At 58.1% G+C, this 56,167-nt stretch carries 53 protein-coding genes and 1 pseudogene; 39 read left to right on the top strand and 15 right to left on the bottom strand.

The window, feature by feature from the left end; translation table 11 throughout:
• On the top strand, window positions 1–763 hold a 763-nt coding region (locus JQ611_RS36865), incomplete at its 5' end, for a sensor histidine kinase (RefSeq protein ID WP_212468211.1).
• 112 nt (window positions 764–875) lie between these two features.
• On the opposite strand, the gene JQ611_RS36860 is transcribed toward JQ611_RS36865, so the two are convergent.
• From JQ611_RS36860 to JQ611_RS42190, 3 genes and pseudogenes are all read right to left on the bottom strand, one after another.
• A complete protein-coding gene (locus JQ611_RS36860) occupies window positions 876–1,484 on the bottom strand; it encodes an isochorismatase family protein (protein ID WP_211995956.1) in 609 nt (202 codons plus the stop codon).
• A 366-nt stretch (window positions 1,485–1,850) separates the two neighbouring features.
• Complete coding sequence (locus tag JQ611_RS36855; RefSeq protein WP_211995955.1) at window positions 1,851–2,495, bottom strand: flavodoxin family protein; 645 nt, start codon at window positions 2,493–2,495, stop codon at window positions 1,851–1,853.
• A gap of 179 nt (window positions 2,496–2,674) precedes the next feature.
• Window positions 2,675–3,106: pseudogene (locus JQ611_RS42190) on the bottom strand (DUF983 domain-containing protein); the annotation flags it as partial.
• A 239-nt stretch (window positions 3,107–3,345) separates the two neighbouring features.
• On the opposite strand from JQ611_RS42190, the gene JQ611_RS36845 reads away from it, so the two are divergent.
• The 3 genes from JQ611_RS36845 to JQ611_RS36835 all read left to right on the top strand — a co-directional run bounded on the left by JQ611_RS36845 (window position 3,346) and on the right by JQ611_RS36835 (window position 6,689).
• On the top strand, window positions 3,346–5,298 hold the full coding sequence (locus tag JQ611_RS36845; RefSeq protein ID WP_212468210.1) for an FUSC family protein: 1,953 nt from the start codon (window positions 3,346–3,348) through the stop codon (window positions 5,296–5,298).
• Complete coding sequence (locus JQ611_RS36840) at window positions 5,295–5,498, top strand: DUF1656 domain-containing protein (RefSeq protein ID WP_211995953.1); 204 nt, start codon at window positions 5,295–5,297, stop codon at window positions 5,496–5,498. The genes JQ611_RS36845 and JQ611_RS36840 overlap by 4 nt, the downstream gene beginning before the upstream one ends.
• A gap of 255 nt (window positions 5,499–5,753) precedes the next feature.
• Window positions 5,754–6,689 (top strand): biotin/lipoyl-binding protein, encoded by a 936-nt coding sequence (locus JQ611_RS36835; RefSeq protein ID WP_409411327.1) that lies wholly within the window; start codon window positions 5,754–5,756, stop codon window positions 6,687–6,689.
• Between the two features lie 159 nt (window positions 6,690–6,848).
• Here the strand turns inward: JQ611_RS36835 and JQ611_RS36830 are convergent, their stop codons facing one another.
• Window positions 6,849–8,453: a GMC family oxidoreductase gene (locus JQ611_RS36830; protein ID WP_212468209.1), complete on the bottom strand. Its 1,605-nt coding sequence runs from the start codon at window positions 8,451–8,453 to the stop codon at window positions 6,849–6,851.
• A gap of 433 nt (window positions 8,454–8,886) precedes the next feature.
• On the opposite strand from JQ611_RS36830, the gene JQ611_RS36825 reads away from it, so the two are divergent.
• Window positions 8,887–11,679 (top strand): PAS domain S-box protein, encoded by a 2,793-nt coding sequence (locus tag JQ611_RS36825; protein ID WP_212468208.1) that lies wholly within the window; start codon window positions 8,887–8,889, stop codon window positions 11,677–11,679.
• 342 nt (window positions 11,680–12,021) lie between these two features.
• Here JQ611_RS36825 and JQ611_RS36820 read toward each other — a convergent pair whose 3' ends face one another.
• Both JQ611_RS36820 and JQ611_RS36815 read right to left on the bottom strand, forming a co-directional pair.
• A complete protein-coding gene (locus JQ611_RS36820; RefSeq protein ID WP_249133740.1) occupies window positions 12,022–12,690 on the bottom strand; it encodes a response regulator transcription factor in 669 nt (222 codons plus the stop codon).
• A 34-nt stretch (window positions 12,691–12,724) separates the two neighbouring features.
• Window positions 12,725–13,219 (bottom strand): response regulator, encoded by a 495-nt coding sequence (locus JQ611_RS36815; RefSeq protein WP_312012352.1) that lies wholly within the window; start codon window positions 13,217–13,219, stop codon window positions 12,725–12,727.
• Between the two features lie 304 nt (window positions 13,220–13,523).
• Here JQ611_RS36815 and JQ611_RS36810 point away from each other — a divergent pair, with 304 nt between their 5' ends.
• On the top strand, window positions 13,524–14,297 hold the full coding sequence (locus JQ611_RS36810) for a sensor histidine kinase (RefSeq protein ID WP_212468207.1): 774 nt from the start codon (window positions 13,524–13,526) through the stop codon (window positions 14,295–14,297).
• A gap of 87 nt (window positions 14,298–14,384) precedes the next feature.
• Window positions 14,385–15,422: an AraC family transcriptional regulator gene (locus JQ611_RS36805; RefSeq protein ID WP_212468206.1), complete on the top strand. Its 1,038-nt coding sequence runs from the start codon at window positions 14,385–14,387 to the stop codon at window positions 15,420–15,422.
• 256 nt (window positions 15,423–15,678) lie between these two features.
• On the opposite strand, the gene JQ611_RS36800 is transcribed toward JQ611_RS36805, so the two are convergent.
• A complete protein-coding gene (locus tag JQ611_RS36800) occupies window positions 15,679–16,326 on the bottom strand; it encodes a cysteine hydrolase family protein (RefSeq protein WP_212412429.1) in 648 nt (215 codons plus the stop codon).
• Between the two features lie 39 nt (window positions 16,327–16,365).
• Complete coding sequence (locus JQ611_RS36795) at window positions 16,366–16,833, bottom strand: carboxymuconolactone decarboxylase family protein (protein WP_212468205.1); 468 nt, start codon at window positions 16,831–16,833, stop codon at window positions 16,366–16,368.
• Between the two features lie 385 nt (window positions 16,834–17,218).
• On the opposite strand from JQ611_RS36795, the gene JQ611_RS36790 reads away from it, so the two are divergent.
• The gene (locus JQ611_RS36790; RefSeq protein ID WP_211995945.1) at window positions 17,219–18,622 is read left to right on the top strand and encodes an aldehyde dehydrogenase family protein; all 1,404 of its coding nucleotides are present in this window, start codon (window positions 17,219–17,221) and stop codon (window positions 18,620–18,622) included.
• A gap of 120 nt (window positions 18,623–18,742) precedes the next feature.
• On the opposite strand, the gene JQ611_RS36785 is transcribed toward JQ611_RS36790, so the two are convergent.
• On the bottom strand, window positions 18,743–19,168 hold the full coding sequence (locus JQ611_RS36785) for an OsmC family protein (protein ID WP_211995944.1): 426 nt from the start codon (window positions 19,166–19,168) through the stop codon (window positions 18,743–18,745).
• Window positions 19,169–19,580: 412 nt separating this feature from the next.
• Between JQ611_RS36785 and JQ611_RS36780 the strand changes: the two genes are divergently transcribed.
• Both JQ611_RS36780 and JQ611_RS36775 read left to right on the top strand, forming a co-directional pair.
• Complete coding sequence (locus JQ611_RS36780; protein ID WP_249133739.1) at window positions 19,581–20,846, top strand: acetamidase/formamidase family protein; 1,266 nt, start codon at window positions 19,581–19,583, stop codon at window positions 20,844–20,846.
• An 11-nt stretch (window positions 20,847–20,857) separates the two neighbouring features.
• Entirely contained in the window at window positions 20,858–21,418 is a 561-nt protein-coding gene (locus tag JQ611_RS36775; protein WP_212412430.1) for a hypothetical protein, read from the top strand.
• Window positions 21,419–22,068: 650 nt separating this feature from the next.
• On the opposite strand, the gene JQ611_RS36770 is transcribed toward JQ611_RS36775, so the two are convergent.
• A complete protein-coding gene (locus JQ611_RS36770; RefSeq protein ID WP_212468204.1) occupies window positions 22,069–22,710 on the bottom strand; it encodes an HD domain-containing protein in 642 nt (213 codons plus the stop codon).
• 383 nt (window positions 22,711–23,093) lie between these two features.
• Here JQ611_RS36770 and JQ611_RS36765 point away from each other — a divergent pair, with 383 nt between their 5' ends.
• Together JQ611_RS36765 and JQ611_RS36760 are read left to right on the top strand one after the other, a co-directional pair.
• Window positions 23,094–23,396 carry a hypothetical protein gene (locus JQ611_RS36765; protein ID WP_211995941.1) on the top strand — a complete coding sequence of 101 codons (303 nt, stop codon included), beginning with the start codon at window positions 23,094–23,096 and terminating at the stop codon, window positions 23,394–23,396.
• Window positions 23,397–23,853: 457 nt separating this feature from the next.
• Window positions 23,854–24,168, top strand: coding sequence for a multidrug efflux SMR transporter (locus JQ611_RS36760; protein WP_211996120.1), 315 nt, complete (start codon window positions 23,854–23,856; stop codon window positions 24,166–24,168).
• Window positions 24,169–24,216: 48 nt separating this feature from the next.
• On the opposite strand, the gene JQ611_RS36755 is transcribed toward JQ611_RS36760, so the two are convergent.
• Window positions 24,217–24,897, bottom strand: coding sequence for a GntR family transcriptional regulator (locus JQ611_RS36755; protein ID WP_312012351.1), 681 nt, complete (start codon window positions 24,895–24,897; stop codon window positions 24,217–24,219).
• A 176-nt stretch (window positions 24,898–25,073) separates the two neighbouring features.
• Between JQ611_RS36755 and JQ611_RS36750 the strand changes: the two genes are divergently transcribed.
• The 11 genes from JQ611_RS36750 to JQ611_RS36700 all read left to right on the top strand — a co-directional run bounded on the left by JQ611_RS36750 (window position 25,074) and on the right by JQ611_RS36700 (window position 35,115).
• On the top strand, window positions 25,074–25,802 hold the full coding sequence (locus JQ611_RS36750) for an HAD-IA family hydrolase (protein ID WP_211995940.1): 729 nt from the start codon (window positions 25,074–25,076) through the stop codon (window positions 25,800–25,802).
• A gap of 29 nt (window positions 25,803–25,831) precedes the next feature.
• Window positions 25,832–26,695 carry an amino acid ABC transporter substrate-binding protein gene (locus JQ611_RS36745; RefSeq protein ID WP_211995939.1) on the top strand — a complete coding sequence of 288 codons (864 nt, stop codon included), beginning with the start codon at window positions 25,832–25,834 and terminating at the stop codon, window positions 26,693–26,695.
• 26 nt (window positions 26,696–26,721) lie between these two features.
• The gene (locus JQ611_RS36740) at window positions 26,722–27,441 is read left to right on the top strand and encodes an amino acid ABC transporter permease (protein ID WP_211995938.1); all 720 of its coding nucleotides are present in this window, start codon (window positions 26,722–26,724) and stop codon (window positions 27,439–27,441) included.
• Complete coding sequence (locus tag JQ611_RS36735) at window positions 27,438–28,097, top strand: amino acid ABC transporter permease (protein ID WP_212037942.1); 660 nt, start codon at window positions 27,438–27,440, stop codon at window positions 28,095–28,097. Before JQ611_RS36740 ends, JQ611_RS36735 begins: the two co-directional genes overlap by 4 nt.
• A 95-nt stretch (window positions 28,098–28,192) precedes the next feature.
• Window positions 28,193–28,921: an amino acid ABC transporter ATP-binding protein gene (locus JQ611_RS36730; protein ID WP_212468216.1), complete on the top strand. Its 729-nt coding sequence runs from the start codon at window positions 28,193–28,195 to the stop codon at window positions 28,919–28,921.
• A 13-nt stretch (window positions 28,922–28,934) separates the two neighbouring features.
• The gene (locus tag JQ611_RS36725) at window positions 28,935–29,930 is read left to right on the top strand and encodes a threonine/serine dehydratase (RefSeq protein ID WP_212468203.1); all 996 of its coding nucleotides are present in this window, start codon (window positions 28,935–28,937) and stop codon (window positions 29,928–29,930) included.
• Window positions 29,931–29,960: 30 nt separating this feature from the next.
• Entirely contained in the window at window positions 29,961–31,223 is a 1,263-nt protein-coding gene (locus JQ611_RS36720; protein WP_211995935.1) for an aminotransferase class I/II-fold pyridoxal phosphate-dependent enzyme, read from the top strand.
• A 923-nt stretch (window positions 31,224–32,146) separates the two neighbouring features.
• Window positions 32,147–32,755, top strand: a complete 609-nt coding sequence (locus JQ611_RS36715) for an FMN-dependent NADH-azoreductase (protein ID WP_212468202.1) — start codon at window positions 32,147–32,149, stop codon at window positions 32,753–32,755.
• Between the two features lie 122 nt (window positions 32,756–32,877).
• On the top strand, window positions 32,878–33,399 hold the full coding sequence (locus JQ611_RS36710) for a cupin domain-containing protein (RefSeq protein ID WP_212468201.1): 522 nt from the start codon (window positions 32,878–32,880) through the stop codon (window positions 33,397–33,399).
• A 151-nt stretch (window positions 33,400–33,550) separates the two neighbouring features.
• Window positions 33,551–33,784, top strand: coding sequence for a hypothetical protein (locus JQ611_RS36705; protein WP_212468200.1), 234 nt, complete (start codon window positions 33,551–33,553; stop codon window positions 33,782–33,784).
• Between the two features lie 95 nt (window positions 33,785–33,879).
• Window positions 33,880–35,115, top strand: coding sequence for an MFS transporter (locus JQ611_RS36700; RefSeq protein ID WP_211995932.1), 1,236 nt, complete (start codon window positions 33,880–33,882; stop codon window positions 35,113–35,115).
• 80 nt (window positions 35,116–35,195) lie between these two features.
• Here the strand turns inward: JQ611_RS36700 and JQ611_RS43185 are convergent, their stop codons facing one another.
• Window positions 35,196–35,912, bottom strand: a complete 717-nt coding sequence (locus JQ611_RS43185) for an SDR family oxidoreductase (RefSeq protein ID WP_409411326.1) — start codon at window positions 35,910–35,912, stop codon at window positions 35,196–35,198.
• On the bottom strand, window positions 35,831–36,196 hold the full coding sequence (locus JQ611_RS36690; RefSeq protein ID WP_212468199.1) for a hypothetical protein: 366 nt from the start codon (window positions 36,194–36,196) through the stop codon (window positions 35,831–35,833). The genes JQ611_RS43185 and JQ611_RS36690 overlap by 82 nt, the downstream gene beginning before the upstream one ends.
• Before the next feature lie 183 nt (window positions 36,197–36,379).
• Between JQ611_RS36690 and JQ611_RS36685 the strand changes: the two genes are divergently transcribed.
• The 3 genes from JQ611_RS36685 to JQ611_RS36675 all read left to right on the top strand — a co-directional run bounded on the left by JQ611_RS36685 (window position 36,380) and on the right by JQ611_RS36675 (window position 39,173).
• The gene (locus JQ611_RS36685; RefSeq protein ID WP_212468198.1) at window positions 36,380–37,798 is read left to right on the top strand and encodes a PLP-dependent aminotransferase family protein; all 1,419 of its coding nucleotides are present in this window, start codon (window positions 36,380–36,382) and stop codon (window positions 37,796–37,798) included.
• Between the two features lie 402 nt (window positions 37,799–38,200).
• Window positions 38,201–38,650 carry a carboxymuconolactone decarboxylase family protein gene (locus tag JQ611_RS36680; protein ID WP_212468197.1) on the top strand — a complete coding sequence of 150 codons (450 nt, stop codon included), beginning with the start codon at window positions 38,201–38,203 and terminating at the stop codon, window positions 38,648–38,650.
• Window positions 38,651–38,852: 202 nt separating this feature from the next.
• A complete protein-coding gene (locus JQ611_RS36675; protein WP_211995928.1) occupies window positions 38,853–39,173 on the top strand; it encodes a multidrug efflux SMR transporter in 321 nt (106 codons plus the stop codon).
• Window positions 39,174–39,428: 255 nt separating this feature from the next.
• Here JQ611_RS36675 and JQ611_RS36670 read toward each other — a convergent pair whose 3' ends face one another.
• Window positions 39,429–40,082: a TetR/AcrR family transcriptional regulator C-terminal domain-containing protein gene (locus JQ611_RS36670; protein ID WP_312012349.1), complete on the bottom strand. Its 654-nt coding sequence runs from the start codon at window positions 40,080–40,082 to the stop codon at window positions 39,429–39,431.
• A gap of 63 nt (window positions 40,083–40,145) precedes the next feature.
• On the opposite strand from JQ611_RS36670, the gene JQ611_RS36665 reads away from it, so the two are divergent.
• The 10 genes from JQ611_RS36665 to JQ611_RS36620 all read left to right on the top strand — a co-directional run bounded on the left by JQ611_RS36665 (window position 40,146) and on the right by JQ611_RS36620 (window position 51,595).
• On the top strand, window positions 40,146–41,627 hold the full coding sequence (locus JQ611_RS36665) for an FAD-dependent monooxygenase (RefSeq protein WP_212468196.1): 1,482 nt from the start codon (window positions 40,146–40,148) through the stop codon (window positions 41,625–41,627).
• 373 nt (window positions 41,628–42,000) lie between these two features.
• Window positions 42,001–42,897: a GNAT family N-acetyltransferase gene (locus JQ611_RS36660; RefSeq protein WP_409411325.1), complete on the top strand. Its 897-nt coding sequence runs from the start codon at window positions 42,001–42,003 to the stop codon at window positions 42,895–42,897.
• A 260-nt stretch (window positions 42,898–43,157) separates the two neighbouring features.
• Window positions 43,158–44,657, top strand: coding sequence for a PAS domain-containing protein (locus JQ611_RS36655; RefSeq protein WP_212468194.1), 1,500 nt, complete (start codon window positions 43,158–43,160; stop codon window positions 44,655–44,657).
• Window positions 44,658–44,945: 288 nt separating this feature from the next.
• Window positions 44,946–45,599 (top strand): glycerol-3-phosphate 1-O-acyltransferase PlsY, encoded by a 654-nt coding sequence (gene plsY, locus JQ611_RS36650; RefSeq protein ID WP_312012347.1) that lies wholly within the window; start codon window positions 44,946–44,948, stop codon window positions 45,597–45,599.
• Between the two features lie 325 nt (window positions 45,600–45,924).
• Entirely contained in the window at window positions 45,925–46,494 is a 570-nt protein-coding gene (locus JQ611_RS36645) for a TMEM175 family protein (protein ID WP_212468213.1), read from the top strand.
• A gap of 335 nt (window positions 46,495–46,829) precedes the next feature.
• Entirely contained in the window at window positions 46,830–47,801 is a 972-nt protein-coding gene (locus tag JQ611_RS36640; RefSeq protein WP_212468193.1) for an ABC transporter substrate-binding protein, read from the top strand.
• A 252-nt stretch (window positions 47,802–48,053) separates the two neighbouring features.
• Window positions 48,054–48,914 (top strand): ABC transporter substrate-binding protein, encoded by an 861-nt coding sequence (locus JQ611_RS36635; protein ID WP_212468192.1) that lies wholly within the window; start codon window positions 48,054–48,056, stop codon window positions 48,912–48,914.
• 321 nt (window positions 48,915–49,235) lie between these two features.
• Window positions 49,236–50,189, top strand: a complete 954-nt coding sequence (locus JQ611_RS36630) for an ABC transporter substrate-binding protein (RefSeq protein WP_212468191.1) — start codon at window positions 49,236–49,238, stop codon at window positions 50,187–50,189.
• A 97-nt stretch (window positions 50,190–50,286) separates the two neighbouring features.
• Entirely contained in the window at window positions 50,287–51,267 is a 981-nt protein-coding gene (locus JQ611_RS36625; protein ID WP_212468190.1) for an ABC transporter substrate-binding protein, read from the top strand.
• Window positions 51,268–51,430: 163 nt separating this feature from the next.
• Window positions 51,431–51,595: a hypothetical protein gene (locus JQ611_RS36620; RefSeq protein WP_212468189.1), complete on the top strand. Its 165-nt coding sequence runs from the start codon at window positions 51,431–51,433 to the stop codon at window positions 51,593–51,595.
• Between the two features lie 35 nt (window positions 51,596–51,630).
• On the opposite strand, the gene JQ611_RS36615 is transcribed toward JQ611_RS36620, so the two are convergent.
• Window positions 51,631–51,954 (bottom strand): hypothetical protein, encoded by a 324-nt coding sequence (locus JQ611_RS36615; protein WP_212468188.1) that lies wholly within the window; start codon window positions 51,952–51,954, stop codon window positions 51,631–51,633.
• Window positions 51,955–52,969: 1,015 nt separating this feature from the next.
• Here JQ611_RS36615 and JQ611_RS36610 point away from each other — a divergent pair.
• The 3 genes from JQ611_RS36610 to JQ611_RS36600 form a co-directional block, all read left to right on the top strand.
• Complete coding sequence (locus JQ611_RS36610) at window positions 52,970–53,206, top strand: DUF6894 family protein (protein WP_212468187.1); 237 nt, start codon at window positions 52,970–52,972, stop codon at window positions 53,204–53,206.
• A 366-nt stretch (window positions 53,207–53,572) separates the two neighbouring features.
• On the top strand, window positions 53,573–53,797 hold the full coding sequence (locus JQ611_RS36605; RefSeq protein ID WP_212468186.1) for a hypothetical protein: 225 nt from the start codon (window positions 53,573–53,575) through the stop codon (window positions 53,795–53,797).
• 340 nt (window positions 53,798–54,137) lie between these two features.
• A partial coding sequence (locus JQ611_RS36600; RefSeq protein ID WP_249133737.1) for a GAF domain-containing protein occupies window positions 54,138–56,167 on the top strand: 2,030 nt, incomplete at its 3' end.

Genomic DNA, 56,167 nt, shown 5'->3' with positions numbered 1-56,167 from the left:
CCTCGCGGAAATGGCGCTCGGCGAAGTCAGATCAGAGCTGGCTCACGTCGTGAGGGTCGCAAGCCTTGGTGCATTGACGGCGTCGATCGCGCATGAAGTTAACCAACCTCTGTCGGGTATCCTCACCAATGCCAGCACCTGCCTGCGAATGTTGGCTGCCGACCCTCCCAACGTTGAGGGAGCGCGCGAAACTGTGCGTCGGACGATTCGCGATGGAAAACGAGCGTCGGATGTGATCGTTCGATTGCGAGCGCTATTCGGCAAGAAAAGATTTGCGATCGAATCAATAGATCTGAATGATGCGACGCGAGAAGTGATTGCGCTGTTGTTGGTCGAGCTTCAGAGAAATCGAGTTAGGCTTCAGACGGAGCTTGTTGAAGGCCTTCCGCTAGTTATGGGCGATCGCGTACAGCTTCAGCAGGTCATCCTGAACCTGCTCCGAAATGCGTCAGATGCAATGACCGCAATAGAGGATCGACCGAGGCAATTGTTCGTCCGAACCATGCGAGACCGTGACGATCATATCTGCGTGACTGTGCAGGATGCCGGTGTGGGTTTTAGATCGCAGGATGCCGGCAAGCTATTTGATGCATTCTATACCACCAAGGCTGGCGGTATGGGGATCGGCCTATCCGTAAGCCGTTCCATTATTGATAGTCACCGTGGCCGGTTGTGGGCGACTGCGAATGAGACTCACGGTGCTTCTTTTTCGTTTTCGATTCCAGTGAAACTTGAGAAGGACGGCCTTACTGACCTCAGGTGAGGGAGTAGGTCGTGAGGGGTCCGTGATGTCCGTTCGTTTGCTTGTTGCGGGTGCAACAATGGCCCGGGCCTACTTAGACGGAGCCCCTTCGACACCGGTTTCGTTGGTTTGCCTAAGTGGACAAGCCGAAAGAGCCGAGCGTGTGCTGGAATGTTTCGGCCAGAACAAGTCGAATTTGCTGGCCGTGCGGGAGTGCCCAGTTATCCGCGAGCTCGCCCAGAAGGGTATTAGTTGCCGTCACGACGATGCCTCCCTGCATCATGCGCAAACGAGCGGCATCTTCGGAAATCTGAAAAGGCGAGCCGCCAGCATCGAGGACCGCGTGAACTTCGTAGCCAGCCCGCCGAGCGCTGAGGGCGGTATAGAGCAGGCAGCCGTCATTGGTGGTCCCAGCCATGATCAAGCTATGGCGTCCCGTTGCCTCGACGGCACGGACAAAGTCCGGATCGTTCCAGGAATCGACAATGCCGGTGCGCTTGATCCGGCGCGCATAGGCATCGCGGTTGATCTCTTCCAGACCTGGCATCCACCAGTCCTTGTTGGCGTCCTCGTTGCTGCTGGTCCAGACACTGGGAATGCCGAGGATTTTAGCCGCCTTCACCAGGGCGATGTTGTTGTGCTTGGCGATTTCAAGGGCTTGGGTTTTGATCATGGACATCGAGATGATCTGATGATCGATCAGGATCAGGGCACAATCCTGGGCCTTGAGTGCCTTTGACATATTATTCTCCGGTTTCGTTTGGGTCGAGTGGCCGAAGCAGACGTCCTGAGGCTTATCGGCCAAGTCCGCTTATGACGCGGAAACACACGATCGATGCATCACGTTTTTCCCCGCAAATTTCGTTTTCAAGACTGGTTTACAAAAAGGCTTCCGTTGAAAGCCATCTCGATCGCACCACACTAGGTCGCGATACGAATGCGACGTCGGCTTGTGGCACGACGATGAGCCTATGCAGCAACTCCGGTTCGCGCCGAAGAAAGCGGGAGGTGTACGGAACGCAGTATGATGAACCTAGTGAAGCAAATCTTTGATGCGTGCACGATATTTCAGTTTCGGCGGGGAGCTCGCCAACGAAGCCGGACTCGATCATGATGTGCTCTCGAGGATGTCTGGCAACAAGCCTTCGACTGCAGGCAAACGACCGCGCACAAATTGCTGCGTGACCCTTGCCACGCGCTCGCCGAGGTATTCGGCGGTCAGAAGATCGGATTCGGGTGGGGCAAAGTCAGGCCCTTGATCGTTGTTCGACTGTGCCGCGGCGCCTAGCCAGAAGCCAAGCCGATTGAGGTCGTGATCTGAGCCGTACGTACTGTTGTTGCCGGACGGAAGACCGAGATTGACCCAATGCATGCGGTGTTGCGCCGCGAAGATGGCGAATTGGGTCAGTGTAGCGAGCTTGTCACCCGACTTTGACCCCGAGTTTGTGAAGCCTGCCGCGATCTTGTCCTTCCACGCGCCCGTAGCGTAGGGTTTTGACGTCGAATCCATGAAGGTTTTGAACCGTCCGGACACGCTTCCCATGTAGGTCGGGGCGCCGAAGATGATTGCGTCTGCAAGTTTAAGGTCATCCAAGCGGCCCTGAGCCTCGTCTGATGTCAAAAAGAGGACAGATGCGCCCGCGACCCGTTCGACACCACGCCGCACGGCTTCTGCCTGCCGAGCAGTGTGGCCAAAGCCGCTGTGAAATAGCACGGCAACCGTTATTGGAATGGCTGGTACTTCGTGGTTCATGGTTGACACCGATCGGAAATGTGTTCTGTCCCCTTTTGGGCTCGGTCAGTGCTTAGTCCGAACAATGCGCGATCGTCTTTCATGTTGTCCGACCAATGTCGAGAATGCACGACCTGCTGTGCTGGACCGATCAACGCCGGCTCGGATGTTACCGAAGCGGTGATGGCAAGTTGCTCCAGCCTGCGCGTCCTGGCCGCTTCGAAACCATGCATGCCTGTCTGCCACTGCAGACCGACGATTGCGCCCTTCGTAGGTTGCAGAAGGCCGAGCGAACTCACGAGAGTTAGTGGTAGCCAGATCAGCGCGTGTAGCCAGTAAGGTGGCGAGTAGGCAACTTCGACGGCCAGAACGGCCGGAACGATAACATGGCCAACCACGATGATGACGAGATAGGCTGGCAAGTCATCGGCACGGTGGTGATGAAATTCTTCGCCGCATTCTTCGCATTGATCAGCAACCTTCAGATATTTGCCGAACAGATGACCTTTGCCACAGTTCGGGCATCTGCAACGAAATCCACGCATCATCGCCTGGTAAAGCGAGGTCGTTTCTTCAGGGCGGGCGGGCGCTGGACTGATTGTCGCCCGCGCCACAGGGATTGTTTGCGTCATCTCGATGCCCTCCTCATTGGCAGCACCCATATCCTCGCCTTCTGATCGAATTTATTCTTCCTGCCTTGAACTGTTTTTTTACATTCGCAGGTCAGTCGGCCGATGGCACTGAAGTCTTGACGACACCTTGGTCCAATAGATTCGCGCTTTGCTTAACATCATCCTTTATCTCACGGTCCCGGTATTCCCCGGCCTCACGAGAGCTCTATTCTGAATGGATTGAGGGGCTCGGACAGACTATGTTTCGTATGATTGCCGGGTTTCCCCTCTCTGCGTGGGCATTTGCGTTCCGGACGTGGGCCGCCATGGTGACGGCCCTGTATGCGGCTTTCTGGCTGCAGCTCGACAGCGCGTCGTCCGCCGCGGTTACCGTCAGCATTCTCGCCTTACAGACGCGGGGGCAGGTCTATCAAAGGGCGCTATACCGAGTTCTCGCCACTATCATCGGGATTATCGCGTCTATTGTGATTGCTGGATTGTTCGCGCAAACTCGTGAGCTGTTCATAATCGTCTTCGCGGCTTGGCTCGGACTCTGCGTTTACGTCGGCGGGCTTTTGGAGGACAGCAGGGCCTACGGCGCCGTGTTATCCGGTTATACGGTTGCTCTGGTGGCTGTGGTCCAGATCGACTCGCCTCAGAACATCGTCCTGGCCGGCTTTAACCGCGGTGCGGCTATTGTGGTCGGAGTCGCCGCGCTCGCTCTGATCGGCGAAGTATTCGGTGCTCCGAACTTGGATGCGAGTCTGTTGTCCAAGCTCACAACCATCCATCGGCGAATAATTGCCGTTGCACTTGCTATCCTCGGTGGCAAGAGCGCCGACCCGATCCGGTCGGCTAATCTGCTGCGTGAGATCACAGCGCTTCGTCCCGACATCTCGGCCCTTGCGGTCGAATCGGGTCGTGGGTCGGCGCGGCGCGCGGCAGCCCGTAACGCGGCCGTAGCATTGGTCGGTGTAGTCAGCGCCGTAGGCGCATTGGCATCACTCCCCCCGACGACGTTGCGATCTCTCCGAACCGGGCTAGGGGAGGCACTCGACAATGGCCTGGCGGAAGAGAACCGTGTTTTGCCTGGACGCCTGCAACAGCATGCGAATTCCGATAACTTCGACCCGTACGAGGCGATTTTCGTCCGTTACGCTCTAGAATTGCTGGTCGAGAACCAAAGAGCTAAAGACGCTATTGGAGCTCTCCAAGCAGGCCGTCGCCCTACACATGAGTTTGATGCGCCCATCTACCGTTCGAGCCGAGTGGCGGCACGAAACGGGCTGCGCGCGTTTCTGGTAGCGCTGACGATCGCGGCCTTATTGTCCCTTGGCGGCTGGCCGTTCGCATCGCTAGGCATCGCTTTGACAGGCGTGATCATTGCCCTGAGTGCCAACGTTCCGAACTCGGGCGCTTTCGCCACAGCAGCTGTTATCGCTGTACCGATCGCTGTGATGCTTGCGGGTGTAACCGAATTTTTTATTCTGGACGGGGTCGACCAGTTTCCTCTCTTGGCGATCGGTATAGCACCAAGCGTCATTGCCACCGCCCTCCTATGCACGGCGCCCAACCCGAGACTGGCCGTGACCGCGTTCCTTGTGCTGGTTGTCTTTCCCGTGATGCTCTCGCCAACGAATCCGCAGCGTTACGACCCCGAACCCTACCTGTTCTCCAGCCTTATTGCGATCGCATCGGTTATCCTGCTGTTCGTCCTTCTCCGGGTTATCCTTCCAACGTCCGATGCGCTTCGGCGGCACTGGTACCTGATGTCGGCGCAAGCAGAGATGCGCGGACTCCTTACCGATGGCTACTCTCGGCGCCCAAATGAAGAGGCCCTGTTCCGAGACGCGGACCGCATTAGGCAACTCGCAGCGCTGCAACCTTCGTCAGATGGACACCGGGATGACCTCCGTCAGGCTATGGAGTTGTTCGGACGTGCGGCGGCTGTGCGCCGGGTTCGGACAACGCTGACCGAACTAGTTGCTCGAACGGGCTCACGGTTGATGGTCGAGACCAATGCGGCTCTGGCTGCCTGTGATCCCCTTCGCCTTCGCCGAATTGCCGACGATCTCGCAGGCGCGACCGCTGGGTTCAGTCGTGATGACCTGGCCCTCGCTCGCGCGGCCCGCCTGGATCTGATCTGGGCTGCTTCCCTGATCGACCCCACCGCCGCCCTCGGCTTCCATCCGCATGGGTCTTTTGCCTCATGATGCATACCTTCTCTGAATTGGTCCTCGACGGGGTGCTCGTCTCGCCTTTCGTCCTCTATGCAGGTGCCGCCCTTGCAATCTTCGCTGTGCTGCGTCCCTTGCTGTACCTCGTATCGTTCGAACGCGCCTTCAGTAATCCGCCGGCGGCGGAGTTGAGCCTCTACGTCTTGGTTCTCGCGCTTTTGATTGCGGTGTTCTAGAGGGAGAAGGTCTTGCAGCTGCACGATACCATCACAGACGACCGGACGAAGGATAACACAGCCGATACCCGCGCCACGGTGGCTGAGCGCTCTGTGAGTAATGGCGGCCTCGCGCCGGGCGGAGATCAGCCTGGCGTTACCCTTGAACGGAATCTGAGCGTCGAAAGGCCCGTTTTGAAAGGGCAGGTGACTGGGGTTCGAGGCCCTACGGCTCGCTTTGCTCGGGAGGTGTTCAAGCGCGCGACGACGGCGGCCATCCTTGCGCTCGCCGGGTTAGCCGCTCTCCTCATCTGGGACGTTTATGTCAACGCGCCGTGGACGCGAGACGGCCGCATCCGCGTGCAGGTAGCGAGCATTGCGCCTCAGGTGTCGGGGCAAATTACGGAAATCCGAGTCGTCGACAACCAGTTCGTTCGCGAAGGTGACGTGCTCTATGTGATCGATACGTTCGACTTCAAGGTGGCGCTCGACACGAGCCAAGCGATATTGCGTCAGAAAGCCATCGATTTGCAGGTCAAGCGAATCCAATCGGAACGGCGAATGCGGCTCTCCGACCTCGCCACGACACCCGAAGAGCAGCAAGTGTTTGCCGGCAATGCTAACCAGGCGCAGGCGGCCTTCGACGCTGCCCAGCAGCAAGTTGCACAAGCCGACATTAATCTCAAGCGGACGCAGGTGCGCAGTCCCGTCAATGGCTATGTCACCAATCTACTGATGCGGGTCGGAGACTATGCTCACGCCGGCGCGACCAACATTTCGGTCATCGATGCGGATAGTTACTGGATTGACGGCTACTTCGAGGAAACCAAGATGGCTCATGTCTGCGTCGGCATGCGTGCCGAAGCGGCACTGATGGGATATCGCGACCCGATCCTGGGGCTGGTCGAGAGTGTGACCCGCGGCATCAGCGTCTCCAACGCCGCACCGAGCACCCAGGGGCTGCCCAGCGTCGATCCGGTCTACACCTGGGTGCGACTGGCGCAACGAGTGCCGGTGCGCCTCAAGATCACCAATGTACCGGCCGGGGTTCCGCTCGTTTCGGGAATGACTGTTACGGTGACGATCCGCGACGAGCGGGCGAGTGACAGTGGTGGCTGGCTTCACCGGCACTTTCATAACCTTACGAATCGCTTGAGTAACGTCATTCACGGTCCGCAGGGTTCACCCGACTGCGCACCCCGCGGTAGGTGACAAGAACTGCGCGATCGCAACCCTTCTTGCTTCAGTGAACAGGAAAGCTAATGCCTTGTCCAAGGAAGACAGTCCAAGGAAGTCACACCAGCCTGTCGCGATAGTTCGCGTATGAAGTCAGGGTCCGTTTCCGTGTTCCGCTATGACGTTCTAGCGAAGTCAGGCGCTTTCTCGGATCAAGTCGGAGGCCTTTTCGGCAATCATGATTGTCGCGGCATTGGTGTTGCCGCCGACTATGGTTGGCATGATCGACGCATCAACCACGCGCAACGCGCCAACACCCCGCACGCACAGCTTTGCATCAACCACGGCCGTCGAATCGCTTTCCGGGCCCATTTTACAGGTGCCGATCGGGTGATACTGCGTGTCAGCGCGGCAGCGAATATCCTTCTCCAAGCCGGCGGGATCGTTGGATCGCGTCGGGTACAGCATCTTGCCGCGGAGCCGATCGAAAGGTCGGGATTCGATGATGCGTTGCTGGATCTGGGCTCCCTTGACCAGCAGTTTCAGATCGCGCTCATCTGAAAGGAATTTGGGATCAATTCGGGGAGCATCGCGCGGGTCGGTGCTGTCAAGTCCAACGGTGCCCCGACTGTACGGGCGCAAGACGTCCACATGGCAGGAGATGCCATGACCCATGTGGAGTTTGCGTCCGTGATCGTCAACTATCGCGATGACGAAGATCAACTGCAGATCGGGAGCTGGGGCATCGGGCGACGAACGGATGAATGCGCCGGAAGTGCCATAGGTCGTCGTCACGAGGCCTGTGCGCGCCTTGCGCCATTCGAAGATCGCGCGTGTCAGCTTCAACGCGCCTCGGAGCGAAATGCCAACTGTTTCAGTATCGTTCGGCACGCGCCACGATTGAACGTAGTCAATGTGGTCCTGTAGATTCTTGCCGACGCCAGGCACGTCATTCTCGACTGGAATGTCGAGCTTTTTCAGCTCTTCGCCGGGCCCAATGCCGGAAAGCTGCAGTAGCTGCGGTGAGCCAAAGGTCCCGCCCGCCAGGATCACTTCTCGTCGGGCTCGCACTTCTTTCAATCCGCCTCCTTGGTAGTACATCACGCCACATGCACGGCGATTTTCAAGCAATACCTTCGCCGAGATGGCATGGGTCAAAACCCTGAGATTTTTTCGCGAGAGGTTGGGGGTTATGTACGCCTTGGCAGCGCTCCAGCGCTCGCCGCCCTTGTGAGTGACCTGATATTTGAAGGCGCCCTCTTGTTCGGCTCCATTGTAATCGGGGTTTGGCCGAATCTGGTGCAGGGCAGCGGCCTCTAGAAACAGGTTGGTGAGCGGACTCTGGTGTCGCGGATAGGTAACGTTCAGTGGACCACCCTGTCCGTGGAAGTCATCTTTGAATTCTTCGTTGTTTTCAGCGCGCTTGAACAGCGGCAATACCTCGTCATAAGACCAGCCCGGATTGCCGAGCGATGCCCAGTGGTCGTAATCCCACCTGTTTCCTCGCACATAGAACATCGCATTGATCGAGCTCGAGCCTCCAAGCGTCTTGCCGCGCGGTTGATATCCGCGGCGGCCATTCAGGCCGGGCTGAGGTACCGTCTGATATGCATAGTTATTGATTTTGGTTGGCACCATCGCGACGAAGCCAGCCGGCGCATGAATCAAGACGCTGGAATCCCGCCCGCCGGCTTCCAACAGGCAGACCGTAACGTTTGGATCCTCCGTCAGGCGAGAGGCCAATACGCACCCGGCCGAACCGGCGCCAACGACGATGTAGTCAAATTCACAATGGTCCATGGCGCGCTCCCGTCGAGATAAGATGCGTTCTTCAATGAGAGATCGGCTGTCCCAACGCGCGGTTTCACCGACGACCGCTGCTTGGGACTGCCGAGCTTCGATGCCGTTGCGAAACCGCCTCGCATGGAATGGAAGCACCGAAATTGCTGACCTGTGATTACGCAGGATCGAACGTGAATCCATTGCACCTAGGTGTTGTGGGGATTTGCATCCGGTGTTTCTGGATGAGCGATCATCCCGCTCGCGTCCATCAGCGAGCTCCGACGCTGCCCATAAGTGCTGGATATATCGGGTGAAAATCGGTTGTGGCTCGGTCGTTGGGCGGAGTATGCTGGCAGAATGTCAACTGCTCAACCGACACCAAGGTATCATCGACCTCTTTTCGCAATTTAGAACACTATCGTATCATGGCGATCGTCGAGAAAGGGTCGACATGAAAGACGATCTTGGTCCCGCTCTTCACACACTTCCCGGATTGGTGTGGACGACACTGCCTGACGGGCATGTTGATTTCCTCAGCGAGTCTTGGCGTGAGTTCACAGGACTCAGCATTGATGATCTGCTCAGAACGGGGTGGTGCGCGGCAAGCCACCCCGAAGATGTGCCTAAACTGATCGCGTGGTGGAAACCCGGCCTGTCGGTTGCCGAACCGAGGACAATGGAAGCGCGGCTCCGTAGCCGTGATGGGGAGTATCGCTGGTTCGTTTTCCGAATGCGTGCCGTGGTCGATGCGTCTGGAACGGTAACCAAATGGTGCGGATTAGGTTTCGATATTGAAGACCAAAGACAATCAGCAGACCCCTTGGGACCGCGCCATGAGCAACACAGCAATGTCACCGACACAATCCCCGCCTTGATGACGTTCTTGACGCCGGCTGGCGAGATAGAGGATGTCAACCGCCATTATCTGGAATACGTCGGTGCAGATGCAACGCCCCAAACTCTGAATGAATGGAAAACGAGTGATCTGGTTCATCAGGACGATCTTCGCTTTGTGACAGGTGCCTGGGAACGCGCGATAGCCACCGGGGAAACTTACGAAATCGAGCATCGAATACGACGGGCGGACGGCGTCTATCGGTGGTTCCATGTCCGCGGATTGCCTCTTAGGGATGCGCGCGGTCATATCGTTCGTTGGTATGTGCTGCAAACCGATATAGATGACCGAAAGCGAGCTGAGGCGCTGCTCGCCAGCGAGAAGCGGCTTCTTGAGATGGTGGCAGGACGCCAATCATTGTCGGAGATACTCGAAGTGCTCTGCCAGTTGGCCGAAGACACCATGGATGGCTGCTACTGCAGTATCCTGTTGGTCGATGCCACTGGTAACAAGTTCGAGGAAGCGATAGCGCCGAGCCTCGCGGCTGAATTCAACGAGGCAGCGCGCGGCTGGTCCTTGCAGGATAGGGGCGGCCCATGCGTAACGGCCGCGCGGGAAAAGATACAGGTAATCATGTCGGACGTTGCGACCGACACCCGCTGGCGCAATGGATGGCGCGATCTCGCGAAACGCCACGGTCTGATCTCGTGTTGGTCGACGCCGATCGTGTCCTTGACCGGAAAGACTCTGGGGACCTTTGCGCTCTATTATCGCGAGCCGCGATCACCCACGGTGGAACATCAGTCACTTATTGAGCGATTTACGCACATCGCCAGCATCGCCATCGAACGTTCGCAGAGTGACGCGGCGCTGAAGCGAAGTGAGGCACGGAAGACGGCGATCCTCAATTCAGCGATCGACTGCATCATTACCATCGATCATGAGGGATCCATTACCGAGTTCAACCCAGCCGCGGAACGGACTTTTGGCTATCGAAGAAATGCCGTCGTTGGCAAGCAATTGGCCGAAGTTATCGTCCCTCCCTCAATGCGGGAGAAACACCAGCTGGGACTAGCCCGTCATTTGGCGACAGGTGAGTCCAGGCTAATCGGAAAGCGCCTTGAGACGGTCGCGGTGCGCGCTGATGGAAGCGAGTTTCCGGTTGAGTTGACGATCTCTCGTATCCCGCTGGACGGGCCGCCATCGTTCACAGGCTACCTGCGCGACATTATGGAACGAAAACAATGGGAGGAAGAACTACGGCAAAGCGAGGCATTTCTCAGCGAAGGGCAGCGCCTCAGTCGTACGGGTAGCTTCTCATGGTGTTTGGCGACAGGCGACATCATGTGGTCTGATCAGGTCTATCGCATCTTCGAGTTTGATCAGGCGGTTCCTGTAACGGTCGAACTGATTGCCACTCGCGTTCACCCGGATGACATGCACTTGCTGCGCGACATGATGGCCCGGGCGAACAGTGCAGCTGACGGTTTCGAGTACGAACACAGACTCCAGATGCCGGACCATTCGGTAAAGTACCTGCACTTGGTCGCTCACGCGACTCGAAACCAGCATGACCAGCTGGAGTACATTGGTGCTGTCCAGGATATTACGAAGCGCCACCTCGCGGAAATGGCGCTCGGCGAAGTCAGATCAGAGCTGGCTCACGTCGTGAGGGTCGCAAGCCTTGGTGCATTGACGGCGTCGATCGCGCACGAAGTTAACCAACCTCTGTCGGGCATCCTCACCAATGCCAGTACCTGCCTTCGGATGCTGGCCGCCGAGCCCCCCAATGTCGAAGGAGCGCGCGAAACCGCGCGGCGCACGATTCGGGACGGCAACCGCGCATCCGATGTCATCGTTCGGTTGCGTGCGCTCTTTGGCAAGAGGAAGTTCGTATTCGAATCGGTTGACGTGAGTGAAGCCGCGCAGGAGGTGATTGCGCTGTTGTTGGGCGAACTTCAAAAGGACCGCGTCTACATTCAGGCCGAATTTGCAAATGAGCTTCCGCTTGTCATGGGCGATCGAGTTCAGCTGCAGCAGGTTATCCTGAATCTGATCCGAAATGCGTCAGACGCGATGAGAGATGTTGAAGATCGTCCGAGGAAGCTGGTTGTCAGAACCGAGCGAGATCCTGATGATCAGGTTCGTGTGACTGTGCAAGACGCAGGAGCAGGATTCAATCCTCAGGATACCAACAGGCTGTTCGATGCTTTTTACACGACCAAGGCTGGCGGCATGGGGATCGGCTTGTCGGTTAGCCGCTCCATTGTCGAGAATCATCGTGGCCGCCTTTGGGTGACGCCGAACGAAACTCATGGCGTTTCATTTTCGTTTTCCATTCCGCTTGGATTAGAGAGCGACCACAATCAGGAAACGAGCACAAGTCGGACACTCCCGATAAGAAGCTGAGCATGAGAGGCGTTTGAAGGCAATTTCTGGTCGTTGATTGCTGATTGTGACCAGTCGTTGCCTGGACAAAAAAAGCCCGATGACTGTTCAGTCATCGGGCCAGTTCAGGGTAGGGGGAGGCGTCCATGGAGAGGCCCAGGACGGCGGGGGGCCGATCGGTAATCTCTCCATGACGTCTTCTTCTATCGGATCCAGACGATGGCGTATTTCGCGCGACTCTCGCAATTTACAAAAAGACACGATGCCGTTTGCATTGGCGAGTTGACGGCTCTTACTCAGGTGGCGGTCTACGTGAAGCAACCGATGAAATATTGAAGGCGGAAATGCCGCGGCCGCTCCTAATTATTCTCCCGGCGCAAGATGGAGTGTCGCGGCCATTGCCGCCAAGTCGACGAGAGAGTCGGCCTTCATCTTTTGCATTACCCTGCCTCGATGGGCTTTCACCGTGATCTCGCTGATGCCGAGCTCAAACGCGACCTGCTTGTTTAATTGTCCAGTCACGACCAAGGCCATGACCTCCCGCTCTCGGCGGCTAAGTGACGCGTAACGGTCCCGGATCATTCGCACCTTCGCGCCGTGATCAAGGACGCCGCGGCTGCGCTCGAGCGCGTGTCGAATAGCGTTCAGCAGCACCTCGTCGCTGAATGGCTTCATCAGGAACTCAACCGCTCCCGCCTTCATTGCCTGGACGGTCATGGGCACGTCGCCGTGACCCGTAATGAAAATGATTGGCATATCAATCCGGTCGGCAGCGATGCGCTTTTGCAGGTCGAGGCCGTTGAGGCCCGGAAGGCTGACGTCCAGCACCAGGCAGTTTGGGACGACAGCCGGCGCGCGCGACAGAAACTCCTGCGCCGATACGAATGTCTCCGGTTCCCAACCCGCAAATCGGATCAATGCTTCCAACGATTCGCGCACGGATATGTCATCGTCGACAACGAACACAATTGGCGTGGCGAGTGACATGAGTACCGACCCCGAGCTATGGCCAGGCGCGCTGAATAATTTCATTAGAATCCCTCCCGTGCAATAGTATGCCCTGCCGCTATTTCGTTCCAAGCGCGGCGTTGATCGCCTCCCGGAGAGCCGTGTCGCTGAAGGGCTTGGACAAGCATTCGGTGGCGCCTCGCTCGAGTAATTGCGGACGGATGGCTTCGCATTCCTGGGCGGTAATGAAGACGATCGGTATTTTCTTCTGACGTTGCAGCAATTCCTGTTGCAAGGCAGGCCCGCTCATCCCGGGCATTGCGACGTCTAGGATCAGGCACGCTGTCTCGGAGACGTATTGAGACGCGAGGAACTCTTCGCCCGAAGAGAACGTCTGCACGGAGAGGCCGAATTCCTTCAGCAGATCTGGCAACGACTCGCGGACCGACTCGTCGTCGTCGACGACCGATACAAGCGGGCGTTTGGTAATCACGAGTTCCTCATAACGCACTGCGTATCTGCCGCCACCGTTGCCGGCCACCTTCACGGACTCTGCGCCAATCCACGGCCCAAGGTCGATCATACCTTGGTGTCGGTTTGGGGGGATCTTCATTGAAGGCCCCCCAATCGCATTCTCGGTCCTTAGACCGGAGAACCCGTAGCGATATCGCCTCCGCTGCCTCGGTAACCGTCTCGAAGGAACGATGGCGATTGGGCTGTGCACGTTCTCCGAGCCCAGGGATGCCGGCACAGCACGGACTATCGAAAAGTATCGACGACACCATGGTGTAATAGATTCGCGTGTGCGCTTTCCCCATCATGCGATCGCAAGCGAAGTCGATCAAGGCGAAAAAAGGTCAATTCAGTTCTAGATTCAGGCTAATCGCACAAACCCACAAACTATTCAGGATGATACGATGCGGGCGATCCGATTACAAAATGAAGTCGCAGATGCTGTTGCGTCCAGCGTGTCGATGAAGACGAGCGAGTATCTCCTGGTTCGGGAGCTGGCGCATCGAATCAACAATGAGTACGCCTCCCTGATTGGAGTTTCCTCAAGGATGGCCTCGCGCTCGAGCAGCGATGAGGTGAAGGCGACGTTATTGGAAGTGATAAATCTCTTGCACAATTATGCCGACATGCATCGGGCCCTTCAAATTCCAACATACAGTTCGGGTGTCGATGCATCCAGGTACATCCGTACGCTTTGCCAATCGATCAAACGTGCCGTCCTGGACCGGCGAGGTATCGAGATGGTGCTGTCCGAGTCCGCTCTCCATCTGGACGCCGAGAAATGCTGGAAGCTTGGTATGATCATCTCCGAATTGATCACAAATTCTGCTCGGCACGCTTTCGGCGGCCGAGGAGGAACAATTAGAATCGAATTGTCGAGCTTCGGGCCATTTGCGCAATGCAGCTTCATGGACAATGGGTCGTCAAGGCATTCATCTACCCCGGGTCAAGGATTGAAAATCATGGCGGCCCTGGCGAGCGGGTTGAATGGAGAGATCGTTCATCGATTTGGGGCGGAGGGTGCCACTTCAGTACTTATATTTCCGATCGACGATAACACTCTGCAGACGGACAGCGATCTGCAGTTGGATGGCGGTGATTGGATTGCTGCAAACGCCGAGGCAGCCGGCGCCACGGCGTCTGCGAAACAAGTGTCAGATACAGCCAGTACTAAATGATTCTCAGGGGCGGCGTTTCGGCAATGAGACGCGCGGGCAGGCGGTAATGGGCCGCGCAGCTCACGCCACATTCGATGGAAGAAAAAGATGCACTGCCAGTCGGTTAGGGCCAGACCCAACATCCAGCGAGCCGAAGCCCATCGCGCCTTACAGGCTACCGATGAGCATTACATCGGGCGTCGAGGACTTTATGAGGAGCGCATTTGGCGTTGCCCGGGCGCTATCGACGAACGGCCGCGCGAACAGGACATTTTGATATCGCGCTGGCTCGATCGCAGGAGCTTTCGTCGTTGCGAGGAGGCGGTGTCGCCCTCCGAACGGTATGTTATTGGCGTTGCGTTGAAGGCAACGCGTCTCAAGTTCATGAGAGGGCCGCATACTGTATATGACGGCATTATGCCTGCCGGAACGCTGCACGTCACCGGCCCCTCTCAGTTGCTGACCGTCGAATTCTTTGTGCCCTGCGACTTTATCCATTTCCATGTTTCGAGCGATTATCTCCGCGAACGCCAGGATGCAGCGGGGATTGAACCAACAAATCCGACGTCCAGGCTGAATGACCTCATCATTCGTGATCCCCTGGCGGAACTGCTAGGCCGCTCGCTGGTCGAGGACAACAACACGCGAGACGAGTGTTACGTGGAGAGCGTAGGCCAAACCCTTGTGATGCATATCGCCAGGATGGAATTGTCGCCGCCAGCAACCAATGCGTTACCCAAGTGGCGCCTAAAGCGGGTGAGGGACTACGTTGAGGCGCACTCGGACAAGGCCCTCACTCTCGCCGATCTGGCCGCGGTGGCGGGATTGTCGCGGATGTACTTTGCGGGACAGTTTCGAGCTGCGACCGGATTGCGGCCCCACGATTATTTGCTCCATCAACGCATCGAACGTGCGAAGTCCATACTGGCAAACACCGATATGGAGCTCGCGGAGGTGGCGCTTACAGTGGGATTTCAGGCTCAGTCTCATTTCTCGACAGTCTTCAAACGCCTCACTGGCGAAAGCCCAGCGCGCTGGCGGTTTGCTACCAGGAGTGAACGCCAATTGCCCGCCGCGCCGGTGGCGCGGGAAGAACCGGGGCGGCCGCAAAGTGCCACGTGCTCTCCATCTTGGTCCGGCGTCTGAATGATTTCGGATTTGAGTATCGACCCCCGCCGAGTGGCCTACACCCGCGGGGCAATGGCTAGGTGCAGCATCTTATCTATTTCCTCGGGGACGCGTATCGCCTGTGCTATTGCCGGAGTACCCACGCAACGTGGGCGCAATAGTCTGCGGTTTGGCATAGCCGGGTGATGGCGCCGGAATTTGTGGGCCGGCGCGCAAATCGTGCCAGGCCTCCGTCCACCTCCTCCGATCGGAACTGGCGTTCGGACTGACCGGCTTAGGCCGCGGATTTGTCGGCAGGCACGGAGCGTCTGATTGCCGATACCAGCTCGGCCGTCGTCAAAATCTCATGAGCAAAGGTCGGGCCGTCGATGTTGAGTGCAGCATGCAGGGCTTCATGCGAGCGGGCCGCTGTGCCGTCTCGAACCAGCGTGACGTGGAAGCCGAGTTCCATTCCGACGCGTGCTGTGGCTTCAAGGCAGGTGTTCGCAAGCAGGCCTGTGCAGATGATCTTTTCCTTGCCGTACCGCTTGAGCTTGTGTTCGAGGTCTGTATTCGGAAAACCGCTTGATGCCCAGTGTTCGGTGGCAATGATGTCGCCCGGCTGAACCTGGAAGTCGTCATGCAACGTCCCACCCCAAGTGTCCTTCGCAAAGGCCTGGCGCTCTGCCGCGCCGAGCTGATAGGGAGAGGGGTATTTCCAGTCCACATAGTCGCCTGGTTCCCAGCGATGATGCGGAACGTGATAAATTGCGATTTCCGCCTCGCGGGCTGCCCGTACGATCGTGCGAAGATTGTCGAGCAGGTTAACCTCCTCGGCGATGTCCTTGACCCACGGCCAGAGTTTCCCGCCTGCGCTCAGGAAGTCGTTGTAGAAGTCGATGCACAGCAGCGCGGTAATCTTCGGGTCGTAAGTGGGCGTCATCGAACTCTCCTTGCTTAACCAAGACAATGGTAACTTCGCCTATGCGGCATTCTCCGCCTTGACGGCAGCAGCGGGCGGCGTACGGAACGCAATCGACAAGCGATTGAACACGTTAATCAAGCTGATTGCGTATGTTAGATCTGCAAGATCTTTGTCGCGGAATACGGCCTTGGCCGCTTGGTAGTCAGCATCGGGAATGTTGGTTTCGGCCACGCGGGTTACGGTTTCCGCCCAAGCAAGCGCGGCGCATTCGCGGGCACTGAAAAGCGCGCCGGCGTCCCGCCAAACCGGTACGAGTACGAGCTTGTCTACGGTAACGCCGAGCTTGAGGAGGTCGCGGGAATGCATGTCGATGCAGAATGCGCAGCCGTTTATATGCGAAACCCGCAGGTAGACGAGATTGACGAGTTCTTTCTCGAGGCTGCTGTTTAGAAGATGAACGTACACGCCGCCGAAAGCTTTGTATCCTGCGGGCGAAGCCTTGGCGTAGTCGATGCGATTGCTCATGATGACTCCCTGGATTGACGGTTTCGATAGCGCCTGAACGGTCTTTGACGACGACTGCAAGCGCAGAAGGCGTTCGCTCTGGCGCTTCAAAGGAAATGGTCGTCCATCACGAGACGTCCATTGTCCTTTGGTGTCGGAGCGCCGGCAGCATCGAGCATCTTCGCGGATGGCGCTCTTGCCGGCTGGCCTCACCTGTACGGATTAGCGGCGCTGAATTGGTTCGCGCAAACCGATCCCAAGGTATCGGCGACACCTAGGTCTGATAGAGCAGTCTCGAATTTGCTGTCATCAGGGTGCGAGGATAACGGGCTCTCGCGAGCCCGCATCGCAGCCACGCCGACCATGTTGCGCGGCTGCTTGATCCTGGTGCAGCAAGGAGAGAGCCATGAGAGAATTCAAGCTACTTATCGACGGCAAACTGGTGTCGGGCGCCGCAAGGCTTGATGTCATCAATCCCGCGACCGAGGAAGTGCTGGCGGAGGCCCCGCGCGCCGATCGTGCGCAGCTTGACGAAGCGGTCGCGGCCGCCAAGACAGCGTTCCCCGCCTGGTCGGCCAAGCCGGTTCGCGAGCGTGGTGCGCTGTTGGTCAGGTTAGCCGACGCGCTCGAAGCAAGAAAGGATGAGTTCGCGCGGTTGTTGACTCAAGAGCAAGGTAAGCCGCTTTCTGAGGCGCACTGGGAGATCGGCTTTACCGTCGGTATTATTCGTTACCACGCAACGCTCGACCTGCCGTTCGAAGTCTTGAAGGACGACGCTACGAGGAAAATCGTACGGCAGCACACCCCGCTTGGCGTGGTTGCGGCGATAGTGCCGTGGAATTTCCCGATGCTCCTTCTCGTCATCAAGGTGGCGCCGGCGCTGCTGGCCGGCGACACCCTGGTCGCGAAACCGGCGCCAACGACACCTCTAACGACGCTGCTGTTCGGGGAGGTCTGCGGCGAGATCTTGCCCGCCGGCGTGTTTAACGTCATCGTCGACCAAAATGATCTGGGTGATGCGCTCTCGAGCCACGTTGACGTGGCCAAGGTCACCTTCACTGGCTCGACCGCGACCGGCAAGAAGGTGATGGGCAGTGTGACTGGCACGTTAAAGCGGCTTACCCTGGAACTGGGCGGTAACGACGCCGCGATTGTGCTCGATGACGTCGATCCGATCGAGGTGGCCCCCAAGGTGTTCGGCGCCGCCATGATGAACGCCGGACAAATCTGCCTCGGGGCCAAGCGGATCTACGTGCACGATTCGCAGTACGAGCAGATTTGCGATGAACTGGGACGCCTGGCGCGCGAGTCAGTGGTCGATGATGGGCTGAAGCAGGGGACGCAGATGGGTCCGCTGCAGAACAAGGCGCAGTTCGAGAAGGTTAAGGGCTTTCTCGAGGATGCAAGGCGGAACGGCAAGATCGTGGCGGGGGGCGAGGTGCTCAACCGCAAGGGCTACTTCATCCGGCCAACGATTGTCCGGGATATCCCCGACGATGCGCGGCTGGTGAGCGAGGAACAGTTTGGCCCTGTTGTTCCGGTGCTGCGCTATTCTGACATCGACGACGCGATCGCGCGTGCCAACGACTCGGAATATGGGCTCGGTGGAACGGTATGGGCAAAGGATCTCGATCGGGCGTTCCGCGTCGCAGCCAGGATTGATTCAGGCATTGTCTGGATCAACACGTTTCTTGATGTGTCGCCCGATATTTCCTTTGGTGCCGCCAAGCAATCGGGTATCGGCACCCAGTTGGGTCCGGAAGGGCTTGAAGAATTCACCCAGGTCAAGACCATCACGATGCTGAAGTAACGGGCGCTTGGCACGTGGGAGGGTTTGACCTTCGCACGTGCCGCAATGGGAGAGTCGATCAGGGTTGAGAGTCGGGGGCGAGGGCAAGCTGGACAGAGCCGATCGCGGCGAAATCATCGTTCATGATTGAAGCGTCGCATCTAGTGTTATTGTGGCATTGAGCAGCTTTGACACAGGACAACCGATCTTTGCCTTGCCGGAGAGATCTTCGAAGGTGCTTTGGTCGATGCCGGGAATTTTGGCCTTCAATGTCAAATGTACTGCAGTGATAGCGAAACCATCGGCGACTTTTTCGAGCGTGACCTCGGCCGTGGTATCCATCTGGTCTGCTACAAAATTTGCCTCACCCAGGATCAGCGAAAGTGCCATGGTAAAGCAGCCGGCGTGGGCCGCCCCAATCAGTTCTTCCGGGTTGGTGCCGGGCTTCCCTTCAAATCGACTGCCGAAGCCGTAAGGGTATCTTGTTAGCGCGCCGCTCTTGGTCGAGATAGCGCCCTTGCCGTCCTTAATGCCGCCGTTCCAGCTTGCTGTGCCCTGCGTTTTCATCAGATTCTCCTACCTTTTGTCTATTAACTCTACTGTTCATGACGCTTGAAGAGATGTTTTTCACTAAGTTTCAGATCATTCCCATTCAGCCATAGGCGCCGTCTTTCTAATCTGAACCCCCCTTGCGTAATCGCACGCGGGCATAATTGGTGCGCTTGCTACTGAGGCACAGTTCCTATTGCTCCTGAAATTGGGTTGCGGATCACCGTCGTAGGAAACCACGCCGTGCGGTCTCAAACAAATCGAAGACGTGATCGTCCCTCTGCAGTGTCACCATGCGGCGGATCCGCTGACTTTCAGCTTTGACAGCCGTGCATTCCGGAAAAGCATCTGCCTCTTTCGAAAGATGCAGCGGGTCATGGGTGTCATTCTGCGTCTAACACGCCGGCTTGATTATGAAGGAAGACACCCAATGGACTCAAAATTTGCTCAGATTATGCCCGTGGTCGCCGCGTACCTCGTCGGGAGCGCAAACATCGCACTCGCTGATACCAGCGACGTCAAGGGCCCCGCGCCGGTGATTGTGGCAAAATCCGGCAAGCACTGCAAAGATGATCCAAATTGCTTTAACCGGATTCATTATGCGGTCAAGCCAGTCGCTCGCGTGAAGCCCGGTCAGAAATTCATACTCGAGACGCGCGATGGTTTGGATTCGGAGCTCGACTTCAATTCGACGTCGGCGGATGTGGCGGCGATCAATTTGAATCTTTGTCATCCACTAACCGGGCCAGTTTACATCGAAGGGGCGAAGCGTGGTGACGCCATTGCGATAACCGTGGTGGACATCGCGCCCGACGAGTTTGGTTCCACCACTATCGTGCCGGGATTTGGGTTCCTGCGAGATTTGTTTCCCGATCCTTACATCGTCCGCTGGGAGCTGAATCGGCTTGAAGCTCGCTCGAAAGACATGCCGGGAATTGCGGTTCCCAACAACGCCTTTATGGGCACCATTGGAGTGCTCCCGGACAAATCAGAGCTCGACAAATGGCTGAAGCGGGAGCAAGCGCTGGCTGATGCGGGTGGTGCGGTGCTGACACCCCAGCCGGTCGACGCCCTGCCATTGGACCTTTGCGGCGTCGATGGCACAGCGAAGGCCGAATGCGTGCGGACCGTTCCGCCGCGCGAGAATGGCGGTAACGTCGACGCCAAGGAGACCGTCGTCGGTACTACGGTGCTGTTGCCTTGCTTCATTGATGGATGCGGGCTCTTCGCCGGTGATGTGCATTACGCCATGGGAGGCGGCGAGGTGGCCGGCACGACCATCGAGACGGGCGCCAAGGTGACGCTTCAGGCCAGGGTGATCCCGGCTGGGGCTCCACTCATCTCAACCATGCACTTCGAAGGCGGCTCGCAGCTCAAGAAGCTCGCCCCGTCGAGTTTTTACGCGGTCACGGGACTTCCGCTCAAGCCCGAAGGCGAGGTGCCGTTGTATTCGACCTACCTTGGCGGACAGAAAATTGCCCCGCTCGCTAACCTCTCTGAAGACCTCACCCTGGCGGCTCGAAACGCCACCATCAATATGATCGATTTTCTGGTCAAGACGAAGGGGCTGACCCGCGAGCAGGCCTACGTGCTAGTCAGTGTGGCCGTCGATCTCAACATCTCGCAAGTTGTTAATTTTCCGAACGTCGGTGTCACCGCGATCCTGAATCGCGACGTATTCAAGCCGGAACAGTAACGGAGGCGACAATGAAGCGACGTGACCTGCTAACATTTGGCGTGAGTGCCGCGGCGTTTTTTCTCGCCGGGCAAAGTCCGGCTATCGCCGATCTAGAGCCGGACGGTATGTGGTCGATCTATCGGCGCTATCGCCTTCTGATTGTCGGCCAGCGCGACGATGAAATCGCCAATGCCTTCGCCAGGGCGGTTGTCGATGTGCTGGCTCGCTCTCTGCCCACCTCACGCGCCCAGCTGGCCCGCGCAGTGGACACCCGACGCGTTGGCGTGCTCATTGGCACGCAGCAACAGGACGTCGCTATCATGGCAGCGGAGAGCGCCGAGGCCCTCTTTCTCGCCAAGCCGCCCTTCGATGATATCCGCAACGTCCCGTTAAGGCTCATTGTCTCATTCGGGAGCCACGTCCTGGTGTGCCGGCCGGATTTCCTGGCCGGCCATGCCTATCTCCTCGCGCAGACGCTAGCTGAGCAAAAGGACGCGTTGCCCGCACCCGCAGGTGCCCCTGACGGAATTGTTCCGGCTCACCGAGGATCGTACGCGTTCTTCGCCGGCGAAGGGGCGCCCAATGATTGATGACATAGTCATGGTGTCAGCGTGCCGCAAACCTTTACGCCCGTCCAAATTTCTGCCGTGCATGCCGGAAAAAATGGCCACCTTGGTGGAAGATGGGGTCCAGCGTCGTAACTACTGATGTAAGTCATGAGATTGTAGAACGTGATGGCGTTCTGATTGGACCAGAACAGATGGAACTCTGCAGGACCACTTTGGGCACCTTACCAAAATCACCTCATTTTGTCGAACAACAGGTTTGAGTGGTGCCACATGTGGAGACGCCAGACACGTGGAACGGCGAGGGGATGTTGTGAAACTGCGCACGGTCATCTGGGGTATCGTGATGGTGGCCGTCTGCTGCGCGCTTGTCGCGGAAATATCGAGCAGCCGCCGATCTCGGATCGGATCAAGGCACTTGCGGCAAAGGGTGCTCGTGCTGTGGTGACGGAGGGCCGCCAAACTTGGCTATCAAGAAGGGCGTAGCGACTTAATCGGACCGCCTCGACGAACTGGGGTCGCTACACGGAAAGCTGTCTTGTAGGGCAACGTCGAGCCAATAGTCCTCCGCGGAAACCTGCTTGCTGTTGGAGGCCGCGCGCTGCGTTGCGGAGGGTGGATGCTTATCGACATTCCTTTGCTGAGCAGACATCGTCATCGCCCTTCTGGCCTATCTAATCGGGCCATTGTGATCCAAGAATGATGCTGCAAAAATTCATCCTTCTGTATGTCGGATCTTTGAGGGCAAGCACGTCGGCCTTGACGTTTCCGAAGGTCGTCAAGGGCTTTCGTATGATACCGTTGGCGAAGTGATCGATTATGTTTTCTTTGAAACTCGCCTCGCGCGGATGACATGCGCAGACCTGATGGCGATGTTCCTGGGAAAAATCGTCGTATGCGATGCCGAGCACGTCCATCTCAACGCCGGCTGTCACCAGTGCGATGGTGGGGCGCATATGCTGAGGAATGCCTGGTGTGGTGTGGAGCGCGATTGCGATCCATACGTCTTCGATATCGCGCTCGGGCACGCCATAGGATTTGAGAAAATCGCGCGCGGTGTTGGCGCCGTCGACCTCGAAGCGCTGATCGGTGCTTGAATAGCGCTCGGTCAAACCCATGTCATGGAACATTGCGCCCATGTAAAGCAGTTCGGGGTCGTATTTCAGGCCACGTCGCTCGCCGGTCAATGCTGCCCAGAAAAACACCCGACGGCTGTGATTATAGAGCAAGTCATCCTCCGTATCTCGGACAAGTTCGGTGGCGGCCCTGACGATGGCGCTGTCGGGCACTGGAATTCCAGCGATGATTTGGGTCATTTCAAAGCTCTCTTTTACGAAGCCTGCGAAGAGCCGCCATGGGCTGCATGGAAGATGGAGACTGGACGGAGAGACTCGCAGATTCCCCTCGGATATCGAGATAAAGGGGGGCCGTCCGAGGGACAGGGAATGGGACGGCCCCGGGGCTCGGTTGTCCGGGGGAAACAATACGAGCCCGATCAAGTCTTCGTGGGAAGCTCAAAGTCCTTCAGTGGTTGAACGAAAGTCAGGATGACAAATCCAGCGGAGAAAATCTTTCGTGGGCGCACGACGTTTTCACTTTCGCCGGAGGACTTTGCGGTCGAAGCGCGCTTGTAGTATTGGCTCTCCTTGTCGGCTACATACGTCACTAACTTCTTCAATCGTACTTGGAGAGGCCAAAAATGGATGAATTGCTCAGGTGGCTTTCGGGCCAGCACCACGGGTTGCACACGTTCCGAGCGTTCCAGCTCAGGCTTGCAGAGCTGTGCAAGGATGAACCGGAGCAGAAAGCTTTGTTCGGTCTGCTGAACCGGCTCCTTGATAACTATGTCCAGGAGTTTGACGAAGAACCGTTACCAGTTGCGGTGGCAGACCGCGCCTATGATTGCCTCTTGAAGCTACTAACAAGTCTCGATCTACGAGCTAACGCGGACCGGCGTTTGGCGGACCTCAATCGTGTTGCTTCTAGTGATCTCTGGCAGTGACCGGATAAGATGAACCGTGTGGCAGTTCTGCCCATTGCATTTTCACTTGGAACTGCTCGTGCGTTCGGTCGCACTTTTGGTGGCTGCGCTCATGCCACTCTCTGCTTGGGTGATGCCAACCGTATCAAAGTAGAGCGAAATGCTGAGGAGCAAACGGGCACGAGCCCCTAATCGAGCTTCTGTATCGATAGTCAGGTATCGTGACGCCAGGCAGCTTCGTTCGAACCGTTCCCCTGCACGTAATGGTGGGATCCACAGAAAATGGAAACGGTCACTCGTTCAATCTCGCGATCACGAACTTGCTTCGATGATTGAGCATTGGTGGTGTTTGAGCGGATCTTTGTGTTCGATTTTGCAATACTAGTCGACATTTGAAAGATAGTTGACGGTGGTCGTCTTACGCTCATCACCAAATCTCGCCTGGCTAAAACGTCCGGCTAACCAACGGACCAATTACATGACATGGGCTCTACTTGGCATCGCAGGCATTCTCGAAATTGCCTTCGCCCTCTGCATGAAGTGGTCTGAAGGTTTTACGAGATTGATGCCTGGACTGCTTACGGTCGCCGCCGGTCTGTCGAGCGTCTTTCTTCTTTCCGTCTCACTCCGCACGTTGCCGGTGGGAACTGGCTATGCGGTGTGGACCGGTATCGGTGCCGCTGGGACCGCGATTCTAGGAATGGTCTTGCTGGGAGACCCAGTAGCGCCGACGAGGATACTCTGCATCGGTCTCATTTTGGCAGGCGTGATCGGACTTAGACTGGTCTCCTGATACGGAGACCGCACGATGTTGACATTGAATGCTCGTGATCCCGTCTTTTTATAGCCGATGCGATTGCAGCCGTTCGACCAGTAGATTTCCGGTCCCCAGAATATGCTGGTTTAGCAGCTTGCATGCCCCCTCGACATCGCGCGCGGTGCACAAGTCCAGAATCTGCCGGTGTTCCCTCTGCGATTGATCGAGGTGGTGCGTTTCCTGCCATGTGAACCGCAGATAGCGTTCGAAGTTCAATCGCAGATTGGCAATCATTGCCAGCGTCCGGTCCTTGCGGGCAGGGGCGTAGAGCGTTTCGTGGAAACGAGCGTTCAGCGCAATGATGCGGTCGGTCGATTTGGCCTTGTCGAGCTCGGAAAGGATGCGCGCTGCCGTCTCCAGATCGGATTTCGACATCTGCGGAATGGCCCATGCAAGCGCTTTGGCTTCGATTAGGCTGCGCAGCTCGGTCATTTCTTCGGCCTCGTCAGCCGTCAAATGGGCGACGCTGACGCCACGGCGTGGCTCTGCCCTTAGGAAGCCCTCGGTGACCAACTGCCTGAACGCCTCCCGCACGATCATTTGACTAACACCGAAACGGGTAGCGATCGCGTCCTGCCGCAGGCGCTCGCCTCCCGGCAGGGTGCCGTGAAGGATCCCTTCGCGGAGCGCGGCGGTCACGACCGCCGATGCGGATCGGCTTTCGACGGCTTCGTCTGAGGCTGGTTTCGATGGTGATCGCAGCACGGTTTTCCTCTGGCAGTCGGGCACTGATTCTCGGCGCGCCGTTCCCGATCTTATGGCCTCTCGCCGAACAGCACGACAGCGTCAGTTGCGGCTGGCGGAACCGATATCAAGGTATCATTGACACACTAACGATAAGCGATTATCGCTAATACTGCAACCGTGGATTTGAGGAAAACATGACGCTGAGCCTCTCTGATTTCGACGCAGTGACCTTCGACGTTTACGGGACCTTGATCGATTGGGAGCCCGCCATTATCGGCTTTCTGCGCGATTGGGCGGACCGAAACTCCATTTCCCCGCGCGCGCAGGATCTGCTCATGGCGTTCGACTTGGCGCGAGCAGAGATCCAGAAGGAGCGTCCCGCGCACCTTTATCCCGACGTGCTGCGCCGCTGTTTCGACCGTATTTCTGCTGCCTTCGGCGTAGCTGTTGATTCGCGGGAGCGTGAGGCCTTTGCTGCCACGCCGCATCAATGGCCGGCCTATCCCGACAGTCATGCCGGCCTGAAGGCTCTGCAGGCGCAAGCCCGGGTCGGGGCGTTGAGCAACATCGACAATGCGTCGCTCGAAAGTTCATGCCGCGCACTCGGCTTCCGCTTCGATGTCATCGTGACGGCTGAACGCGTCGGGGCTTACAAGCCGGACATGCCGCACTTTGAGGTCGGCATCGCAGATCTCGCAGCAATCGGTATTCCCCGCGAACGCATTCTCCACGTCGGACAAAGCCTGCGGGCAGACATCACCCCCGCCAATCGATTGGGTTTGAAATGCGCCTGGATCAATCGTCCAGGCCGGCTGCTCGGCCTCTCTGGTGACGGCGCCGCCGAAGCAAAACCGGACCTGACCGTCTCAAGTCTTCAGGAACTCGTTACAGCCATCACGGCGAACGGTCGGGCGGTCGCCTGATCGCGCCATAAACTCTGCGGAGGCAAATCATGCGCAAGATATTTTGGATGGCAGCGGCCCTGCTCGCGGCGAATATCACCGCTGCGCAAGCCCAATCCAGCGACCCTATTCTCAATCGCATCAAGCAGAAAAAGCAAATTTCGATCGGTTACCGCGAAGCCTCCATTCCGTTCTCGTTCCTGAACGATGAACGCAAGCCCGTAGGATATGCGCTCGACATCTGCACAAAGGTCGTCGACGCCGTGAAGCAGAAGCTCGAACTGCCTGATCTCGCGGTCAACTACATTGCAGTGAATCCGCAGAACCGGATTGCTCTCGTCGCAAATGGCACGGTCGATATCGAATGCGGTTCGACCGTCAATACTATCTCCAGGCAGTCACAGGCCGATTTTAGCACAGCGCATTTCATCTCCGCCACGCGCCTTCTGGTGAAAACAAGTTCCGGCCTTCAGGAGGTAGAGGATATCGACGGCAAGGCGATTGCATTGCCGATCAACACTACGCCGGAACGGCTGATCAAGAGATTGATCGAAGAGAAGAAGCTGAAAGTGAAGATCGTGCCGGTGCGCGACAATTCGGAAGGCTTCCTCGCGTTGTCCACCGGGCGCGCCGATGCCTTTTCCACCGACGACATTTTGTTGTTTGGCCTGCGCAATTCCGCGCCCAATCCGTCCGACTACGAAGTGGTCGGCCGCCCGCTGTCATTCGATCCCTATGGTCTCATGGTGCAGAAGAACAGCACCGTGTTTCTCAGCACCGTCAACGCGACGATCGCGCGGTTGATCCGTTCGGGCGAGATGCAGGCGCTGTATGCAAAATGGTTCACGCCGCTTTCGGTGGAACTGGCGCCGGATCTAGCCGCCGCCTTCAAGCTTGGGGCCACACCAGAATAGCAGCCTTGTTCATCGGAGTGCATGCCATGAACTATTCCTGGAACTGGTCGATCCTGATCCAACCGCCTTACCTTGGCTGGCTTGCCTCCGGCCTGGAGTTGACGCTCGTGATCTCGATCTCGGCATGGATCCTGGCCTTGATCGCCGGCACCCTGGTTGGGGTCGTCGGAACATTGCCCCATCGTATTCCACGGATGCTGGCTGCAACCTATGTCGGCATGTTTCGCAATATTCCCCTGCTGCTTCAGCTCTTTCTGTGGTTTTTTGTCGTCCCAGAACTGCTGCCCAGCGGATGGGGCTTTTGGCTGAAGCGCGATCTGCCGTTTCCAGAGTTATGGACATCGATGCTGGCGCTCGGCCTGTTCACCTCTGCCCGCGTCGCGGTTCAGGTCGGATCTGGCATCACGGCGGTGTCTAGCGGCCAACGGATGGCGGCAGTCGCCAGCGGCATGAGCCCAGCGCAAGCTTATCGGCTGGTGCTGTTGCCGCAGGCCTTCCGGATCGTGCTGCCGCCGCTGACGTCGGATTTTCTCACCGTTTTCAAGAATTCGGCGCTGGCGCTGACAATCGGGGTCTTCGAACTGACCGCGCAAACCCGGCAAATCGAGAGTTTCACGTTTCAGGGATTTGAAGCCTTCACCGCCGCAACGATCGTCTATCTCGTGATCGCACTCCTAGTGACCTTCTTCATGCGCACGTTGGAACGACGGGTAGCCTTGCCGGATACCATGGGAGCCGCGTCATGACGGGGCTTGATTTCGGCGTCATTCAACGTGCGTTGCCATTCCTGCTCGAAGGCCTTGCCCTCAGCTTCTTTCTGACTGCTGTCGCGATGCTTGGTGGCGTCATACTCGGGCTCGGGCTCGCCGTGATACGCCTGTCGCGCTGGAAGGCGCTATCCATCCTTGCTGCCGGCTACGTCAACGGCTTCCGGGCCATCCCGCTCGTGCTCGTGATCTTCTGGTTCTACTTTCTGGTGCCGCTGGCGCTCGGCCGATCCGTAAGCGCGCTGCAATCGGTCGTCATCGCCTTCGTGTTGTTCGAGGCCGCCTATTACTCTGAAATATTCCGGGCCGGTCTGCAAAGTATCCGGCCTGGTCAGTGGCAGGCAGCCTATGCTTGCGGCCTCGGCTATTTCCAGACGCTGCGGCTTGTTGTTCTGCCGCAGGCGCTACGCAATATGCTGCCGCTGATGATCACGCAGGCGGTTGTGCTGTTCCAGGATACCTCGCTCGTCTACGTGATTTCGCTGCGCGACTTCATGACTTCCGCGAGCATTGTCGCCAACCGCGATAACCGGTTGATCGAAACCTACCTGTTCGCCGCTCTTGTCTATTTCGTCATTTGCTCAATCGGCGCGGCATCCGCAAGCAGGCTGAGCGCACGATGGAGGCCTGCATGACCAAAGCGCACATTCAAGCCTCTCGCACGCCTGCAGAAATCGTTGAAATGCCAGCCTCGGTTCGCGTCGTTCCGATTTCCCAAGGTCGCAAACCGATGGTCGAGATATCGAAGCTCTACAAGAGTTACGGACCAATCGAGGTACTCAAGGGCTGCGATCTCGTTGTGGAGCGCGGCGAGGTCGTGGTGATTTGCGGACCGTCTGGCTCCGGCAAGAGCACCCTGATCAAATGCGTAAATGGCCTTGAGCGGTTCGATCGCGGAGCGCTGGTGGTCGATGGGGTCAGAGTCGGCGAGCGCGCCTCCGACATGACGAGTTTGCGGGCGCGCATCGGCATGGTGTTCCAGCATTTCGAACTGTACCCGCATCTCACCGTGTTGCAGAACATCTGCCTCGCACAGGTTCATGTTCTGAAGCGTAGCAAGGTGGAGGCGCAAGCCAAGGCGCGCGCGCTTCTCGCTCGGGTTGGTCTTCCGGACAAGGAGGGCGCTTATCCCGCACAGCTTTCCGGTGGGCAGCAGCAACGCGTCGCAATCGCGCGGGCGCTGGCGATGGATCCGGTGGCGATGCTGTTCGACGAACCGACTTCCGCGCTCGATCCGGAAATGATCGGGGAGGTGCTTGCCGTCATGCTCGAATTGGCGCGGGACGGCATGACCATGATCGTCGTCACTCATGAAATGGGGTTTGCGCGCAAGGCCGCTGATCGGGTGGTCTTCATGGATAAGGGGGCGATCGTCGAAACCGCGCCGACGCAGCAGTTCTTTGATGAGCCGCGGGCGGAGCGCGCAAAGCTCTTCCTCTCCCGCATTCTCTCGCAATGAAAGAGAGCCGATTATGAATTTGAGACGCCCCGAACCGGCAGACGTTCTCGACGCGCACGAACGTCTGGAGGGCATCGCCATTCGCACGCCGTTGCTTCGTTCAGACGAACTCGATGCCCGCGCAGGCGGCAAGGTCTTTGTCAAATGCGAAAACCTGCAGCGTTCCGGCGCGTTCAAGTTTCGCGGCGCCTATAATTGCCTGTCGAGGCTGGACCGCCAGGCCTATCCGGGAGGCGTGGTCGCCTATTCGACCGGGAATCACGGACAGGCGGTCGCGACCGTTGGGCGCATGCTCGGCATAACCTCGACCATCGTCATGCCGTATGATGCGCCTTCGGTGAAAATTGCAAAAGCGCGGGCGCAGGGCGCGCAGGTGGTACTTTACGACCGGCACACCGAGCAACGCGAAAAGATTGCGGCGCGTATCGCCGGTGCAAACCCGGTGGCGATCATCCCGCCCGGCGACGATCCCTTCGTGATTGCCGGACAGGGCACCGCGGCCGGCGAAGCGCTGCAGGCGCTATCGGGAACGAATGTGGACGTCGTGCTGGTGCCCTGCGGTGGCGGCGGTCTTGCCGCAGGCACTTGCCTTGCGGTCGAGGCGTTCCGCTCAAGAGCGGAGGTCTGGGCGGCCGAGCCGCTCGCCTTCGATGATACGAAGCGCTCTCTCGCTTCCGGGCAACGCGAGAAAAACCCGCGGCTCGACGGCTCGATCTGCGACGCATTGCTGGCGCCGACGCCAGCGGTTCTTCCTTTCGCGATCAATCGAGAGCGATTGGCCCGTGTACTGGTCGCCGATGATCGGCAGGTGCTGGAGGCGATGCGGTTTGCCTATGAGGAACTGCGGGTGGTGGTGGAGCCGGGTGGCGCCGTCGGCCTTGCCGCACTGCTGGCAAACCCTGAGGCGCTGCGCGGCCGCACTGCCGTCGTGGTCGCGTCCGGCGGCAACGTCGATACCGGCCTGTTCATGCGGGCGCTGCAATCCGCCGGCGATCGTGTCGCGGCCTGAGTCTCATACGCACAACCCTTAAAAGTAAGGATGGAAATGTCACAGTCTCGCTTTTCGAAATCCACGCAGGCTCCGGCGCGCTTACAGCGTCTCGAACTGCCCGAGCGCGTTCCGATTGCCGGAACCAGCGCTAGGCGCGCGGACATCGCGCTGCTCGCAAAGGCGCCGCCCGATTTTCTCGACACCACGCATTTCGACACCGTGCGTTTTCCGCCGCCGCCATGGGCCGTCGAGCAGTTCGCCCGTGCCGCCGCCGACGGTGCATTGGCCTATACCGGCTATCGCGGCAACAGCAAAGTGCTCACTGTGCTTGCTGAATCCGTCGGCGGCCTTCTCGATCTGCCGCTGGACTCTCAACAACATCTGATCCTGACGCCGGGCACCCAGGCAGGTCTGTTTGCGAGTCTGGCTTCCCTGATCGAGGAGGGCGATCGCGTCGCCCTGATTGACCCAGATTATCTGTTTAGTGCACGCATCTTGCGCTTTTTCGGGGCCGATATCGGGCATGTCCCACTGCGCTTCACGGCGGACGGACCGTGCCCGGATTTCGATGTGTTGGAGATGGAGTTCAAGCGCAAAGGCGCGCGCCATCTGGTTTTCTCGCACCCGAACAATCCAACCGGAGCGGTGTTCTCGGCCGAAGTCATTGCGCGGATCGCCCGGCTTGCGAATACTTATGACATCACCGTTCTCGTCGACGAACTCTATGCTCGGCTCATTCATGACGGGCGAACCTTTCCGCACCTCGCGGCCGAACCCGAAATGTTCGGTCGCACCGTGACGCTGCTCGGACCAAGCAAGACAGAATCGCTGAGCGGTTACAGGCTGGGGGTCGTCGTGGCATCCTCAGAAATCATCAGCCGCGTGGAAAACGTCCTCTCGATCATGGCGCTACGCGCGCCCGCTTACGCCCAGCATGTTCTACTACCTTGGCTACGGGATGACCAAGACTGGCTTGCTCAGCGATTGACGGAATTCACCGCGCTCAGGACGTTAACGGTCGAAAGTCTTCGTCGCCTTCCTTGGCTGAAGCTGCAGCCGCAGGCCGCCACCGCCTATGTCTGGCCGGATGTTTCCGCACTCGGTCTTTCCGGTCCCATCATCGCCGAGGCGCTATTGTGCGAGGCTGGCGTGCTGGTGAGCCCTGGCTATCAATTTGGACCCTCTTCCGGCGGGCACTTCCGCCTGTGCTATGCGCGCGACGAAGCGGAGTGGGCGCTCGCGCTCGACCGGATGGTTGGGGTTCTCGACAGGCTAGCGCGGCGCCACGGCCTTCCGGAGCGGGCGGCATGACCAAGAGCCGCGGGGCTACCCTTCTTTGTGGTCGTGGCCAAATACGCGTCACCGAAAGAGATCTGGAGAACCCTCTGATATATCCTGGCGGTTCCCTGTTAGGCGCCCTACGTCGCTTAACGAGTAGGTCGCTCCAGAAGCAGTTTGGAGAGGGCACATAGCCGGCAACCGAAAAAGTACCGCCGCGAGTGCGGGTAGGGTTCCGCAATTGCGCTCGCGTGGCGTCGGTCCATTCGAGCTTGGCGCCTGCGTTTGGTGGTGTTCTCGGCGAGCTGGGTAATCGCGCACCGCCTCTGCCGGTTGGCTAAGGAAAAAATGTCCGGACGAGATCATCGAGCAGGTCAGATAGACTGGCGGCTCGATCGCGTCGAGCTCGCTGAGATTGTAGCCCGACATGTCGGAAAGATTCGCCCTTCGGAAGCACCGAGCCGCCGACGCCGGCAATAATGTTTGCTACAACGTCCGCTTCGAGCACGACGTTCGGCGAGAGCGTTGCTGTCGCGAATGCGATCGAGCGCGGTGCGCATTATGTTAGGAGAAGGCGCGAGGATCAACGGCCGCGATGCCTGATCGGCGAGCTGCGCCGGCTTACCTTTGGACGCCGCTGTGACGGGGGATCAGAAACAGCCGCTGGGATCAGCGGCATGCGCGCGAAGCGGGGAGCAAGCTCGTCCTCCAGCACCAGTCCTCGGTCGTGAAACACGAGCAGTTGTCGAATTTCTGCGATCTTACGCCGGGTAAGCAGCCCGCTAGTCAGCTTCAGTGAAGTAGCGGCGGGTCGAGCGCAATCATGACCCAGTGGAAATTTCCATTCATGGACCTATGATGAAATCATGAGATTGATAGTGACTTAGTGATCGTGTGTCGGGCGATTTGTAAATTCTCTGCACAAATGCCGTTGCTAGCCGACGAGGATGACGTCAATGAAACTGCTCCATCTCGATTCCAGCCTGCTCGGACCGCATTCGGTTAGCCGGCAGCTGTCCGCTGCCATCGTTCAGCGCCTGAAGACTGTGACGCCGGGCCTCGAGATCACCTATCGCGACCTTGCCGCCAATCCACTGGGGCACCTATCAGGTTCTCATCTCGCCGCAGCACAGGACGTCGAGTCTGACGCGGCGACTACGCATGATCTCGCCGCCGGGCAAACCTCATTGAACGAATTTCTCGCCGCCGACGTCGTTGTGTTAGGCGCGGCGATGTACAATTTCGCCATCGCAAGCCAGCTCAAGGCCTGGATCGACCGCATTCTGGTCGTCGGCAAGACATTCCAATACGGCGAAAAGGGTCTCGAAGGTCTCGCAGCCAACAAGCGCGTAATCATCGCGGTGGCACGCGGTCTTCTGTACGGCAGCGGCACACCGAACGCTCCCGGCGAGCATCTCGTAGCCTATCTGAGTTGGATATTCGGCTACATGGGCATCGCCAACCCCGAATTTATCGTTGCCGAAGGCACCCGCCTAGGTCCGGAGAACCGCGAAAAATCGATCGAAGGCGCCTTGCAGGCCGCGGCTGCGCTTCGCGCCGTCTAGCTCAGACGTCGGAGTGTCAAGCGAAGCAGGCCAGCTAAGGCTGGCTCATAAACCTGCGGCTCCAATTTAAAAAGCTGGATCGCTCCTTGGGCGGCCAGGCCACATAACCGGAAGGACAACACTTGAGTACACCGAAAGCCTACAAGAGGTCGCCTGCGTTAGCCAATTCGACGTGGTACAAAGGTATTCTTACTAGCAAGATGGCGGGCGCTTCCGATAATAACCGAGAGTTTGACGTTAGTGTCATCAAGATGAGACGAGGCACCGAGCCGCCACCGCATGTCCATTCGCGAGAAGACGAGCTGTTCTACATCTTGTCGGGTGAGATGACTGTGTATGTCGAGAGCGAAGTCTTCCAATTGACCGCCGGAGAATACATGTTTCTTCCTCGCGGAAAAGCTCATGCGTTCTCTATAACCTCTGATGAGGGCCACTGGGTCTGCTTTATCACTCCTGGCGGTTTCTTCGAGGCAGTCGGCAAGATGGACGTTCCAGCATTGAAGATGGAGGTGCCGTCTGATGCCGATACCGTGACCTATGCGAATGCGCACCTCACGGAGACCATCAAGATGTTTGAGCAGTATGGATTACGGTTCCTAACTGCGGATGAGATACGCACAGTGATGCCGCAATACCCACTCTAGGTCTTGAAAAGTAAAGCGCGGGCAGCCTGTGAAGTTGACCTCGCAATAGAGCTGGCTGGGCGCTCGCCGGCGGCAGCACCAATCTACCAACGACGGCAGTGGCCGCTCCGACCTGTTCCGGACCGGACGCCTTCGTGCGGCACAATGTGGGGTGGCCTGCATCAGCGTCGCGTTCGCTGGCGGAACCGGCTCGGCGCAGGCGGATGTCGAGGGCGCTGACCACCGCCTCCGCAAGCTGAACGGCGTCCCGGTCGCCGCAACCTTTGAGGACGAAATCTCTGGCGTCGAGGCGCGGCGGACCTTCAATAACGCGTTCAAGAACATGTCTGCCAAAGGCCGTCATGACGAGTTGGGACGCCTGTCTTTTTCGGCGCGCACATCATGACTGCAATGCAACATGTAGAGCAGACCCCACGTGGACATGGGTGGTGATTTTTTGTGCGGCCTGTAAAAGGATTCGCCAATCGGATTTCCTGCCTGATGTTGCCATCGCCCTCAGATTCGGTTGAAACCAAGGCCTCGTGGGCCGTCGCCTCGGTAGCGCTGGCGATCCTTGGTATGTCGTTCGGCGCGGGATGGATCACCGCGGTGGCGCTCAAGGACATCGCCAGCGAGGTTGACGGGTCGCGTTCCGTTCCAGCGCTTGCCGGCGCGCTGGCGTGGCTCGGATCCGGAATCGGCGGCATCCTGATGTCGCGAATAGCCGAGCGGGTTGGCACGCGCCCGACGGTGATCTTCGGTTCGCTAATGATCGGCCTTGGCCTCTCCATCTCGACCTTTGGGCCGCCCTGGCCGCTGTGGATCGGCCACGGACTGTTTATCGGCCTGATCGGATTGGGCGGCATCAACGCTCCCTTGTACATTTACGTCAGCCGCTGGTTCGACCGCCGGCGCGGTTCGGCGCTGGCACTGATCTCGAGCGGCACCTATGTCGCCGGAGCGTTCTGGCCGCCGATATTCGAGCAAGTGATTGCCAATTACGGCTGGCGGCAGGCGATGCTGTGGTATGCGCTCCTCGAGATAGTTGTCGTCGCTCCGCTGGCCGCAATTTACTTCCGGACGCCACCCGAAGTGGTTCTACCGGCGGCGGCGTCCGGCGCCGGTTCAAACAAGGCGCGCGTCCTCGGATGGCCGCCCAATGCCGTTTTCGCGTTGATGTGCTGCGCCGCCATACTGTGCTGCATTCCCATGGCGATGCCGCAGGGCCACCTGGTCGCCTTTTGCAGCGATCTCGGGATCAGTCGATCGATGGGCGCCCTGATGCTGTCGGTATTGCTCGGCACCGCGTTTCTGAGCCGGCAAATCTGGGGCGTGATCTCCGATCGTATAGGCGGGCTCGCCACCGTCCTGACCGGATCAGCCTGGCAGGCCGCATCGATGACGGCCTTTCTGCTGACACAGAACGAAGCCGGCCTTTTCACGGTGGCCGCCGCTTTCGGGCTCGGCTTTTCCGGCATCATACCGGCTTATGTCCTGGCAGTGCGTGAACTTTTTCCAGCATCGGAAGCCTCCTGGAGAATCCCGACACTATTGCTGTTCAGCGGCGGAGGCATGGCCGCCGGCAGCTGGCTCGCCGGCCTGCTCTACGATCGTCTCGGTCATTATGAGCCCGCGTTCGCCGTCGGCATCGGTGCCAACATTCTCAATGTGCTCATCATCAGTGTGCTGGTCGCGCGAAAGCGCCACCACACGGCCGCGTACAGACCGGTTCTTTAGTTGAACAGCACCGCTGGCTGTAGGGTCGCTTCTGGCGCAAACCGGACGTTCGTTTGAATCTCATTGAAGAAGTCGGCTACCTAACAATTTAAGGGGTGGCGGCATATGCGCAGCGCCAGCCACCGAGCAAACCCGGGTTCCGATACGGGGCAACTAGCATCTCCCGCGAGTAGGTCGGTATCTGGATTTTGCTTGCGGCGCCATCGCCATGATGCAACGCGCGCTCTCCGACATCGTCGCGGGATAGGGATAGCGGACGAGAGCCATGGCAGGCATCCTCCTCTAAGAAACGCGTTAGAGGCCCGGGGCGGACGCGGACAGTCCGCCGTCGACGGTGACCACTGAACCGCTGGTGTAGGACGAGAGGCGAGGAACGCGACTGTCGCGCCGATCTCCTCCACGCTTGCGGGGTGTGCCCAGGGCAGCAACGCGGCCGCATTAAACTTCTGAGTGTCCTGGACGCTGGCGGCCGCCTTGAGCCGCTCGGTTGCGACGGGGCCGGGGTTCACCGCGACCATGCGTACATGGTCCCGGTGGCTCCCACTGCCGAGCGTTTGGCTCATGACGATGATGGCCGCATTGCCGGCCGCGATACAGATCGCCGCCGGGCTTTTGACTATCGCGCCGATTCCGGCGATGTTGACGATCGTCCCGCCGCCGCGACCGACCATCAGCGGGTAAAAGGTGCGGCACATGTTAATGTAGCCGAACACCTTCAGGTCCCACCCAGAGCGCCACCGCGCTTCGTCGACGTCGAACAGCGACCCGCTGGGAACCGCGCCAGCGTTGTTGACCAGGATGTCGATTCGGGAAAACGCCCACCTAGCTGCTCCGCCGCACCTTGCTGCGACAGGTCGAGATTGACGGCCGTGATCGGGCGACCGACCTTCTTACTCGCCTCGCCCTCGTCGATGTCGCGCGAGACAAGGATCAGTTCCGCGCCCTCGGCGGCGAACGCCGTGGCGATCCCATCCCGATGCCTTTTGAGCCGCCCGTCACCAGCACTCTCTTGCCGCTCAGATTCAAATTCATGATCGACCTTCCGTTCCTTGATACTTTCGACGTCTCGGTGAGCAATCATTTACAAACCTCATGACAGACATCCATGGTCCATGAATGGAAATTGCAATTGGTCCATTATTGCGGTGGTGACTCTTCAACCTCGGGGCGTTGCAGCACACACAAACGGTTGATCAAAAGTGACTGCCGCTCTGGGACATTATGGTATAATCACTTTCGGCTCACCGGCAGAGTGGGCTAGACCATGACCGTCGCGGCCAGCAAGATTTCGCCGTTGGATCCAACGGCTGCTGAACCTTTTTATCGCCAGATCTACGATCGGTTTCGCGGCGCTATTGCGAGCGGATTGTTGAAGCCAGGTGACCGCATTCCCTCGGCACGTGCGCTGACCAAGGAATTGGGTCTGGCAAGGGGCACGATTGAAGCAGCTTATTCCTTGTTGGCTGCCGAGGGGTACATTCTAGCCCGCGGTCAGGCAGGGACCATCGTGACGCCGGGCCTCAAGCCGCGAGCGCCTGTTGCAATTCCGACGCCCCAGTCCAGAAGCGGCATTGCTGCGGCCAGTTTTCGTCCAGATTCGATTTTGCCGTTCCAAATGGGTTTGCCTGCCCTGGATATGTTTCCCCGAAAGATCTGGGCACGCCTGGGCGCGCGGTGTGTGCGTGCGATGCAACCATCGGACATGGTGCATCCCTCTGTATACGGCTTGCCAGCACTGCGTGCCGAGATCGCCGCATATCTCCAGGTTTCGCGCGGGATCAACTGCTCCCCATCTCAGATATTCGTCACATCGGGATATCGCCACACCATCGAGTTGATCGGTCATGCACTGTTGAAGGCGGGAGATCGCGTTTGGCTTGAAAACCCTGGATATCCGCCGACGCGAGAACTGCTGGGACACATGAATATTGCAGCCGTTCCCGTGCCGGTTGATCGGGAGGGCATCGACGTTTCCGATGGAATTAAGCTGGCGCTGCGCGCGCGTGCAGCTGTGGTTACGCCTGCGCATCAGAGTCCGCTATGCGTGTCTTTATCCCTGGCCCGCCGCCTGGCGCTGTTGGACTGGGCCGCGCGAAACAACGCATGGGTCATTGAGGACGATTACGACGGCGAGTACCGGTATGTCAGTCGCCCTCTGCCTGCTTTGAAGAGCCTGGATCGCGATGGGCGCGTGCTCTACGCTGGGACCTTCAGCAAGGTGCTTTTACCGAGCATTCGGCTTGCATATCTCGTCGTGCCGGAAACCGAGATCGAGCGGTTTGAACAGATCACTCAAGCCCTTGCAGGTGGCAGTCCCGAGCTTACGCAAGCTCTCGTCACTGCCTTCATCAGGGAAGGGCACTTCGCGCGCCATATCCAGCGGATGCGGAAACTTTATGCCGAGCGTAGGGAAGCGACAGCAGCAGGTCTGGATAGCGTGCTCGGGAAACACATGCGAATTGATTCACAGCCGGGCGGAATGCACTTGATCTTGCGGCCGCAAGCCCGACGCTCAGATCGCCGGCTTGTTGCGCGCATGCAGGAAGAGGGGCTGTACGGAGAAGCATTAACGGATTGGACGATGGGTGGTGATGGAGCCTCTGCCCTGCTTCTCAATTTCACAAATATTGCCTCTCAGCGCACCGCCGAGATTCTCGGAAGGCGTATCCTGAGGCTGATATAACGCTGGCGATAGCTCACCGTTTCTAACTGAGCTGGAACGATCATGGCCTAGTACTTCGGACGGATGATGGACCTTTCAGGCACGCCTCCAGTTTGTGTTACCGAGCAGCGCTGTTGATCAGCAGGACTTGCCCAGAAATGTAGAGAACCCTGCGGGAGACGCGACCGGAATATCGAACGCATTCTAAGGACCTAACAAATAATCGATTCCTGCATAGCTGAGATCCTCGCGACAAAGCGTTGTACCCCTCCTTGAGATCGGACGGCCTGAATTTTTCGCTCGGTCGTTGAGGCCTTTGCGCCGAGATAAGGGTCATGGCCCAGTGCACAAGGCAGATCATGGACCTTCTAAGGTAGGCCAAGATGCAGCACATAGAGTCCTCCAGCCGCTGAAGGACTCATCATGAGCAATCGTATCGACTACGACAAGGCGTCGTCTGCAGGTTTCGAGGCTTTCGGAGGGGTGCACCTCTATCTTCAAAACTGCAGCGTTCCAAAAGAGCTGACCTATCTCGTCTATCTGCGGGTTTTGCAGATAAATGGCTGTGCATATTGCATCGACATGCATTCTCGCGATCTGCTCAAGCTCGATGTTGCGGTCAACAAACTCGTACTGGTTCCGGTTTGGCGCGAAGCGGGTGAAGTATTCTGCGAACGCGTCGCGCTCGCTTGGGCGGAAACCATAACATGCGTTGCCGAAACCCACGTTCCTGACGCGGACTATGAAGCCGCTGCCGCCGAATTTGGCGACGAAGAACTCGCTGATCTGACCTATGCGATAGGATTGATGAACGCCTTCAATCGATTTGGAATTGCGTTCCGCACGCTCCCCGCTGCTGGAACCAGGGCCTGAAATCACGATAAGCGAGTGCTTTGCGCACGGAAATCAGTTCGTCAACGTTCACCTCCTAAACGCGCGCCCGGCTTCGCAGCTGTTCTGTCCCGCATTCGAGTCGGCGCATCGAACTGGACGTCGGTCCCTCGCTGACAATAAAGCTCTCGTCAAACCTCGCCCCGGTCGTGCCGGCTGGCGAAGAAACAACGGATCTTCAAACATGGCATGGACACTACTGAGCCTCGCTGGCTTTCTCGAAATCGCATTCGCGTTCTGCATGAAGTGGTCTCAAGGCTTCACGCGATTGATACCTGCGCTGCTTACAGTCGTCACCGGCTTGTCGAGTGTTTTTCTTCTTTCACTCTCGCTCCGTACGCTGCCGGTCGGGACTGGCTATGCGGTCTGGACCGGTATCGGCGCGGCGGGCACCGCGATACTGGGAATCGCAGTTCTGGGCGACTCCGCTGCGCCGCTGAGGGTTTTCTGCATTGTTCTCATTTTGGGAGGCGTCATCGGGCTCAGGCTGGTCTCGGGAAACTGAGGGTAATTGCCGGTCGAGCCACACGGAATCCCATTCTGTCATTGAACATCGCGAAACCCGCTGGTCGGCATCCCACTGCGGCGGTAGGCCCAATGCCCGACACGGGCAAAAGCTGACTTGGGGTAATAGCCGCTTCTGGCGCACCTGCATGCAGCGGTGCACCGTGCGGCTATCGCGGCTGGGTTTGTGTGCAAGAAGGCGCCCGTCTAAAACATGGGGTGCACAGCTATGGCCAGTCGGTCCGCGAGAACGGAATTACGATCGAGTATCGATCCGGGCCTTTAACCCGCTGATCAGCAGATCGAGTCCTGCTTCGAAGCGATCGTCAAGATCGTTGTCGAACATACGGTGCAAAGCCGCGTGGATGCTTGGGTACTTCATTGCCGCAAGGTTCGCGAACTCCGCTTGCCGGTTCGCGAGATCGAGCGGGCCGCCTGTTCGCGGATCCAGTCCCTGTTCCTCCATCGTGAAACCTAGCACGTAATAGACGAGGCTGAAGGCTGCGTCGGATGAAAGCTTTGGCGAAGCGCCAGCTTCCTGCATTAGTGCCATCATGGCTTCGACGATTCGAAGCACGTTGTCGGTAGGAACATACGTGCCAGCGAAGACACGAGCACCGTCCCGGTGGGCGAGAAAAGCCCTCCGGATGGCACGGAAAACCACCTTCAGCCGCACATCCCAGGTCTTCCCCTTGAGATTCCGCGGCAGCGACACTGCGCCAAAGATGGCATCCGCCATGCCGTCCAGCAACGCCTGCTTGTTGGGAAAATGCCAATACAGCGAAGGCGCCTGAATCTTCAAGGCAGCGGCGAGCCGCCGCATCGTGAGGCCCTCCAGCCCAACCTCATCAAGCAAGGTTAGCGCCGCCCGTACGATCACCTCTTGTTGAATGCCCACACCGGCTGCCACCGCTTGAACTCCCTAACATCGTTAGATTATGTCTAACATCGTAAGATATGTGGTGAGATGATCATGATCAATGAATTTGACGTCGTCGTAATTGGCGGCGGACCGGTGGGACTGTGGCTTGCGTGTGAGCTGGCGCTGGCAAGAGTGAAAGTCCTCGTTCTGGAACGGCGCGCCGAACGCGTCACCCAATCCCGCGCATTGACGCTCCACGGTCGAACTCTGGAGGTGTTCGCCCTGCGTGGGATCGCGGAACGCTTCCTCTCACAAGGTCGTCCGAACCCTGGGTTTTTCTTCGGAGGGCTGGATACGCTGCTTGATTTCTCGACATTGGAATCGCGCTTTCCTTTCACGCTGTTCCTGCCGCAAGCGACGACTGAAAAGCTCATCGAGGAGCGTGCACTGGAGTTGGGTGTGGACATCAGGCGTGGCCACCTTGTGGAACAGGTTGAGCAGAATGCCGAAAGCGTCATCGTACGGGGCCGGAACGGCGAGACACCATTCGGCTTTGCCGCTCACTACGCCGCTGGCGCCGATGGCGCTCGCAGTATGGTAAGGCAAGCCTTAGCCATCGATTTTGTCGGTCATCCGGCACGGCATGCAATGACATTGGCAGACGTCGCGCTTGATGCGCCCCCAGAGAAACCGGTCCTGACGCTCGTCAACGAGGCTGGTGGTTTGGTTCTCGCGCCACGTGGCGATGGCGTTCATCACAGAATTGGCGTTATTGATGCATCGGCACCTTATTTGGAACCCTCCGCGCCGGTATCGCTCACCGAGGTCGCGGCTTGCGCGGCCCGCATTTACGGCAGGGATCTCCGTCCGCGCGATCCTGTTTGGATATCGCGCTTCACAGATGAATCGCGCCTCGCCGAGTGCTATCGGAAAGGGCGGATTTTCCTAGCTGGCGATGCCGCTCACATTAACCCGCCGATGGGCGGTCAGGGCATGAACGTCGGCATCCAGGACGCCATGAATCTCGGCTGGAAACTGGCGAGTGTTATACACGGTACCGCGTCTGATGAGATACTCGATAGCTATCAGTCGGAACGTAGACCGATCGGCGAGGCGCTTCAGAACGACACGCTTGCGCAATTCGCGCTGTTCTCCGCATTTGATCCTCCGGCATTGGCTCTGCGGCGTATGCTCAGCGGCTTTCTTCGTGTGCCGGAGGTCAACCGCCAACTCGCGGACCAACTCTCCGGCTTTGGTGTCGCCTATCCAGAACCGCTGTTTAAGGCGGAGCACAATTGGGACCATCTGAAAGGTGTGAGCGGGCATCGTCTTTCCGACGGCGATCTTGTGTTGAGGGACGGCTCGCGAACGACGCTCTACCGCTATTTCCAAGAAGGTCGCTGGGTCCTGTTGCAAGTCGCTACGGAGAGCGACGCAACGCCCGTCAGGGACGCAATCAACCTCGTCAGCCTGGCACCTGGCGCCAACGACGGCCTGCTCGGCAACTTCGCTTCAATGCTTGTCCGTCCGGACGGCTACGTCGCCCACGTACGCACCGTAGACGACGCAGGCGGCATCGAGTTCGCCGCCTGACTGCCCGCGCTAGCCCGTGTTCAGGATCACAAACGCCTCTGCCCGAGCGACAGCAGGACGGCGCCCGTGCAATCGATATGCGACACACGCATCATCGACGCTTACCACGCTTGTAGTTGCCACAAAACCCTTTCTGGCAGGTCCAAAAAGGCAGTCGCGGCCGACCGGTCTTGGCGCAAAGCTGCCGTTCGGAGGAATGTCTGCTCCTGGGGGTAGAACGGACATGCCGCACTGGCGGATTGAGGTCTCAGTTTGACCCGAGGCGGACATCGGCCAGCAGCTCAGGTTGCACTAACAGAGCCGCTCCTGCCCTAGCCACGCTGTGGTTTAGCCGTTACCATGTTATTCTCAACGGCTGGCGCACGTGAAAGTTATGCCAATTTGCATTCGCCCGGCGAGGAACGAAGACTTAGAGATTGCTGCCGCGCTGGTTCAGCGAAGCATCAATGATCTGTGGAGCCGGCATGGGTTTGAGGCATCGATGCCGCTGCGGCCGCCAGCGTTCCAAGCCTTCTGTCTGTCCGAAGATGCAACCGGCCTATGGATTGCGGAAGACGACGAGGCGATCATCGGCTTCGGCTTCAGCTGGGCTCTCGCCGACTTCTGGTACTTGGCGCAGCTCTTCATAGAGCCGGGGAAGCAGGCAAGGGGAGTCGGCGGGAAGCTCCTCCAAAAAACCTTGCACCATGCGGCGCGGCTGAAGGCGACAAATCGAGCGCTTATCACCTTTGCGTTCAATACGTCTGCAATCGGACTTTATACGAAGTACGGCCTGTATCCGCGGCAGCCCCTCTATCGCATCAGCGCACCGGCGAGCGTGGTGCAACGGAGGCTTAGAAGCAGCCGCTATGCCTGTAGCCCGATTGCGGTGGGCGCTGCGGTCGATTGGCTTGGCCAAATCGACAGCGACATTCTCGGTTTCCGTCGCGACCGACACCACGAGTACCTGTTGCGGACAGATGCGACGGGATTCAGGATTGAGGAAGGCGGTTCCACCGTTGGCTACGCGTACGCGTCGCCCGAGGGTCACATTGGACCTCTCGCAGTTGCGCCGGGTGCTGACTCCGCGGAGGTCGTCAGCGCGGCAATGGAAGCTGCTTTGAGCCTTCAACCTCAGCAGCTCTCGCTAATCGCACCAGGGGGTGCCGACGCACTCATGGCCAGGGTAATCGAACATGGCTTTCACATCGTGCAGCCTCTCGTCCTCATGTCGGCGCGATCATTTGGCGATTGGCGCAATTACGTTCCGCGCGATCCCGGCTATATGTGAGTGGTTGTCGATTCCCTTCCTCGTAGACGTCTGCAATTGGCACTTTTGAGACATGCCGACCGGCCCTGGCATGTCCGCTTCCGGGGGAAAACCGGAAGTAGTCTGCCGACGACCAAAGTGACGCGTTTGACCCAAAGCAGAAATTGATCCTAGCTAGAGCCATCTCCCAAAGGTTGTCAGCAGGGCTGCACAGATAGGGCTGGCTATGATCCAGGAAGTGGAACAAGGTCCGACCATCAAAGGAACAGCATCAAAAGGTTATGACCAACGTGAGCGGTTCGGAGCCTGAGGATCATTTCCCGTTCGGCGGCGGCGAAAATGGCGGTCTTATTCGTGCGCTCGATTGGACCAACACCAGCTTGGGGTCAATCTCCAAGTGGCCAGAAAGTCTGAAGACCACGGTTAGCATACTGCTGCGCTCACCGGTCCCCATCGTGCTCCTGTGGGGACTAGATGGCATCATGATCTACAATGACGCCTACTCAATCTTTGCAGGCGGGCGCCATCCCCTCCTATTTGGGTCCAAGGTGCGGGAAGGTTGGCCTGAGGTGGCCGACTTCAACGACAATGTGATGAAGGTGGGTTTGGGTGGAGGTACGCTTTCATACCGTAATCAAGAACTAACACTTCACCGTTCAGGCGTTCCTGAGCAGGTTTGGATGAACCTCGATTACAGCCCAGTGCTGGGCGAGAATGGTCGTCCTGAAGGCGTTCTCGCCGTTGTCGTGGAAACAACGCAGCAGGTTCTGGCGGAGCGAGCTTTGGCGATAACCGGGGAGCGACTACGTCAAGCTCTGAACGCTGCTGGGATGGTGGGTACGTTCGCTTGGCATGTGCAGTCCGACACCTTCTATTCCGATGCTCGATTTGCGGAAATGTTCTCGGTCGATCCAGCCAAGGGAGATAAGGGCGCGCCGTTGTCGGACTACCTTGCGGGCGTCCATCCCGAGGATGTCCAGCGGATCGCTGACGCTGTCAATCATGCTGTCGTCACCCGAGAAAAGTATGTTCAAGAATACCGGCTGCTTCAGAAGGATGGAAATATCCGCTGGGTCGAGGCGCGTGGCGAGTGCTTGTACGAGGAGGACGGACAACCGGATCGCTTCGTCGGCGTGGTGGTGGACGTAACCAATCAGAAGAATGCGCAAGAGCGCCAACGGTTGCTTGCTCGGGAAGCGGATCACCGCGTAAAGAACATTTTCGCCAATTTCCACTCACTGATCAGTCTGAGTGCTAGGTCTGCAGGGAGCCCGAAGGAGATGGCCCAAGCTCTTCGTGGTCGATTGGATGCGCTGTTGCGGGCCAAGGATCTTGTCCGTCCGGGTATCATGGGAACTGAGCACGAAAGTGAGCAGACAACGATGGATGCACTGGTGCGCACAGTGTTGCAGCCCTATGAAGATGGCTCCCCTGACCGCATCGTCCTAAGCGGACCCGATGTGCCTGTCGGAGCAAAGGCCGTCACAGGCCTTGCTTTAGTGTTGCACGAGACGGCGACGAATGCGGTCAAGTACGGGGCTCTCTCTCGGCCGGATGGCTCGATCCGTGTGACATGGGACGCGAGCGGTGACGACTTCCGTCTTGACTGGGACGAAACCGGCGGTCCTGAAATCGATGTGAAACCGCAAGCTCGCGGCTTTGGTAGCACTCTAACCGACCGTAGTGTGACCGGCGAACTGGGAGGCCGGATCGAGCACGACTGGCGTCGAAATGGCCTTAGGCTACGGCTGAACATACCATTGGAACGCCTCGCGCGTTGAAGGTGCATAAGCTCTGTCCAGTTAGATCAGCCAGCAATGTACTTCGTTGTTATCAGCAATGATGACGCCGCGTAATTTTCATTCGCGCGATGCCGGCAATTGGCACAAAGCCTCGGTTTGCGCGGTGCAGGCCACGTCCGGAGTTGGGGGTAGACCGGAAGCGATTGGCGGGGGCATAACCGACGCGTTTGACCCATAGCGGTCAAGCGAAGTCGGGGTTAAAACACTGGCGGCGTGAAACTGGAACTAGAACCCAGGGCTTTCTGGACAGCGAGCGCGGTTGGATTGGTGATCGCCTATCTTTTCGGTTCTACGCCCACGGGCTACCTGGCGGGGAAACTGCTCACGGGCATTGATATTCGAGAGCATGGCTCCAAATCCACCGGGGCAACGAATGTATTGCGGACTCTTGGAAAATGGCCTGCGTTGGTGGTGCTCATCGCCGATGTGCTGAAAGGCGTGGCTGCCATCATCGTTGCCCGCTCGTTCTGTCCTTGGCTCTATACAGAATTATCCCCGACGCCGCCGACGGCAGCTGAGTTGCAAGTATGGGTGCCATGGGCTGTTTGCTTGGCAGGAATTGCCGTGCTGTTGGGGCATAGCCGCTCGATCTGGTTGAACTTTACAGGCGGCAAGTCCGCGGCGACCGGGCTCGGTGTGTTGCTGGCGATGTCGTGGCCAGTGGGATTGGGTGCTGCGATGGTCTTTGGCGTCGTGCTGGCTGTTGCCCGAATTGTTTCCCTTAGCTCAATACTCGCGGCGTTGACGGCCATCGTTCTTGTCTGCGGTTTCGAGCACCCGTTGCCCTATCGATTGCTGGTGATCGGAGGCGGCATCTACGTGATTGTTCGTCATCATACCAACATTCAACGGCTATTAGTGGGAACGGAGCCACGCCTAGGTCGAGGCCGCCCAGATACGAAAACGGAAGCGCAAGTCTAGCGAGTGTATTTTCCGGAGTTTCGACATCGCACGTGGGCCGCTTGTGGCACTTTTGAGACATGCCGCCTATGCTGAGAATGTCCGTTCATCGGGGTAGACCGGAGGTCGCCGTGGTCTGGCCAAACCGACGAATGAGCCTCGGACATGGCGGCCTATCCCAATAGCAACCAACGTGCTTTGATGATCACTATAGAAGCGTCGCGACTTCTTATCTTGCCCACACGGGCAATCTATGTCCGACAATCCAACAGTCTGAAAGCATGTCCGGGTCTCGTGTCCGGCGGCTTTAAGGGGAGCAAGGTTGAAGCAGATCGGTCTTTTCGAAATGCGCCGATTGGAGGCGTTGAGCAACACGATCTTCGGCGTTGCGATGACGCTGCTCGCCTATGATCTGCCGAAGGCGCGCGGTTTTGCGAAAGCGCCGAGCTGGATCGATCTGGTCAACGCCTACGCGCAGCCCCTCATCGCGCTGATGATCAGCTTCATTGTCGCGGGCATGTTCTGGTTCAGCCATCATCGGCGGCTTACGGTTGCTCCGGAAGGCAGCCGGGGCGAAGTCTTCCTCAATCTGATCTTCCTGTTGTCGATCATCATCCTTCCCGTTACGAATGGTCTTTACGGAACCTATCGGCTCGACAGCGTCGTCGCTGTTATTTACGGGGTTCATCTTACTTTCGTTGCAACGCTGAACGCGCTGCTCTGGCTTCTCGCGCTGCGAGGGCGCGGCGATCCCGAGTTGCTGGCAACCGCGATCTTTCCGGTTTTCGCATTGGTGTTCGCAACGGTGATGGCCGCCGTCGCTCCATTCGTTGCACAATTCCTCTGGTGCCTGGCCTTTGGCGCGCCTCTGGCGGGCTGGTTGGTGGCCCGGCGTTGGCCGCCTAGAACGAATTAGCCAACTCGATCTCTGCCGAGGCGTCCTCGTATGCAATGGCTAACCGCCCTGCGATGGGTCTCGGAATAGCGCCGCAAAATCGTGTTGTGCGGCTCTGATAGCCTTTGCTCTGAGACTTGAACCATGAATCGCGACTTCCGATCCTGGTACAAATGCAAGGTCATGTCCGGAGGTAGGGTAAAGCCGACTTGCCGGTTGAAAGCCCGGACTTCTCACTTTGACCCAAAGCCGTCTTGCGGAACGGCGACATTTGCGACGCAGCATCCGAAGTGAGTGCGGCCACAATCGAGACGTGATATGCTACGTCCCTCGTCCTCAAGCTGCGAGAGGGACGAATGAAGCGGCGAGAGTTCATTGCGGCCAGCGCGGCGCTGCTAGTTTCACCACGGCGTTCGTGGGCGCAGGGGACGCCTCGCCGGGTCGGCACGCTTGGCAACGTCCAAAATTTGCCGATCAAAAAAGTGTTCGACGAGAGCCTGCGCGGTCACGGCTGGATCGAAGGCAAGAACCTAATCATTGACTCCCGATATTTCGAGGGCCATGCCGAGCGCATACCGGCTCTAGCGGCCGAACTCGTCGCCCTCAAGCCCGATCTGCTTATCGCCACCAACACGCAAACAGCTGTAGCCCTGAAATCGGCAACCGCCAGCATTCCGATTGTATTTGTGGCTGTGGCCGATCCCGTGCGGCTTGGCCTCGTCCAAAGCCTGTCGCATCCCGGCGGCAACATGACGGGTCTATCACTCCTTGCGCCCGGAAATTTCACCGGCAAGGCGATCCAAGCCCTGCGGGAACTGGTTCCTACCGCCTCGAAAATTGCGAACTTGGTCAATCCGGGCAATCCATTTCACATGCTCACCGTAGTCGAGGAGTTGCCCCAAATTGCCCGGAACCTAGGCGTGGCTCTGCCGGTATTTGAGGCGACCACGGCCGAGGAAATCGACATCGCATTTGCCTCGGCCGCAGCCCAGCACGCCCATGCAATAAATGTTTTTGGTGATACCTTAACCGTTAACAACGCCCCACGAATTACCGCGCTGGCGGCGAAGCATCGTTTGCCCGCAAGCTATCTCTACCGACAATTCGTCATCGATGGCGGATTGATTTCATACGGCCCCAGTATAGTCGATTTGTATCGTCGTGCAGGCGGCTACGTCGATAAGGTTCTCAGAGGCACCAAGCCTTCTGATCTGCCGGTTGAGCAACCGACCAAATTCGAACTGGTGATCAATATGAAAACGGCCAAAGCCCTCGGCCTTACTGTTCCCCTCGCGTTGCTCGCCAGCGCCGACGAAGTGATCGAATAGCCAAGCTGTTTGCTGCAGTGCATGAGTCTGCTTGTGGGCACTCAACTGACATCCCAGCACGCCTTCCGGATGTCTGCTTTCGGGGGAGATCGGAAGTCCCGTTTCGAGCCTGCTAGGGCAGCTTTTGACCCATTTCCGACGTGGCAGGATAATTCCAGATTAACACGATGCGGCCGAAAGCCTATTTGTATGGCTCGATCCAATGCAGTGGTCAGAACGCCGGGTGATAGAATGAGGCGACGGGAATTCATATTGCTGACGAGCGGCGTGGCCATCGGCTCCATCTCAGGGGCTTATGGACAACAAACAGCGAAGCCGCCGGTTGTCGGTTTCCTTGTCGCTGGAACGCAAGCTTCTCATGGGGCGTGGGTGGCGGCATTCGTGGAACGACTGGCCAAGGTTGGCTGGACGGATGGGCGTAATGTCAAGATCGAGTATCGCTGGGGAGCAGGAGATGTTCGGCAAATCACCGAATTCGCTGCCGAATTCGTGCGGCTAAAGGTTGATGTGATCGTTACGTCGGCATACGGCGTTGTGGCCGCAAAGCAGGCAACGTCAAGCATTCCAATTGTATTCGCCGCCTACGGTGATGCGGTCGCCAACGGAATCGTCGCGAGCTTGGCCCGGCCTGGCGGGAATGTTACAGGACTTTCCATCCAGCCCGGTGAACTCAGCAGCAAACGTCTTGAATTGATGAGAGACATCATCCCGAATGTCCGCCGTTTCGCTGCAATGGTTAACACCAATTACTCGGGTGTTACGCAAGAGGTGATTGGCATTCGAGCGGCAGCCGCCCGGCTGAATGTAGAAGCCAACATACTCGAAATCCAAACGGCCGACGATATTGACGCAGCAATGGCGACACTGACGGGCGAAACTGACGCGCTGTACGTGTATAGTGAACCCCTTACAAATGCCAATAAGGCCAAGATCATCAAAGTGGCTACCGCCGCACGGATTCCAACTATCTTTGGTTTTAGAGAATTCGTGGACGCGGGCGGTCTGATTTCGTACGGAGCGAACTTCATCGACCTTTTTGCGCGGGCTGCTGAGTTTACCGACAAGATTTTGCGTGGAGCAACGCCAGCTGACATGCCCATTCAGCAAGTTTGACCTCATCATCAATCTCAAATCAGCCAAGGCGCTCGGCTTGAATATCTCGGAGACTTTTCTTACCCGCGCCGATGAAGTGATCGAATGAGGATGGCGGCTTCTGTTACTGGCCTTTTTGAGACATGCCTGCCTAACCTGATGTCCGCTCATCGGGTAGATCGGAAGTCGCCGTGGTCCGTCAAAACGACTCGAATGACCCACAACGGACGTCGCATCTAGTGAGAATGGGCGCTCGAGTGTGGGCGCTTTGTGATACATTGCCCGGTGGTCACACGTGCTAGGATTTGGCAATTCCACAAGGCGTGGTCCTTACGGGGGCGTATGCAGAGGCGCGAGTTCATCACCCTTCTGGGCGGCACGCTCGCCTTGCCGCTCACCGCGCGCGCGCAGCAGCCCCAGCGGATGCGGCGGATCGGCGTGCTGATGGCATATGCCGAGAGTGACCGGGAAGGACAGGCCTGGGTGGCTGCGTTCGGGGAGGAACTCCAGAAGCTCGGGTGGACGGAGGGCCGCAACATCCGGATCGACACTCGCTGGGCAGCGGCTGACGTGGAGGCGATGCAACGATTCGCGAAGGAACTCGTCGCGCTGCAGCCCGACCTCATTCTTACGCAAAACACACCCACCACTGCTGCGATGCTGCAACAAACGCGCACCATCCCCGTCATTTTCGCAAACGTTGCCGAGCGGCCGGGCGGCAACGTCACCGGTTTTGTTCTTTTCGAGCCGACGATGGCTGGCAAGTGGCTGAACCTGCTCAAGGAGATCGCGCCGAGCGTCAATAGGGCCGCCTTCCTGTTCAATCCGGCAACAGCGCCCTATGCCGATTACCTTGGCTCATTCGAGGCCAGCGCCCGGTCCCTCGCAGTAGAGGCGATCGCTGCACCTGTTCACAGCCCGTCCGAGTTCGAAGCCGTCTTTAGCGCACTGGCGCGCGACCCAAACGGCGGTCTGGTAGCGATGGCGGATATTTTCCTGTCCAACCATCGCGTGGAGATTACAACACTGGCCAAGCGCTACCGTATTCCCGCGGTCTATCCTTTCCACCAGTTCACGGAAGTTGGCGGCCTGCTGTCCTACGGAAATGACCCGCCCGATAATTTTCGGCGCGCGGCGACCTATACCGATCGCGTCCTCAAGGGCGAGAAGCCGGGCGATCTGCCGGTGCAGGCGCCGACAAAGTACGAACTGAGGATAAATCTGAAGACCGCCAAGACGCTCGGCCTCGAAATGCCTTTGCATCTCCAGCAGCGCGCCGACGAGGTGATCGAATAGCTCGACGCTGCGCGTTTTTGTTGCGATGCACGCCGCCACTAACACTCCCAACCTGCTATACTTAGCAGCCGTGACCCTTGGCCTTGGGGGTAGCCCCATGAGACGCCGCGAGTTGATCACGCTGGTTATCGGTTCAGCAGCCGCATGGTCGTTTGTAGCGCGCGCGCAAGAAGCAACCAAAGCTTACCGCATCGGCTTTGTGGGGTTGCCATCGGCCGGAAGTCTGCCCGAACGCGCCGAGGCGTTCCGCGCTGGCCTCCGTGACCTCGGTTATCAGGAGGGCCGGAATATTGTCATTGAGTATCGGTGGGCCGAAGGACGGTACGAACGTCTGCCCGCCCTTTTCGCGGAATTGGTCCGGCTAAACGTCGACGTGATCGTTACCCATGGAACGCCGGGAGCCTTGGCTGCAAAACAAGTCACCAACACGACTCCTATCGTCGTGGCGGTGATTGCTGATCCGGAGGCGTCAGGTGTGGTGGCAAGCCTCGCTAGGCCGGGCGGGAACGTGACCGGATTGACCTATTTCACTCCAGAACTCTCTGCCAAGCGGCTCGAACTGCTTAAGGAGACCGTGCCCGACCTGACCGACGTTGGTGTCCTGCTCAACCCGGTAAATCCTGCAAACGCGCCGATTGTACCAGCAGTGAGGCGCACCGCGGAGCTGCTCAAACTGAAGCTTCACCAGTTCGGCGTGCGCGGAGCCGACGAGATCGAAGCGGCATTTGCCGAGATGGCATCAAAGCGCATTGGCGCGCTCGTGGTCATCGACGATGCGACATTGATCGGCAACGCTAAAGCCTTGGCGCAAATCGCGTTGCGGCAGCGTCTGCCTTCGATTGGCTGGTCGGATTACGCCGTGGCCGGGGGCCTGTTGTCTTATGGGATCAACTTTACCGACATGTTCCGGCGCGCCGCGACCTTTGTGGACAAGATTCTGAAAGGTGCGAAGCCGAACGACTTGCCCATCGAACGGGCGACCAGATTCGAGACGATTGTCAACCTTAAGACAGCCAAAGCCCTCGGCATCGAGGTGTCGACATCACTCCTGCTGCGCGCCGGGGAGGTAATCGAATGAAAAGACGCTTCACGTTGCTGCACCCGCTCACGAAGCCGAAGGCGTGATCCAGCGGCAGGGTGACGGCTTCCCGATCGACCAGAGCCGCGTTGCATGCCTGCGATACTTGCGGCGCGAGCGGCAAGGACGCGCATGTTCGCGTCCGCTTCAACAGGAGAGAGCCATGACCGATCGCAAACTGAGTGACAAGCAAGCCGGAAACGATCAGATCGGCGACATTGAATCGGCCGCTGTGGTTGGCGGCAGGACTGAAGTTACCAAAGCGCAGTACGAGAAAATACTGCACGATCGGATGAACCCGCCCTGGTGGCAAAGGTTGTTCTCATAACCGCCGCCGGAAAGAGGCCGCCAACCGGGGCGGCCTCAACGAATCCCGATGGATCGTGCCAATCCGCGCAACACGGCCAGCGCGGACTGGGTATAGTGCCCATGGTTCAGTTCTTTATCGATCAACCAAAGAACGATCAGGGCAGTAACTGCGCTTCCAAAAAACTTCATAATGAGACAACGGCGGCGGGTCGCAAAGTTCCATAGCGATAGACGCTTCCAAGCTGGCTCATCGACCTGACTCTGGGTCGATCGAGCGCCGTTAGGAGGCGGCGGTGGGTCGAAATTATCCCCGCGATAACGAGGCAAGCGGCGGCCATAAATTTTCGCATGTCTTTTGTACTGAAAACCGGCAGACATCGTCGACGATTGCCACCGAACCGCCCGCTACCTCGGCGAAACCAGTGCCAAATCATCGGGCGGCGAACAGACGCGAAGAACCCGCTTGTATATATTCACAACCGACGAGCATGGCCTTGCAGGGCGAATGTTTAATGCCACAGTTCGATGACCAATGACTGGTACGAAAAGCTTCGCTGCCCAAAGTGCAGCAAGACTGGCATGGCAACGCTGTCTCAAGAAGAGGGGCATTTGCCGATTGCTGAAGTCATTCCGGATGGCTTCAAGTTAGTTTTTACCAACAGAGGCCCCGACTTCTATTGTACGACGTGCAACGTCGCCGCGTATCCATAGCCGCCTCGGCCCTGATCCACGAAGCACGCTCATAAACCGCGAATGGCACAAACTGCACATGATCCAATCGACCCGCCGCGCTAAAGTCTGGCGATGAGTCGCTACACTTTTTTCCATTCGGCATATCTTTGTTGTGGCTCACCGCCCTGGTGACCGGCTGCATCTATATGCTGGTCGTTTAGGACCTCGATCAGTAGAGGGCGCGGAGGTTGAAGGATCGCAGGCTGACAGGCGCCCAATTTGCTGGCCTGCAAGCCACGGCGCGGGGCGAGGTTTATCGGATGCACACCGGCAGCGCTTACACGCTCACCGGACCATGCGGCAGCCAAGCCCTGTGGGCGTTGGTCCGCTTAAACCTAATTGCCGACCCAGCGAATGCCATAGAGGACCCACGCTACCCGATGGTGGTCACAAAAAAGGGCCGCGCCGTGCTCGCGGCCCATGACAGGACAAAAAGAGTGCTGCGCTGACACGAGCGTTGAGTGCCTTCGTTGACGTATGGGTCAATTGCGGTCGCGCTGGTCGCCGGGATACCACATCGCTCAACCAAAGCATATTCACCGGCGCACTGCTGTTTGGTTTAGACCACTTTCGGAAGTAATTCGTATTTCCTAGGCGAGGTGCGCAGGCCGCTGGTCGGAACATTGTGGTCCCGACGAACTTGGCAAGCTGGAGGTTGCCGATGCCCCGCTACTTTTTTGATGTTCAGGACGGCCATAGACTTTTCGATGCATCAGGTTTTGTTTGCGACAATGATACGGATGCAGTCATCAGGGCGACGGTGCTGGCCATAGGCGTTTCGCTCGATAAACCTGAAGACGATCCGGAGCGCCGCATTGCCATAATCAATGACGCAGGACGGGAGATTGGCACCGTGCCTGTGTATTCCAGACCTTCATACGAACACCCGGCCAAATAGCGGCGGGAGGGCCGTTCGCCATCGACGAGGGCTGGCTATTGAGCAAGTTATCTCTCGCACGAACACCTTTGGAGCTCGCCTCGTCGGCTCAGCTGCTTTGGCGCTTTTCTTCTTTTAGTATCTCCGACAACTGTTCCGACAGCGCTCGCTTGCCCGCAAATTCCAATGCCATGTCGGATTGGTATCCGCGCCCTGTTTACGCCTAACGGTTTGCTTTTTCTGACACCCCAGCCGATCCCAAACCTATTGGGCAATTTTTCTCCATGACGGCGTGAAGATTATTTCTCAATTGGTGCAATGCAACGAGCCTAAGAATACCTCCAGCCCATCCGAATATGCTGTAAGCTGGACGTCCGGCAGGGTGTCATGACATTCGCCATCCACGCATGCAAAGACGGACAGAGTGTTGTCACCATGCGCATCAGCCCCGAGGCTGCTGTCGATAAAGCGCGCCTGTTGGAAAGCCTCGGTTGGCAAGTCCATATCGCGGATTCAGCCGGACGCCGGTTTGTCGTTTTAGACTTTGATCGCCTTCTGGACTTTTCTGCGCCAGCATCGGTTCATCAACATACTGAAATCCTCAGCCCCTGAGTCGTTAATCCTCTTGAAGGCTTTCAGACTTCAACTGAACCTCCGTTGTTGTTCAAGTGTCCGGAAGGCCTTCGTCGCCTGGACCAATCCTGGCTGTAATCACCAAATGGCTGCTCGCCCGCGCCGACGAAGTGATCGAACAGGAACTCACTCAACTGACATCCCAGCACGCCCGCCGGATGTCTGCTTTGAGGGGTAAAGCGGAAGTCGGCTTCGACCGGTTCGACTTCCGTGTTTGGCATAGCTTGGCCAGCTGGCAACATGCGACTCAGCCCAATCCGCCCCTTCCTGAAGGACGGTTTAGCCCGATAAGATGCTCTTCTTGACCCTGGGGGCGGATATGACGCGACCATCAAGAACGGGCGGCAAGACGAGCGAGGCGAACGCAAGCTTAGCAACGGGCCTCAAGACCACCAAGACCAAGCGCCGGACTGCGTCGGCGGCCACCCGAGTTAAGCGTCGTTCGGTTTCCGGTCCGAGCAAAGACCTGGAGGACGCCCGCGAGCAACAGGCGGCAACCGCCGAAATCCTCAAAGTTATCGCTAGTTCGCCATCGGACGTGCAGCCTGTGTTCGAAGCGATCGTCAACAGCGCGGCGAAGCTGTTCGAGCCCTGCTCCGCGACGATTACAACTCTGAAAGACGATAAGCTGCACTGGAATGCGACGGCGGCTTCAATCTCCGGCTTTGATGTCGACCGAGTCCGCACGATATATCCAATTCCGTGCGATCGGGACCGCTCACCTTCCACGCGTGCTATTCTCGAACGTCGTATCATCGAGATTCCCGATGTCGCGGCCCCCGATACGCCGGAGTATACGCGCAAGGCGGCTGCCGCGGGTGGCTTTCGATCTATCACCTTCGTGCCGCTGGTCGATCGGGAACAAGGCATCGGCACGATCATCTTTACTCACCCGCAAACCGGCTTCAGGTACTCGGAAAGGCAGCTTGCGCTCATCCAGACATTCGCCGATCAAGCCGTGATCGCTATCCAGAATGCGCGGCTGTTCAACGAGGTGGAGGCGCGCACGCGCGACCTCACAGAGGCGCTGCAGCAACAGACCGCAACATCAGAAGTCCTGCGTGTCATCAGCAGTTCGTCCGGCGAACTTCAGCCGGTGTTCAAGGTCATGCTCGACAACGCCTTGAAGATCTGCGAGGCCTCGTACGGCAACATGTTGCTTTGCAGCGGCGACGGGCTTGAGGCGGCAGAACTCCATAACACGCCGCCCGCATTCGCAGAGTTGTTCAAGCGCGGACCGCTTGTGCCGCCACCCGGAACGGCGCTCGGCCGGGTCATGGCCACCAAAAAGGTCGTCCTTATTCCGGATATCCTGGCCGAGAGTGGTGGTAGGCAGACCCCTTTGCGCGTCGTCACCGCCGAAAGCATGCGGGCTCGGACCTTGCTTGCCGTCCCGATGCTCAGGGAGAGCGAGCTGGTTGGCGTCATTGTCATCTATCGCCAGGAAGTGCGCCCGTTTAGCGAAAAACAGATTGAGCTTGTCACGAATTTCGCCGATCAGGCGGTGATCGCCATCGAAAACGCCCGTCTGCTTAATGAGTTGCGCATGCGGACGGAGGAGCTGTCGCAGTCCCTCGACGATCTGCGCGCCGCGCAGGGCCGCCTGGTGCAGACGGAGAAACTCGCCTCGCTCGGTCAGCTCACCGCTGGCATTGCGCACGAGATCAAGAACCCACTCAATTTCGTCAACAATTTCTCGGCGCTGTCGGCGGAACTGACCGACGAGCTGAACGATTTGCTCAAGCCGGTCGCGATGGATGGCAAGGTCCGGGGTGAAGTAGACGAATTGACCGGCTTGTTAAAGGACAATCTCGAAAAGGTAGTCCAGCACGGCAAGCGCGCCGACTCCATCGTGAAGAACATGCTGCTGCATTCGCGCGAGGGCTCCAGAGAGCACCGGCCTGCGGATATCAATTCGCTTCTCAATGAGAGCCTCAATCTCGCCTATCACGGCGCACGCGCAGAACAAGGCGAGTTCAATATCAACCTGCAGCGCGACTTCGATGCGGACGCTGGTACAATCGAACTATTTCCCCAGGAGATCACCCGCGCATTTCTTAATCTGATCGCGAACGGCGTCTATGCGGCGACCAGGCGCAAGACCGAGTATAAAGAACCTGGTTTTGAGCCAACCCTCCGGGCCACCACCAAGAACCTCGGAACTACCGTGGAAATTCGCATTCGCGACAACGGCACCGGCATCCCGGCCGAGGTGCAGCAAAAGATGTTCAACCCGTTCTTCACAACCAAGCCAGCCGGTGAAGGGACTGGACTTGGTCTCTCGATGACGCACGACATCATCGTGAAGCAACACGGGGGCAGAATTGATGTGACGACCGAGCCTGGGCA

Origin of the sequence: Bradyrhizobium sp. AUGA SZCCT0182 (genome assembly GCF_018130185.1) — a bacterium.
Lineage (GTDB): Bacteria > Pseudomonadota > Alphaproteobacteria > Rhizobiales > Xanthobacteraceae > Bradyrhizobium.
This window is presented reverse-complemented; position numbering and strand designations above follow the sequence as displayed.

Excerpts from the sequence above, each read along its gene's own strand:
- JQ611_RS36860 (WP_211995956.1), bottom strand. The coding sequence starts at position 1,484 with ATGTCAAAGGCACTCAAGGCCCAGGATTGTGCCCTGATCCTGATCGAT.
- JQ611_RS36855 (WP_211995955.1), bottom strand. The coding sequence starts at position 2,495 with ATGAACCACGAAGTACCAGCCATTCCAATAACGGTTGCCGTGCTATTT.
- JQ611_RS36845 (WP_212468210.1), top strand. The coding sequence starts at position 3,346 with ATGTTTCGTATGATTGCCGGGTTTCCCCTCTCTGCGTGGGCATTTGCG.
- JQ611_RS36840 (WP_211995953.1), top strand. The coding sequence starts at position 5,295 with ATGATGCATACCTTCTCTGAATTGGTCCTCGACGGGGTGCTCGTCTCG.
- JQ611_RS36830 (WP_212468209.1), bottom strand. The coding sequence starts at position 8,453 with ATGGACCATTGTGAATTTGACTACATCGTCGTTGGCGCCGGTTCGGCC.
- JQ611_RS36825 (WP_212468208.1), top strand. The coding sequence starts at position 8,887 with ATGAAAGACGATCTTGGTCCCGCTCTTCACACACTTCCCGGATTGGTG.
- JQ611_RS36820 (WP_249133740.1), bottom strand. The coding sequence starts at position 12,690 with ATGAAATTATTCAGCGCGCCTGGCCATAGCTCGGGGTCGGTACTCATG.
- JQ611_RS36815 (WP_312012352.1), bottom strand. The coding sequence starts at position 13,219 with ATGAAGATCCCCCCAAACCGACACCAAGGTATGATCGACCTTGGGCCG.
- JQ611_RS36810 (WP_212468207.1), top strand. The coding sequence starts at position 13,524 with ATGCGGGCGATCCGATTACAAAATGAAGTCGCAGATGCTGTTGCGTCC.
- JQ611_RS36805 (WP_212468206.1), top strand. The coding sequence starts at position 14,385 with ATGCACTGCCAGTCGGTTAGGGCCAGACCCAACATCCAGCGAGCCGAA.
- JQ611_RS36800 (WP_212412429.1), bottom strand. The coding sequence starts at position 16,326 with ATGACGCCCACTTACGACCCGAAGATTACCGCGCTGCTGTGCATCGAC.
- JQ611_RS36795 (WP_212468205.1), bottom strand. The coding sequence starts at position 16,833 with ATGAGCAATCGCATCGACTACGCCAAGGCTTCGCCCGCAGGATACAAA.
- JQ611_RS36790 (WP_211995945.1), top strand. The coding sequence starts at position 17,219 with ATGAGAGAATTCAAGCTACTTATCGACGGCAAACTGGTGTCGGGCGCC.
- JQ611_RS36785 (WP_211995944.1), bottom strand. The coding sequence starts at position 19,168 with ATGAAAACGCAGGGCACAGCAAGCTGGAACGGCGGCATTAAGGACGGC.
- JQ611_RS36780 (WP_249133739.1), top strand. The coding sequence starts at position 19,581 with ATGGACTCAAAATTTGCTCAGATTATGCCCGTGGTCGCCGCGTACCTC.
- JQ611_RS36775 (WP_212412430.1), top strand. The coding sequence starts at position 20,858 with ATGAAGCGACGTGACCTGCTAACATTTGGCGTGAGTGCCGCGGCGTTT.
- JQ611_RS36770 (WP_212468204.1), bottom strand. The coding sequence starts at position 22,710 with ATGACCCAAATCATCGCTGGAATTCCAGTGCCCGACAGCGCCATCGTC.
- JQ611_RS36765 (WP_211995941.1), top strand. The coding sequence starts at position 23,094 with ATGGATGAATTGCTCAGGTGGCTTTCGGGCCAGCACCACGGGTTGCAC.
- JQ611_RS36760 (WP_211996120.1), top strand. The coding sequence starts at position 23,854 with ATGACATGGGCTCTACTTGGCATCGCAGGCATTCTCGAAATTGCCTTC.
- JQ611_RS36750 (WP_211995940.1), top strand. The coding sequence starts at position 25,074 with ATGACGCTGAGCCTCTCTGATTTCGACGCAGTGACCTTCGACGTTTAC.
- JQ611_RS36745 (WP_211995939.1), top strand. The coding sequence starts at position 25,832 with ATGCGCAAGATATTTTGGATGGCAGCGGCCCTGCTCGCGGCGAATATC.
- JQ611_RS36740 (WP_211995938.1), top strand. The coding sequence starts at position 26,722 with ATGAACTATTCCTGGAACTGGTCGATCCTGATCCAACCGCCTTACCTT.
- JQ611_RS36735 (WP_212037942.1), top strand. The coding sequence starts at position 27,438 with ATGACGGGGCTTGATTTCGGCGTCATTCAACGTGCGTTGCCATTCCTG.
- JQ611_RS36730 (WP_212468216.1), top strand. The coding sequence starts at position 28,193 with ATGGTCGAGATATCGAAGCTCTACAAGAGTTACGGACCAATCGAGGTA.
- JQ611_RS36725 (WP_212468203.1), top strand. The coding sequence starts at position 28,935 with ATGAATTTGAGACGCCCCGAACCGGCAGACGTTCTCGACGCGCACGAA.
- JQ611_RS36720 (WP_211995935.1), top strand. The coding sequence starts at position 29,961 with ATGGAAATGTCACAGTCTCGCTTTTCGAAATCCACGCAGGCTCCGGCG.
- JQ611_RS36715 (WP_212468202.1), top strand. The coding sequence starts at position 32,147 with ATGAAACTGCTCCATCTCGATTCCAGCCTGCTCGGACCGCATTCGGTT.
- JQ611_RS36700 (WP_211995932.1), top strand. The coding sequence starts at position 33,880 with ATGTTGCCATCGCCCTCAGATTCGGTTGAAACCAAGGCCTCGTGGGCC.
- JQ611_RS36690 (WP_212468199.1), bottom strand. The coding sequence starts at position 36,196 with ATGATTGCTCACCGAGACGTCGAAAGTATCAAGGAACGGAAGGTCGAT.
- JQ611_RS36685 (WP_212468198.1), top strand. The coding sequence starts at position 36,380 with ATGACCGTCGCGGCCAGCAAGATTTCGCCGTTGGATCCAACGGCTGCT.
- JQ611_RS36680 (WP_212468197.1), top strand. The coding sequence starts at position 38,201 with ATGAGCAATCGTATCGACTACGACAAGGCGTCGTCTGCAGGTTTCGAG.
- JQ611_RS36675 (WP_211995928.1), top strand. The coding sequence starts at position 38,853 with ATGGCATGGACACTACTGAGCCTCGCTGGCTTTCTCGAAATCGCATTC.
- JQ611_RS36665 (WP_212468196.1), top strand. The coding sequence starts at position 40,146 with ATGATCAATGAATTTGACGTCGTCGTAATTGGCGGCGGACCGGTGGGA.
- JQ611_RS36660 (WP_409411325.1), top strand. The coding sequence starts at position 42,001 with ATGCCAATTTGCATTCGCCCGGCGAGGAACGAAGACTTAGAGATTGCT.
- JQ611_RS36655 (WP_212468194.1), top strand. The coding sequence starts at position 43,158 with ATGACCAACGTGAGCGGTTCGGAGCCTGAGGATCATTTCCCGTTCGGC.
- JQ611_RS36645 (WP_212468213.1), top strand. The coding sequence starts at position 45,925 with ATGCGCCGATTGGAGGCGTTGAGCAACACGATCTTCGGCGTTGCGATG.
- JQ611_RS36640 (WP_212468193.1), top strand. The coding sequence starts at position 46,830 with ATGAAGCGGCGAGAGTTCATTGCGGCCAGCGCGGCGCTGCTAGTTTCA.
- JQ611_RS36630 (WP_212468191.1), top strand. The coding sequence starts at position 49,236 with ATGCAGAGGCGCGAGTTCATCACCCTTCTGGGCGGCACGCTCGCCTTG.
- JQ611_RS36625 (WP_212468190.1), top strand. The coding sequence starts at position 50,287 with ATGAGACGCCGCGAGTTGATCACGCTGGTTATCGGTTCAGCAGCCGCA.
- JQ611_RS36620 (WP_212468189.1), top strand. The coding sequence starts at position 51,431 with ATGACCGATCGCAAACTGAGTGACAAGCAAGCCGGAAACGATCAGATC.
- JQ611_RS36615 (WP_212468188.1), bottom strand. The coding sequence starts at position 51,954 with ATGTCTGCCGGTTTTCAGTACAAAAGACATGCGAAAATTTATGGCCGC.
- JQ611_RS36610 (WP_212468187.1), top strand. The coding sequence starts at position 52,970 with ATGCCCCGCTACTTTTTTGATGTTCAGGACGGCCATAGACTTTTCGAT.
- JQ611_RS36605 (WP_212468186.1), top strand. The coding sequence starts at position 53,573 with ATGACATTCGCCATCCACGCATGCAAAGACGGACAGAGTGTTGTCACC.